The sequence below is a fragment of the Mucilaginibacter sp. OK268 genome, from assembly GCF_900103125.1.
Taxonomy (GTDB): Bacteria; Bacteroidota; Bacteroidia; order Sphingobacteriales; family Sphingobacteriaceae; genus Mucilaginibacter.
On the sequence record NZ_FNJV01000006.1, the window covers coordinates 115,344 to 173,014 of the forward strand.

Here is a 57,671-nt window from a genome sequence, read left to right on the forward strand (position 1 = left end):
GGTTTCGTCCATAGCTTCCAGGCTTTTCAGCTCTTTATAAACAATATCCAGCAGGCGCTTTTCATCGGCCAGGCCGTTAACACCAAATGCGTTTACCACACCTAACAGGTTATTCACTATCAGGTAATAAGTATATTTAGGGGCGATGTATTCTTCGTCGATGATCGATTTGCTTTCCTCAGCAATGCCCGGGATGGCGGCCAAAATTTCATCAGCTTTACCCGTGCGAAAGAAAAATCCCTGATTATCCCTGAAATAAAGCTTTGCCGGGAACAGGTTCTTGTCCAGCTCAACCATTACATTTTGCTGGTGGAACTCACAGGCCAGGCCATATTTATTCAGGATAGAAACCATAGGCCTGATGCAAATGTGCAGGTATTGTTTAAACCAGTCTTCGGCCACACGGCTTACCGTTTTGTTTGATTTTTGAGCGGCTGTTTTAATGATATTGGTGAGCCTTGATGGTTCGCCCAGAATACTATCCTGGCAAAGTGCGGCCAGCAGGGTTACATTTTTATGCTGCGCTTCGTTCTTAAACGGATTGCGACGGATGCTGATATTAAAACCATTGATCACCTGACCGTTATTATCAGTAACCGCTATAAATGCCGGATCAACAATAAAGTCGATCTCCGGGAAATCCTTCTGTAGGTTTTGCCCCCATGGAGTTTTTAGCAAGCGCGAAATATCGTAACCACGGTGCAGCTCGGGGTACAGGTTAATGCGTTCAGAATTGGTGATCTTTACGTGTAAAGAGAATTTGAACATCCAATCACAAGCTTCATTATAAACCGTACGTACGGAGGATGTTGGTGTAAATTCCGCTCCCCAATTACCTAGGCTAAACAGTTTACCATCCTGCTGTAAAGCTAAAACATCATCCAGTTGCAGCAAGTAATTAGCCTCCCATGGATGCATAGGTACCACGGTGAATGTGGGGTGCGTATTTAATAATTCCATCACCCGGGCATCGTTGGCAGCAAAGGTTAACAATTCATTTTTTAACTGAATCGATGGCAAAATATCGTCGGCAGTTTTTTGAATGACATGGCTGGCATCTATCAGAAAATAATGCAGCTGGAAGCGCCCGGCTGTTTCGGGTGAATATTTAAACAGGTCATCGTCATTAAAACCTTGTTTCGATTTGGGCACCGGGTGCACGCTGTGACCTAAAATAAGTGACTGCTCGGCCTGGATAAAATCCATCTCAACGGCATTGGCATTAAGATCGTGTTTGATGAAATTTTCGAGGTATTTTTCTAGGTTTTCTATACTGTTCTGCAAACGATTTTGGGTGATTCCCGCTTCTATCTCGGGATATTGCTCCTGCGCGTATTGAACTATAAGGGCAATCAGATCGGTAGGAGCCAGTTCTGTGATCTCATCTGTTTGCGGGTCGCGTTTCACAATCGGGAAATGAAAGATATGCCTGCCGCTTTCAGAGTAATAGTTCAGGGGAGTGTATACCTCCAGACCGATGGGAAAAAAATCAATACGGATATGAAGATCATGCCCGGTCGACCGAAAATGAGCGGCTAATGCTTCATCATATTTAGGGACACCCAGGTAACGGCTCCAATTGCTAAATTCACGCAGGTAACTGTTGAGCATGGCGGTGTAATTTACCTGTTCAGCCTCTTCCCTAAGGTTAATTAAACTTAATGAATTCGTTTCCATGTTTTTTAATGTTTAATAGAATGTTTTTAATATGATCAGTAGTAGTTAGCGGATTTAGCAGGGTGAATTTGAGATAGAATTCTCCGTGAACCTTGGTGCCGGCCACCAGTGCGTCGCCATGTTTTAAAAGCTGTGCTTTAATATATTGATTCATCTGAGTCAGGTTCGCAGTATGCAAAACCGAAGGATTATACCTGAAAACCAATGCCGATAGGTCCGAATAATTCAGCAGGTCAAAATCGCGGTCTGTGCTGATGATATGCGCCACATTTTCGGCTGTTTCAATGATCTTTTCTATATAGCCGCCCAATTTTTCTTTACCCATCATGCGTAGGGTAAACCAAAGTTTAAGGGCATCAAAACGGCGTGTAGTTTGTATGGATTTATTTACCTGGTTTGGGATCTCGTCTGAGTGCTGATCCTTAGGGTTCAGGTAATCTGCATAGTGAGTTATCAATCCAAAATACCGTTTGTGATTTACCAAAAATGCGCTGCTGCTAACCGGCTGGAAAAAGGCTTTATGGTAATCAGTTGTAACAGAATTAGCCAGTTCGATCCCATTTAACAAATACCGGTGTTTGTTGCTGAGCAATAAACCGCAGCCATAAGCGGCATCGACATGATACCAGAGTTTGTATTTGGCGGCAATATGACCTATGGCTTCCAGCGGATCGAGGTTACCAAAATCGGTTGTGCCGGCTGTAGCTACAACGGCTATGGGTATGTTACCCTGTTTTAACTCACGTTGTATGGCATCTTCCAGCAAAACAGTATTCATCCGGAAGGTACGATCGGCTTTTACCTTAACTACGGCCTTTTCGCCCAGGCCCAGTATCGCAGCGTTTTTCTGGATGCTGAAATGCCCTGCTTCTGACACAAAGATCCGGAAACGGGAAGCTTCTGGCGGCAATCCGTTTTGTTTGATATTGTGTTTCAGGTATTCTACCGAATAGTGATCACGGGCCAATAGCAAGCCCATCATATTACTTTGCGAACCTCCGCTGGTAAACACGCCATCGGCATTTTTATCAAACCCGATTTCGTTGCAGGTCCACTCGATCATTTTCTGCTCTATCAGCGTACCTCCGGCACTCTGATCCCAGGTATCTAATGAGGAGTTGATGGCGCTGATCAATACTTCGGCAGCTATAGCCGGTATTACCACCGGGCAATTTAAGTGCGCTACATATTTTGGATGATGAAAGGTAACCGCGTGTTTGGTGTATAACGTTTCTACCTCGTTTATCAGGCTTTCATAATCGGTCAGGGGAGTGCTGAGGTCGACCGATTCAAACTGCGGGCGTAATTGGGCCGCTGTTACGCCGCTGAAAGGTTTTTTATTATCATGCAAAAAGTTAACTACCGACTGGCTGGCAAGGCTCATCACTTTGAGGTATTCCTTGGATGAGCCTTCGTAAAATATATCTTCAAAAGAGGTACCGGTGCTTAAGGCTTCTAATAGGGCCTCATCCTGATTTGGGGTATTGGATTGTGTTATCATAGGTAATGAATAAAGAGTTAAACAATACGGATAAATGATAAGGGGTTATCCCCGGTAATGGCTAGCCCTCCGGGGATAACTGGTTTTAATAACTGATGGTATAGGTTAAAGAAAATGTTCTGCCGCGACCGTAGTACTGGTACAGTTTGGCCGGGGCACCGTAAAATAGAACAGAGCGCTGTCCCCAGAAGGTCAGGTACTGCTTATCCCAAAGGTTTTGGATACCGGCAGATAGCGTGCCTAGTGGTAATTTCACGTTACCCACGAGGTCAAATGTGGTAAAGCCCTTCAATTCCAGGTTTTGGTAATCTTTCAGGTCAAGCGAGCGCACTGCTTGTAACCTCACCGAAAAATCCTGACTTTGCCAGCCCGCAAAACTCACAAATTTGGACGGATTGGTAGAGATGATGGAGTTGCGCTGATAACCTTTATCGGGCGTTTTGATATCCGAAATAATAAACTGACCGGAAACGCCCACTATTAAACCTTTTGGCTGCTGGCTGTAGCTGAGTTCGCCTTCAAAACCGTAGTTGCGTACCTTTTGATCAGTAACAGATATGGTAAAATTACTGGTGTTGATGAGGATTGCTTTGTCTGACACGGAATAAAACCCTGCTATTTGTCCTTTAAAGCCGCTCTCATCGCTTAATCTGCCGCCAAGTTCATATTGATTGGTTTTGATACCACTTAATGGCGCGTCTTTTACGTTGATGCTGTTAACCAGTTTCCAGTTATCCCCATCGCGTACATAAGAGCCGGTTCCGTAATATTTGGTTGGATCAGGCACCGAAAAGCCTTGTGAGTAATTTGCCCATATCTGCGCCTTATTGCTGAACTTGTAAATCAAACTGCCGTTGAACAAAGTTACATTATAGTCGTTTTTACCTCCCGGGATTTTAGCTGCCGAGGTACCTACACCATAGTTTACAGATACCTGTTGCTGAAAGCGAACAAAATCATCTACGGTTACATCCATATGCTGCTGGCGTATCCCTCCGGAAAGCGTAAGCTTATTCATAATTTCCCAGCTGGCCTGCGCAAAGCCCGATATGCCCAGGATACGGTTACCCGGATAACGTTCCAATGTACTGGCCGTTTTATTGATCAGTCCACCAGAGCTATAGCTTAAGTTGGTATCAAAGAAGGCTTGCGTTCCTACAAATTTTTCATGATCGAGATCGGCACCATAGGTTAGTTTTACTTTATCCCACTGTTTGGCTAAAACTGCCTTAAAGCCATATACATCAGTATTTTGGCGCGACGCTGCCAGTGGTAAGGGTTTTACATTACCTGGCGCAACAGTAAGATCGCGAGACTGAACAATACCTTCAGGAAAAGAAGGGCTGAAATCTAATTTTTCAGACCTAACAAAAGCCTGGAACTGAAAGCTCTGACCACCCAATATATTGCCAATACGGTACTGGCCGTTAATAAAAATGCGTTTACTGCGCGGCACCACATCGGCATCAAAGCCCTTGCGTACATCCAGCAATGAAGGATCGGGAGCTATACCATTATTTGCATTAGCCGGTAGCGCACCTGCCAGGTTATTCCCTAAAAATAAGCCATGGTCGCTGTTGTATTTGGAGTTGTAGTATTGCGCATCCAAACTAATACTTTGGTTGTGTTTGAGTTTAAAATCGACATTACCAAACAGATCGATACTGCGGTTATATTGGAGGTCGCCTTGTTTGGTGTCGATAATAATTTGATGACCATCGCCATCATAAGCAGCGCCATTTTGCTGATAAGCAAAGCCTAAACGACCCTTTACAAAGCTATTACCACCAGCGATAGACTGCGCTACGCGCAGATCATGGTCATCGCCATGACCTAAGCCACTGCGCCCGCCTACTTCAGTTTGGAAAGCCAGTTTCTCCGACGTTGATTTTTTGGTTACAATATTGATGATACCACCGGTAGCGTCCCCGCCATAAACCGAGCTCGCGCCGGATAACACTTCGATCTTCTCGATATTGAATGGATCGATAGCATCAAACTGGCGACTGGTGTTACGGGTGCTATTGATAGATACCCCATCAATCATCACCAGGATATTTCGCCCACGAATGTTTTGCGCGTAATTGGAACGTCCCTGGTTACCGATATCGAGCCCTGGGATCAGTATGCCCAATGCTTCTTTAAGAGGTACGCCGGCTTTGATCTGGGACTGCAGTTTGGCACTGTCAATAACCCAAACAGTTCCGGGTATTTCGCTGATGTGCTGGGGTGAGCGGGACGAAACCACCACCACCTCGTTCAGGTTATTATTTAAATTGATAGAAGTTACCGGCTTGTTATCGGTTGTTTGAATGGTGATCACATTGCCCTGCACCTTTAATTTAAGGTTAGCGCCCATCAGGTCATGTAATATTTTTTTGATAGGCTGATGAGTGGCATCTACATTCACTATCTTATTAGCATCTAGCCGGGTATTGCTATAGGAAATACTTACGGATGCTTTATCACCAATGGCCAGCAGCGCATCAGCCAAAGTAATATTGCTTAATTTGATGGTTAAGGGTTTATCAAGTACATCCTGCTGCGCAAATAAATGTGTGGTGTTGAGAAGTGTTAAAACAATAACAATTAACACTTTAGGAGCAATATTTAGCTGTTTAACGGTAAAGCCTGAAGAATATTTAGTTAAATTTTTGAGGTAAGTATGTACCTGTTTCATATTTTCGTTTAAATGTTTAATTAATTAGGTATTAGTTGAGCAAATCCCGATGTTGTAGTTTGGCGATGAAGCATCGGGAATTTTTGTTTCTATATTTTTCTACATGGCATCAGTATTTGCTTCTGATTAATAAATGGTTACGATGTTTCCGGCTATTTTATAATGAAGGCCTATGGCAAATTCGAGGCTGTTGAGTACGGTTTTTATATCAGGATTGTTAAACCGTCCGGTATAACGTTCGTTTCTTAGTAAGCGATTATCAATAAGCACCTCTACGTCATACCAGCGTTCCAGCGTTGATGCTATGTCACTCAATTTCTGATCTTTAAATTGCAGCTGATTATTACGCCAGCTGTAATAAGCAGCTGCATATACGGTTTGCTGCTTTAATGACTGATCGGCACCATATACACCTTGCTGGTTAGCCGTAAGAATTAAAGAAGCCTTTTTGATTTTTGGTGAAAACATGACGCGCCCTTCTTCAACCACCACATCGGTTTTGTTTTCCTCGGGATAGGCCCTAAGATTAAAATGAGTTCCTAAAACCCGTACAACCACTTGTTTGCTATTGATTGAAAACGGGCGTTTTTTGTCTTTAGCCACAGTAAAAAAAGCTTCGCCTTCAAATTCCACAACTCTTGATGTATCTGTAAATTTTTCGGGATACCGTAGTTTGCTATCCGAGTTTAGCTGGATAATTGTTCCATCGGGCAGGGTGCAGGTGGCCTTTCTTCCTTTAGGGACTTTTACTTCGTGGTAACTAATAGTGGCACTGCCTTTCTCCTGATAGTTTCCGGATACATGATAAATATAGAAGGCCAAACCCGTGATCAAAACAATGCTTGCAGCTACCTTGACCAGCCAAGCCCAGTTTGTTTTGGGAGGTTTATCCTCAATGAATACCCGATCTGAGAGCTCTGCCCATGTTTTATCCTCTATGCCTTGTATGTCAACAGGAGGAGAGATGGTAAAATCACTTTCTGCTATCTTTTGCAGCCATTGTTTAATTGCAAACTGCTCCTCAGTGCTGCATTTGCCCTGGTGATACCGTTCCAGTAATTCCTGTGTTATTTCTATTTTCATTTAATTAAATGCAAGCTACGTGTTGCATTCATTAACATAGCTGATTAATTCTTTATTTTTCCTAAGACTAATTCTAAATAATAACTAAGTGGCAGATATTCAGGTAGAAAAATTTAGTTGGCTGAGATAAGAAGATAATATGAGGGTTTGGGTTTATTTAGTCAATAGCTAAATTGTCCCTGAGAAAGCTCAGTGCTTTATAGAGATGATATTCAACGGTTTTTTCTGATATAAGCAAAGCCGAAGCTATTGACTTTTTATCCAATCCTTGCTGTTGACTTAAACGGTAAATCTCCTGCGACTTATAGGGAAGCCTGTTGATCAGGTTGTTGATAGTTTTGTATAGTTCATTATAGTTTAGTGTATCTTCCGTGCAGGTTCCTTCGGTTGACTGATTTTGAATAACATTTTGCAGGTGTTTTTGCCGGTTGGATGTGGTACGGCAATATTCAAATACTTCGAGCTTTGCCGATCTGAAAATGTATTGTTCAATTGATGCATTTATCTGGAGTGTGTTTCTTCGTTTCCATAATGATTCAAATATATCCTGTGAAAGTTCTGCCGCGATATCTTCATCTCTCAAAATATTATAACAGATAGCAAAAACTTTTTTCCAATACATGCGATATAATTGCTGAAAGGATTGCTCAGTTAAGTGAAAAACTACTTGGGGGTATTTGTTATTGCCTGACACTGGAAGCTAATTTGGGACAAATATAGGCAACTATTTAGAATCAGTATAAATAAAAATAACTAAATATAATGTTAGATTGAAAATTTGGCTTTACTACGTTCCATTAGTACATCCTGATTCCAAATAATATCGACTAATGAATTTCCAATATCGAAATCATTATTCAACATATTACATTAAATACTTAGCTCTGAGTGGGTTTCCATGTAAACACGTTATATGATGATAAATTAATTTAACTTGTTTATTATCAATAAAATATCTCAATGTTAATCATGGGTTGTGTAAACCATGTAAACCATCTTTTATAGCAAAATGGCCCGCTTGTTTAGGGATTATGCTTAAACACTTAATAAATTTTAACTATTGGATATAGAATTAATCGATTGTGATTGTGTTCTTTAATGTCCTAATTTTATACCACTGTACAATCAGTAAGAGTTCAATACATAAACTTATAAATATGGAAAGCGAATCAAATGACATCAGTAAATGTCCGTTTCACAACGGCAGTATGAAAAATAATGCAGGTGGCGGTGGCACCCGGAATCACAATTGGTGGCCCAACCAGCTAAAGTTGAATATCCTGCGTCAAAATTCCTCTTTATCAAACCCCAATGGTGAAGAATTTAATTATGCCGAAGCTTTTAAAAGCCTCGACCTGGCAGCAGTGAAAAAAGACCTTCATGCATTGATGACCGACTCGCAGGACTGGTGGCCGGCAGATTTTGGTCACTATGGCGGTTTGTTCATACGTATGGCCTGGCACAGTGCCGGAACCTATCGTGTAGGCGACGGACGTGGCGGTGCTGGTGCAGGCTTGCAGCGTTTTGCACCGCTTAACAGTTGGCCCGATAACGTGAGTCTGGATAAAGCCCGCAGGTTGCTTTGGCCGATCAAACAAAAATATGGCCGCAAAATTTCATGGGCCGATCTGATGATCCTTACCGGTAATATAGCCCTGGAATCGATGGGCTTTAAAACCTTTGGTTTTGCTGGCGGACGTGAAGATGTATGGGAAGCGGATGAGTCTGTATATTGGGGCTCTGAAACTACCTGGTTAGGTGGCGATCTGCGCTATGCACATGGTTCACATGGTGTGCAAGAGGGCCATGGTGTATTGGTATCTGACGATGATGCTAATGGCGATATCCACTCCCGCAACCTCGAAAAACCGCTTGCAGCTGTGCAAATGGGTTTGATCTACGTAAACCCGGAAGGTCCTGATGGTAATCCTGATCCCGTTGCCGCCGCTAAAGACATCCGCGATACTTTTGGCCGCATGGCCATGAACGATGAGGAAACAGTTGCATTAATAGCCGGCGGCCACAGCTTTGGCAAAACTCACGGTGCTGCATCTGCCGACAATGTAGGCAAAGAGCCTGAAGCTGCCGGCATTGAATCGCAAGGCTTCGGCTGGAACAACAGCTATGGTTCTGGCAAAGGTGCCGACGCGATTACCAGTGGGCTGGAAGTAATATGGACAAAAACACCGACCCAATGGAGCAATAATTTTTTTGAAAACCTGTTTGGCTTTGAATGGCAACTGACAAAAAGCCCTGCTGGTGCGCACCAATGGGTAGCTAAAGATGCAGAAGCTACTATTCCTGACGCGTACGATAGCTCAAAAAAGCATCGCCCGGCCATGTTGACTACCGATCTTGCTTTAAGGTTTGATCCGGCTTACGAAAAAGTATCAAGACGCTTTCTGGAAAATCCGGATGAATTTGCCGATGCTTTTGCGCGTGCATGGTTTAAATTAACACACCGCGATATGGGGCCACGCGAACGTTATCTGGGTCCTGATGTACCACAGGAAGAACTACTTTGGCAGGATCCTATCCCCGCCGTTAACCATGCATTGATAGCTGAAAGCGATGTTACAGCTTTAAAAGCAAAAGTATTAGCATCGGGTTTAAGCGTATCTGAGCTGGTTTCCACAGCATGGGGCTCAGCTTCTACCTTCCGTGGTTCTGATAAGCGCGGTGGTGCCAATGGCGCCCGCATTCGCCTGGCTCCGCAAAAATACTGGCAGGTAAATAATCCGTCGCAATTGCAAAACGTATTGAGCGTACTCGAGGGTATTCAAAAAGAGTTTAATGCAGCGCAAGCTGATGGGAAAAAAGTTTCGCTGGCTGATCTGATCGTTTTGGCTGGTAGTGCAGCGGTTGAAAAAGCAGCTAAAGATGCGGGTCACAACATTACGGTTCCTTTTACACCTGGCCGTGCAGATGCCTCGCAGGAACAAACCGATGTAGAATCGTTCGGTTACCTGGAGCCCGCTGCTGACGGTTTCCGCAACTATCGCAAAACAAAAGCTCCCGTATCTACCGAAGAATTACTGATAGATAAAGCACATTTGCTTACACTTACTGCACCTGAGTTAACCGTATTGTTAGGTGGCTTGCGCGTGTTGAATATCAATTTTGATGGTTCTAAACATGGTGTTTTCACATCACGCCCGGGTGTGCTTACTAACGATTTCTTTGTAAACCTGCTCGATATGAACACTGCATGGAAAGCAGTATCAGCCGATAAGGAACTCTATGAAGGCAGCAATCGCTCCACCGGTGAAGTAAAATGGACAGGTACCCGCGCTGATCTTGTATTAGGATCCAACTCCGAATTGAGGGCTGTTGCCGAACTATACGCAGGCTCCGATGCCCAGGACAAATTTGTGAAGGATTTTATACAAGCCTGGACTAAGGTGATGAACCTGGACCGTTTTTAAATTAGTTTGATGTAAATCACCTTATGTTTTTTCTTTTGATCCGTTAATGGATCAGACAGATGGACAAAGATTATGTGGTTATTCTAAAAAGGCACCGTATCACGGTGCCTTTTTTATTGATCTGAAGAGCACCTGATTGAATTATCGCCATATTGGTCAGAGAAATTGGCTACTCTTTTATTGAAAAATGATGGCTCAGCTATGAAGATCACGGCATTGCATAGAATAGTCAAATACATCAAACCAGATATTTATTTGAAAAAACATATTGCCATCAAGATTACTTATCTGACCTGCGAGGTAAAAGAAGGTAAGTACAGCACTTATAATGATATTTATAACCTCGATAAGAGTCTGGAGATGGCTTTGTATGGTGTAGATCAGCCCTTGGGTATGCGATAGTGAAATTGATTATGGGGATGATAAGATAAGACTATGCTTCAAGAGTGATCCGGTAAAAATGCTTATTATAACGCTGAGATATTTTTTCAATAAGACCAGCTTCCACTAATTTTTTCAATCTGGTATTGAATGAACTGATGCTCATGTTACTCCCTTGATCCTTCATCCCAAACCAAAGTGTTTCCGCATCTTTTGCCTCGTTAACACTCTTTATATATTCGAGTATTTGGGTATTTATACGATCCCAGTTTTCCTGCTGGTTGGTAATTCGAGATTTAGAAGACCTGTATTGGGGGGTGACCATCATCATTTTAAATTGTTTGTCCCACGATTAATTGATCAAAAATCGCATACTCTGGCAATTTAGAGTACAAATTTGAAGTAAATCTGAAGTTGTGTCTCGCCGATATGTTTCATATAGCAGTTTCAAATCAACTAAAGATAATTCCTTACCTGGTTTTGGCCGGTTAGTTATATTTTATAATCTAAATGACGGATGAATCTTGTTAAAATCTGTTAAACGAAGGCAATTTCATGCCAACTACAGAATCTCCTGATATTATTGTTCCTGATGGTGATATACAGGCTTCCGGCGTATCAAACTACTTTAACAGGAACATCGCTGAGAAGCCCCTCTTAAAAACAGATAAAAATGAAACTATTAACTGTCTTTCTTTTCCTACTTACAAGCAATCTCCCTACATGGCTTGGCGATTTTAACAAGGCTCAAACTGAAGCGGCAGCAGCACATAAACTAATCCTGATTAATTTCTCCGGATCCGATTGGTGTGGCCCATGCATAAGATTGAGGAAGGAAATCCTGGAATCGGAAAAATTCAATGATTTTGCCATAGATCACCTGGTGTTGGTTCGTGCCGATTTTCCCAGGCAAAAGAAAAATCAATTGAGCAAAGAACAGGTAAAACTGAACGAAACCCTGGCAGATAAATATAACCCCGATGGTAAGTTCCCTTTTACCCTGCTGGTTGATGAGCGTGGTAAAGTATTAAAAGAATGGGATGGATATCCCGATGAAACTGCCGATCAGTTCATAAATCAAATCAAACCTTTTGCAAATGCCAGTCATTGAAACTACAGAAAAAATAACAACCGTTCACAAGCGGATACTGAAGCTGATGGGCAATCGCTTCGAGATCAGCGTCGTGAGTGATGATATTGATTGGGCAAATAGCCGTATTGATATGGCTGTTGCCGAGATAAGCCGGATCGAAAAATTGCTAACTACTTTCAGAGATGATAGCCAAACCAACCAGATCAATGCGGCCGCAGGTATTCGCCCGGTAAAGGTTGATCAGGAAGTTTACCAGTTGATAGAGCGTTCGCTGAAAATATCTGAGCTTACTCAAGGAGCATTTGATATTACTTATGGATCTATCGATAAAGGCCTCTGGAATTTTGATGTTAACATGAAAAACTTACCAGATACAGAAACAGCTCGTGAAGCAGTACGCCTGATCAATTACAAAAATGTAATTATGGATGCCGGGAATACCACCGTTATGCTCAAGGAAGAAGGTATGCGGATTGGTTTTGGAGGAATAGGGAAGGGCTATGCGGCTGATCGCGCTAAAGCTGTACTGCAGCTAAACGGGGTAAGTAGCGGGATAGTGAACGCGGCTGGCGATTTGATCACCTGGGGAACACAGCCTAATGGTAATCCCTGGACGATTGCTATTGCTGACCCGGATAAGCAGATGACACCGTTTTCTACACTCAATATCAGTAATATGGCCATTGCAACATCTGGTAATTATGAGAAGTATGCCATTATCAACGGCAAAAAATATTCCCACACCATCGATCCCAAAACTGGTTTTCCGGTAAGCGGGATTAAGAGTGTAAGCATTATTTGCCCCAGTGCTGAATTTGCCGACGCCATGGCCACACCCGTAACCGTTATGGGGGTTCATGTAGGTCTTGATCTGGTAAACCAACTACAACAACTCGCTTGCGTCATTATTGATGACGATAACCGTCTTTACACTTCCAGAAACATAAACGTTAAAAATTAGCACATGAAAAAGTTACCCCTGATTAAATTATTGCTGGTTGGCAGTATACCGGCTCTTGGATTAAGCTCATGTTCATCAGTAAAAGCATATCAAAAGAACAGGTTAAACGACGCGGAGATGGAACTTTCTGCCCGTAAGTCGCAAAAGTTTGAACAAAGTTTTCAATTATATCGCGAAGGTGGTTCTGGGGCTAATGGTGGAAAAAGCGGCGGCGGCTGTGGATGTAACTAAAACCGGGTTACTTATATGAGAAAAATATACCTATGTGTTGCTGCCCTATATTTAGGGATAGTCATTTCACATGCGCAAACCAAAACATTACCGGTTAAGGACAGCAGTAACTATGAAGCCCGCAAACTTAAAATTGAAGAGATCAACATCATCTCGGCTTACTATCACCAGGATGGCAATAATTCGGCGGTTACCGGTGGTATTGGTACCGAAAAGCTGACCGACTTTGCCAATACCTTTGATCTGCAGTTATCAAAATATGGCGCCAGCGGAAAAAAGCACACTTTTACATTTGAACTGGGGGTAGATCATTATACTTCAGCTTCTTCGGATAAAATTGATCCGAACAGTATCTCCTCGGCCTCCAGGCAGGATACCCGTGTATATCCATCCCTGAACTGGACGGTTTCAAACGATAAAACAGGCAATGCTTTCGGACTAACAGGATCTTATTCGCATGAGTTCGATTATCAGTCTTTCGGCGGTGGAATAAATCTTACACGGGTGTCTAAAGATAAAAATACCCAGTTTGATTTTAAGGGCATGGTTTTCCTGGACACCTGGAAAGTGATATTGCCGGTTGAACTGCGACCGCCGGGCTACGGTTCAGGATCAGATCGTGAAGGTAGAGGACCGGTTGATCACAGTCCGCGTAATTCATTCAGTACTTCGTTCTCCCTGTCACAGGTGCTGACCTCACGGCTACAGGCCTTACTGATCATCGAGCCTTCCTATCAGCATGGCTTGCTGGCCACCAAATATCAACGCGATTATTTTACCGATGGATCTGAACGGGTAGAAAACCTGCCAGGCAGCAGGTATAAACTCCCGATAGCGGTGCGGTTTAATTACTTCTTGGATGATCATTTTGTGATTAGGACATTTTACAGGTATTATATGGATAACTGGGGTATAAGGGCGCATACAGCAGAAGTTGAAATACCTGTTAAGCTGACTTCATTTGTATCGGTGAGCCCTTATTACCGGTATAATAACCAACAGGGTACACGCTATTTTGCCCCGTATGGCCAACATAACCCTTCGGATACCTATTACACCAGTGATTATGATCTGTCTACATTACATAGCAATTTTGTTGGTGCTAATATCAGATTGTCTCCACCAACGGGGGTGTTTGGCTGGCAGCATTTCAATTCGCTGGAGATAAGGGCTGGCCACTACATGCGTTCTACAGGATTGAATTCAAATATTGTGACCCTGGCCATGAAGTTCAAATAGATAATCGGGTGATGATCGGGGCCGCTGTCCTGATCATCACTTTCTTGCTGACTAAGTTGATCACCGGAGAATAATTATTGATAGTTACCTCCGCCGTTGATCATATCAGAAACAATACCCTTATTATCCTTGCGTTCTGCTATAAAAACACCGGCAAGGTGAACAAAAATAAAAGCAAGGATCAGATACATACAAAAGCCATGAACTTCTTTAACGGTATGCCTGATAGACTTGAAAGGTGCTAACAGATCTTCAAACGCCAAAAATAAACCGGTTACAGCCATGGTTATAAGCAAAATATAAAACGCGGCATAAATTACTTTTACAGTAAGCTCATGTTTGGCAAGTTCTCTTTCCTTTTTTGAGGATTGGAATTGCCGGTACGCGCTTTTCATCTTACGAATGAATTTTTGATCGGCCAGTTGAAAAAACTCAAGAACTAAGCGGAATAAAAGTAAACCAACTAATACATACCCAAAATAGATATGTATGTTCCAGACGCTATCGCCAAGCGCATGTGCAACTGAACCGGCCTGCTCGTCGCTTACCGTAGCACCAGCGTTCTTTAATTCATTTTTGATCAGGGCCGATACAGACCTTTCATCCGTGATAGTTGAATTGATCAGTACGGTAAGCAGTGAACCGCTGATAACGATGGTGTTGACCCAGTGCCATAGGCGTAGTGAGATCGAATATTTTTTAATATGTCTCGGATGTTGTGTATCCTGACGAACGGGTTCGATTATTGCCATATTGGTTTTAAATAGTGCGACTGGGCATGCCTTTTTAATTGTTTGTAAATTACAACAAGAAAATGAAGTAAATCTGTACTTGTTGAGTTGCTTTCCTGTTTATATATCAACAAACCTTATAAGCTTCAGGTTATCTTCAATTTTGATGATTACATTTGAGTAAAAAGCAGCTTTGAAAATCCTGGTAATAGAAGACGAGCAAGGGTTACGCGAGAACATCACAAACTATTTAAACGTGGATGGTAATATCTGTGAGAGTTGTAACGCACTGAATCCTGCACTACAGAAACTATCAGACTATGACTATGATTGTGTTTTGCTGGATATCGGACTACCTGACGGAGAAGGTTTTGGTGTTCTGGAATACCTGCGAACCAATCAGAAGAACGAAGCAGTCCTAATTATTTCTGCCCGGAATTCCCTGGATGATAAATTAAAAGGGCTGAATGTGGGTGCTGATGACTATTTGACCAAGCCTTTTCATTTAGCAGAACTCAAGGCCCGTCTGATGGCGGTTTTTCGCAGAAAGGCTTTAAATACTAACAATAAGCTGGTATTTAATGAAATATCCGTAGATGTACTTGGTCGGACGGTTGAAGTTAATGAAATTGCTATTATCCTGACCAGAAAGGAATATGACATGTTACTGTATTTTATTGCCAACAAGGGTAAGGTTATCTCCAAAAATGCCATAGCCGAACATTTGTGGGGTGATGAGATGGATATGCATGATAATTTTGATTTTATTTATACACACATCAAAAATCTCCGCAGAAAACTACTGGACGCGGGAGGCAAGGACTATTTAACTTCCATTTATGGCCTTGGTTATAAATTTACAGGTTAATGAAATTATCTGAACATTATACCAGAACTAGTATCTACAGCACTTTAACTGTCTTATTGGCGGGAGCTATTATCTATTATTTTGCTATCAAATACATTGCTCAGCAACAATTGGATCGTGGGCTTCAGCAACAATTGACAGAGGCAGAAGAGTACGTAAGGAGCAGCAATCAGGACCCGCAACAGTATGACCTCGATAAAGATCATGCAGTGTTTATCAGAACCAATGAGCAGGAATTACAGAAACGCTTTTTTGATACCACCTATTTCAACCCCAAGGAGCAACGGAAGGAGGCAGGACGTGCTGTTGAAGATCTGGTTAAATTGAAAGAGACAAATTACAGGGTTGTTATTACCATTTCTAGGGCGGGGCAAAAATATCTTATAGAGATTATCACTATCATTACCTTAGCCCTGCTGGCAGGCTTGCTTTCGGTGCTTTTTATCACCAATAAGTATTTTCTCAACGGCCTTTGGAAGCCATTTCAACTGACATTAAAAGAGATAAAGCAATTTAACATTGCGGATGTTGACCAGTTTAAAGGAAAACCGAGTAAGGTAGATGAATTTGCTGAACTAAATGAAGCTATTCAGGAAATGTCTTTAAGGGTAACTGATGATTACCTGAACCTGAAGCAATTTACGGAGAATGCCTCACATGAAATGATGACCCCATTGGCTGTAGTGACCACAAAGCTGGATACCCTGATCCAGGATGAAACATTAAATGCCGAACAATTAGCACAGATCACTGACATTTACAGTTCGATCAATAAATCCAGCCGGCTTAACCAATCATTGTTATTGTTGGCCAAACTGGAAAATAAACTGATAACTGACGAAGAGTCAATTAATTTGGAGACTGTGCTGTCTGAAAAAATGCTGCAGTTTCAAGAGTTGATGCAAACTAAAGACCTTTTGTTTAAGCACAACCTGCAACCAAAGCAGGTGCTGGCAAGCAAATATCTGATCGATATCTTATTAAATAACCTCTTTAGTAATGCGATCAGGCACAATAACACCGGCGGCATTATCATTATCGAGTTGAACAGAGAGCAATTATCCATTAAGAATACCGGGGCTAATCATTCATTAAATGAGCAATTGATCTTCGAGCGTTTTCAAAAAGGCAAGGAATCACAGGGTACCGGCTTGGGATTAACGTTGGTTAAAAATATCTGCCAGCATTATGGATATACGATTCATTACAATTATGAATCCGGATGGCACACTTTTATGCTCATATTTTAACAAATTGTAGTCAATTAGCTTTGGCAATGTTCTTGTTTTGTCACTTTTATCGTACAATTAAAATTCAGCTGCCAACTTCAATTTTGCTTCAGATTACGGCTTTAGTTTTAAGGCGAATGTGGTTTACACACGTTTTAAAGCCGAATGCTAATGAAATATATATGCTTGCTGATCCTTGTTTTTTCTTTTCTTAATCTTAAAGCACAAGACAATTATGAGATTCAAGTTTATGGATCTGAAACAGTTGAAAAAGGTAAAACCATGGTTGAACTACATAGCAATTTTACACTTAATGGAAGTAAAACTATAACTAACGGCGAGCTTCCGACAAATCATGTAGAACACGAAACTATTGAGATAACACATGGTTGGACTCCCTGGTTTGAGACCGGTTTTTATTTTTTTAATTCCATAGGCGATGCCGGCCGCACGGCTTATGTAGGTTCCCATATCAGACCAAGAGTTGCGGCACCGCGGAGCTGGAACTGGCCAGTAGGGGTGAGTATTTCAACTGAATTCGGATTTCAGAAAAGTGCATTTTCGGCCAATACAAGCACGCTGGAAATAAGACCGATAGTAGATAAAAAATGGAATAGATTATATATTTCAGTTAATCCAACGCTGGAAAAAAGCTTTAAAGGTCCGGATGAAAATCGGGGATTTACCTTTTCGCCCAATGTTAAAGGAAGTTATGATGTAACCAAAGCTGTTGCACTTGGATTAGAATATTATGGGAGTACTGGCCCCTTTTTTCACTACGATGCCTTCAAACAACAGGATCACCAGTTATTCGTGGCAACGGATCTTGATTTTGATCCTAAATGGGAATTTAATGGCGGCATAGGTTATGGTTTTACACAAAACGCAGATAAGGCTATAATTAAAATTATCGTTGGCAGGAGATTTTAAGAGCATATTTGTAATCTATGATAACTTGACTACTTCTCAAGACATTGGTCAATAGTAAATATTATGATGAGAGAGGAGCGACGATATGCTTTCCGGATGGTATCGCAAAATGAGATATTCTGTTTGACTTTTGATATAAACCAAAAACGCCTAAAATCATTGATTCTAGGCGTTTTAATCGTATTAAGTAACTAATAAGCGGAGAGGGAGGGATTCGAACCCTCGATACACTTTTGGCGTATACACACTTTCCAGGCGTGCTCTTTCGACCACTCAGACACCTCTCCGGATTAAATGGGATTGCAAAGGTAAAATAATATTGCGTTCAAAGGCAATAAAAAAGCGAAGTCCTCTTTACAGAGGGCCCCGCCTTCACGAAAACTTTAACTCAACTTATAAAATATGGCATTTAGTAGTATAGAGGGTAAATAATGTGTTTGGTTTAATTTGGGTAAAAAATATTTACCCGTAATGCAGATAAATAATTTTAGCTTATGTTTGCTCCATATTGCCGTATGGTAATTTTACACATAAAAAGCTTGTTTAGTTTCAATGCTGAGCATCAACAACATTAAAAAACCTATCGCTGCCGATATTGATGTATTTGAGGAGAAGTTTAAAGCTTCTATGCAAAGCTCCGTACCTTTGCTTGACCGGATAACCCATTATATTGTTAAGCGCAAAGGAAAGCAGATCAGACCCATGTTTGTGTTTTTTGCCGCCAGCATTTGTGGTGGCATTAACGAATCGACCCATCGTGGGGCCGCTTTGGTTGAATTGTTGCATACGGCTTCCCTGGTACATGACGATGTGGTTGATAACTCCTATCAGCGCCGTGGCTTTTTCTCCATCAACGCTTTATGGAAAAATAAAATTGCCGTTTTAGTAGGCGATTATCTCCTTTCAAAGGGCTTATTGTTATCTATTGATAATGGTGATTTTCAGTTACTCCGAATCGTATCAGACGCGGTAAAGCAAATGAGCGAAGGTGAACTGATGCAGATCGAAAAAGTACGCCGCATGGATATCGGCGAACCAGTTTATTACGAGGTGATCAGGCAAAAAACGGCTTCGCTTATCGCTTCATGCTGTGCTTGTGGGGCGGCATCAGCCGGGGCCTCTGATGAGGTGGTAGAAAAAATGCGCTTGTTTGGCGAAAAGATCGGTATCGCTTTCCAGATCAAAGATGATATGTTTGATTTTGGTACCGATGATGTAGGCAAGCCTTTGGGTATCGATATCAAGGAAAAAAAGGTTACGTTGCCATTGATCTATTCGCTGGCCAACGCTACCGACTCTGAAAAGAAAAGGATCATCAACCTGGTTAAAAATCATAATGACGATCCGGCGAAAATTGCTCAGATAGTTAAGTTTGTAAACGATACCGGCGGCCTGCAATATGCAGAAACGCAAATGAAAAAATACCAGGACGAAGCTTTTGAAATCCTCAATACTTTCCCCGAAAGCGATTCGCACCGCGGATTGGAACAATTGGTAAGGTTTACTACCGAACGTAACAAATAGGCGTATTATCATATTCATCATTACCGGGTTATACTTTCAACTTTGGTTTGGCTGCACTATCTTTATTCATCAATTAAAACACGTTTTATTATGGATGCAACAAGTAAACCCGGTGTGCCTACACTTTTTGAGTGGGCTGGTGGTACAAAAGCCTTTGAAAACCTTTTTGACAAGTTTTATGATAAAGTGCTGGCCGACGACTTGCTTGAGCCTGTATTTAAGCATATGAGCCCGCAGCACCGCCTGCACGTGGCCCATTTTGTAGCCGAGGTATTAGGAGGTCCCAAAACCTATAGTGAGCAGGAGGGTAGCCATTTTATCATGATCAGCAAGCATCTCCAAAAATATCTGACAGAGGCACACCGCAAACGCTGGATAGAACTACTGCTGCAAACTGCCGATGAATATGCGTTACCGGATGATCCGGAGTTTCGTTCGGCATTTATGGCTTACCTGGAATGGGGAACCCGTATCGCGGTGATTAACTCCAAAACAGATGAGGTAACAGAACCTACTGATGTTCCGATGCCCGAATGGGGCTGGGGAGTAGTTGGCGGTCCTTACATCCCCTGAATTTTCAGAAGGATAGTCATGGCTATTTAAAAAAAGAACGTTGCTTGTTGTGCAGGGATAGCCCGGCTTTAACTTCTCCTTAAACTTATTAACTTCGTAAATGCAATCCATATTCCTCAGCTTCCCCAAGATCACATTTTTTGATATCCTTGATGTGGTTCTGGTGGCTTTTATTATATACCAGCTCTATAACCTTATCCGGGGTACTATCGCGGCCAATATCTTTATCGGTTTCGCGGTGATATTTGCACTCAACTTTGTGGTGAACGCACTGCACATGAAACTGCTTACTGCCATTTTGGGCAAGTTTGTTGATGTGGGCATCATTGCGGTTATCGTAGTTTTTCAGCAGGAAGTAAGGCGCTTTTTATTGCTGGTGGGCAAAAATGCTTCGTTGCAACGGAACAAAGCCTGGTGGCAATACTTTTTTGGTAAAGCCGAGGCCGAGAAAAATAATTACGCCCGTATAAAACCTATTATAGATGCCTGCAAAAGCATGAAACAAACCCGTACCGGGGCCCTGATTGTATTTGCTAAATATTATGATGAGCAGTTTTATCAAAACAGCTGCGAGGTAATGGATGCCAAGATATCAAAGCGCCTGCTCGAGAGTATCTTTCAGAAAACCAGTCCGCTGCATGATGGAGCGGTGGTGATATCTGAAAATAAAATCAAATCGGCCAGCTGTATTTTACCCCTTACCGAAAAAACAGACCTCCCCGCTCAATTTGGCTTGCGTCACCGTGCTGGTATTGGTGTAACTGAGGCTAACGAGGCTACTGCCATTATCATATCCGAAGAAACCGGCGAATTATCCTATGCCAAACAAGGCCGTGTTAAAATGAATATCAGCTTTGCCGAACTGGAAAAAGTGCTGAATAAGGATTTTTAACTATCTGATAATTAAGGATGAATGGTTTTTATAACCGAATCAGGTTTCGCCTCGCCAAGCCGTTTGACTAACATGGTATAGTGCATATTAGGTTCATCAGTTTTTACGACCGGCATTTTATCGGTCGACTGTAGTTTTACAACCGGCATGCGGTCGGTTATTTCAGCCACGATTACATTATTTAGGGGTTGAACATTCTGTAACGGTTGAAGTACGTTGGGTATAACCGGTGTTGATTTTAATATGCCATCATCAGGTTTTACCTTAAAATACTGATAGATAGAATTGTCGGGTTTTTTACCGGGCAGTGGTGTGGTTAGTTGCTGTGCTTTTAACTGGGTAACACCACCTATCATCAATATAAATAGCCAAATGGTTTTCATGCGATAAAAAGGTTTACATAAATATAAGGTTATCCCGGGAAACCTAAATGTTAAAAAATGTTATTTAACATTTGATGTTTGCTCCACGGGACTTTTTAAACCTCGAATTTTAACACTTTTCGGCCCGAAAAGGGGCTAAAAACACATCAAAATCGCTCAAAAAAACCTCATTTTAACACTTTTTAACAAATTTTAACACCGTTTTGAGCAGTTTTTAAAACTTTAAAAAGTATTAATTGGTTGATTGTCAAATAACTGCATACAAAATGGTTGGTTTTGGGTCTTGTTTTAACCTTAACCAAACGGCCCGGCTTCCTGTTTTTGCAGAGAGCCGGGCCGTTGTTTGATATAAAGATACGGAAAAATCGGCGGAATCAGAAGCAGGAGAGCAAGTCAATTTGTCGTCTGTTCGACTCACCCGGTCTGCGCTTCACTGGCCCCCCCTCTCTCCGGCTTTGCCGCAATGACGCATAGAGAAAAGAAATTCCCCTCTTTCCGCCGCAGGCGAAGAGAGGGGCGACGAGCGTTAGCGATGTCAGGGTGAGTTGTCTGCGCCATACCCTATCCCCTTCCCAATTTGATTTTACACTAAGGCTAAGGAAAATGATAGATTTTATTACTTTTGTGAAAATTTAAAACCAATGAGCGAACTCATTAAAAAACAAGTGACTGATGCAAAGGCTTTAATGGACAAAGCCATTGACCACGCCGATAATGAATTAAATAAGATACGTGCAGGTAAAGCAAACCCATCAATGCTTGATGATATTGTGGTTGACTATTATGGTAGCCCAACTCCGTTGAGCCAGGTAGGTACTGTTAACACACCAGATGCCCGTACGATTGTGGTTCAACCCTGGGAAAAATCAATGCTTGCCCCAATAGAAAAAGCTATTAAAGAAGCAAACCTGGGTGTTAATCCGCAAAACGATGGTGTTATTATCCGCATTAATGTACCGCCGCTAACAGAAGAGCGTCGTCGTGACCTGGTTAAGAAAGCCAAAGCCGAAGCCGAAACCGGTAAAGTGGCGGTTCGTAACATCCGTAAAGATGCTAACGAAAAGATCAAAAAATTAAAATCAGAAGGTGTTTCTGAAGATGAGATAAAAGTAGGCGAGGCCGATGTTCAAAAACTGACTGACGCTTATATTATCAAGATCGATCAGCTTTCTGAAGCCAAAGAAAAAGATATCATGACGGTTTAAATATTAACCTTATGTCAAATTAAAAGGGAATGAGCTACTTAGCCATTCCCTTTTTTTATTTTTGACCTACAAACATGAATATACTCATTTCTTACTTAAAAAAGCATCGCTGGATAGTTGTGCTGGCTTTGTTCCTGGCGGCCATGAACATTGGTTTTTCGCTGCTTGATCCATGGATAACCGGGCGCATTGTTGACCGGGTTATCGAAAAACGCAGCACCCTTCAGTATCAGGAATACCTGCACCAGGTATTAATACTCATTGGCGCAGCCATCGGCGTGGCCATGGTATCGAGGATAGCAAAAAATTTCCAGGATTATTTTACCAATATCATTACCCAAAAAGTGGGTGCCGAAATGTATGCCGATGGCCTGAAGCATTCGCTGGAATTACCCTACCAGGTATTTGAAGATCAGCGCAGCGGCGAAACTTTGGGCATTTTACAAAAAGTTAGGCTCGATTGCGAAAAATTCATCACCTCATTTATCGGGATCCTTTTTGTATCGCTCATTGGGATGGTATTTGTTATCGTGTATTCGTTAAGTGTTAGCTACCAGGTAACGCTGGTTTATTTTGCCGCTATACCCATTATTACCTTTGTGAGTATGGCCATGAGCCGCAAAATAAAAACCATTCAAAAAAAGATAGTCTCAGAAACCACCGCTTTGGCTGGTTCAACTACAGAATCATTAAGGAACATTGAGCTGGTAAAAAGTTTAGGTTTGGTTAAGCAGGAAATTGCCCGTTTAAACAATACTACCTATAAAATACTGGCCCTTGAACTTAAAAAAGTAAAATATGTACGCAGTATGAGCTTTGTGCAGGGTACTACGGTGAACCTGGTACGGAGCGTAATGGTAGTGGTATTATTGCTGCTTATTTTTAAACAAACCATCTCTCCCGGACAATACTTTAGCTTTTTGTTCTATTCCTTCTTCCTGTTCAACCCGTTACAAGAGTTGGGTAACGTGATCCTATCGTGGCGTGAGGCTGAGGTTTCATTAGGTAATTTTAGAGGGATATTAAGTACTCCCATTGATAAAAAACCAGAGAAACCAGTGTTGTTAGAAAAGGTAAATACCTTAACTTTTAGGGATGTTACTTTTAAACATTTAACCGCCAACCGCAACGCCCTTAATCATATCAGTTTTGAAACAAATACCGGCGAAACCATCGCCTTTGTTGGGCCATCGGGTTCGGGTAAAACGACACTGGTAAAACTGTTGGTTGGTTTATATCAGCCTTTGGATGGGGATGTTTTATACAATAATATTTTAAGTCGTGACATTGATTTGGATCAGCTGCGCGAAAAAATTGGTTTTGTAACCCAGGATACCCAGTTATTCTCGGGCACCATACGCGAAAACCTGCTGTTTGTGCGTCCCGATGCTACCGACGAGGAATGTATGAATGTGCTGCAGCGTGCCGCTTGTCAAACCCTGCTGGCACGTGCCGATAAAGGTCTGAGCACCGTAATTGGCGAAGGTGGTGTAAAGGTGTCAGGCGGCGAAAAACAACGCCTCTCGATAGCCCGTGCATTGCTCCGCAGGCCTGATATCCTGGTGTTTGATGAGGCTACATCTTCATTGGATTCCATCACCGAAGAAGAGATTACCGAAACTATACGCAATGTATCTGAGCTGGAAAATCATATTACCATACTGATTGCTCACCGCCTGTCGACCATTATGCATGCCGACTGTATTTACGTGCTCGAAAAAGGCCGCATCATTGAATCGGGCAAACACCATGATCTGTTAAGTCAGAAAGGCTTGTACTATGCCATGTGGCGTCAGCAAATTGGTGAAAAGGATACGGTTGAAGAAGTAGAGGTGAAGTAGAATTATTTGGGAGTCATCTCCACCACGTCATTGCAAGGAACGAAGCAATCTCTATGCTGTACAGGGCCGCTTTACTTGGCGTATACCCGCTCTTGGCCGCGGGAGGGCCTTTACTTTGTAGCCACAAAGTAACCAAAGGGCTTGTCACCAGAGGGGCTTCTTTGCCGCACACGGCTTTTGCCCTGCAAACCGGACAGAACCACGGGTTGCAATTATTTGCCCTGCTTCGCTCACGCAAGCCTTGCTTCTGCAAAACTTGCTATGCCCTTGCAGCCGCACAAGCCACCATTGTTCTGCCCGCTTTCGTCCGAAGCTTATCTGCTGACGGGGAAAAGGAAAAAAACATGTCATTGCGAGGAGGAACGACGTGGCAATCTCCTCGTATGTATCTACTTGCGATGAGATTGCCACGCTACGCTCGCAATGACATATTCGTAAAGAAATTTAGCAGAGGTTTAAATATTCTTATCCTCAATTATCCTGAAGAAATCATCGCGGTAAGTGTCGCCCACGGGGATGATCTTATCGCCTATCTGGATGCGGCTGCGTTCGATGCTATCGATCTTGTTGAGGGCTACGATGTATGATTTATGCACCCGTATAAAATGTTTTTCGGGCAGGGCATCTTCCATTTTCTTCATGCCTTGCAGAGTGATGATGCGCTCTGCCGTAGTAAATATGGATATGTAATCTTTTAGTCCTTCAATAAATAAAATATCGTGCAGGTATACCTTTTGAATCTTATGCTCGGTTTTTACAAAAATAAAGTCAGTCGAAAAATCATCCTGCTGTACCGGCTCAGCTTGTTGAACAGTTTTAATTACCGGTTGTATAATGCTTTGCGCTTTTTGAACCGATTTAAAAAACCGGTCGAGCGCTATGGGTTTAAGCAGGTAATCAACCACGTCGAGCTCATAACCTTCCAGCGCGTATTGCGGATAGGCGGTAGTTAAGATCACTTTGGCTTTGCCATTGGATATTTTTAAAAATTGGATGCCGGTAAGCTCAGGCATTTGCACATCTAAAAACACCAGGTCGATATTACCGCCCTGTACTATGGTTAGCGCTTCGATAGGATTGGTGGTGGCTTTTACCAATTGCAAAAAAGGCATTTTAGAAATATAATCTTCCAATATATGCAGCGCTAAAGGCTCATCATCAACTACCAGGCATCGGATCATGTTGTAAAAATAAGTGTTCTAATGATTTATCGTTAATTTTTTTGTTTAGCCCGTTAATAACGGACCAGTGTCTGATTATAGTACGATGGATAATTCGCAGGTATAAGTATCAATTTCATCCCTGATGTTCAAGGTGTGTTTATATGGATAAAGCAGGTTAAGCCGGCGTTGCACATTATTTAAACCAATACCCCCAATTGTATCGCGGTTATGGGTATGCTTTTTGTTTTGTATATAAAAATGAAGCTTGCTCTCATCAACATTGATCAATAGTTTAATAGGTGATGTTACATCGCTGGCTACACCATGTTTAAATGCGTTTTCGATAAAGGCGATCAACAGTAAGGGTACAATTTGCTGGTTGGTTACTTCACCCATCACCTTAAAATCAATAAAAGCTTTGTTGCCGAATCGTATTTTTTGCAGGTCGATGTAGTTATGCAAATATTGCAGTTCTTTACTCAGGTCAACCTTATTATCATTACACTCATACAGCATATACCGCATAATTTCGGATAGTTTCAGGATAGCTTCTGGCGTAGTTTCGGAGCGCTGGTAGGCCAGCGAATAGATGCTGTTGAGGGAATTAAATAAAAAATGCGGGTTTATCTGCGATTTTAAGAAGGCCAGTTCGGCGCTCAGGCGTTGGTTTTCCAGATCGTGCTGGATACGCTCGTTCAAAAACCAGTCGGTGGTAAATTTAAGCACGGTACTTAAAAAAATGAATATTAAACTGGTAAAAATGGTACTTAAAAAATACGAGGGAAAGGTGATTACCTCACCTTTCATACGTACCAGCACATATTGTTTAAACATCAGTCCCACACCATATTTACCCAGGCCGTAAACAATGATGGTTATAATAATAAACAAGGCATAGGCCCAGTAACGCTTTTTATCTAAAAACCTGGGGATATAAACCAGGAAGTTAATATAAAACAAGCTGATATTGATGGCGGGATAGAGCAAAAACAGGATGAGCAGCTCCTTGTTGCTAAGCTTGGTATTGCTGCGGGCCAGGGACAAAAAGAGCGATATAATACCCAGCCAAAAAAGTAAATGCCAGAATATCTGCCAGCCTGTTTTTATAATACGTGTTTGTTTATCTGATGAAATTGAAGCTTGCATTTTCTTTATTAGAGTCAGGAATCAAGAGCCAAGAGTCAAGACAAATATATTGATTACTCAAAAAGAGTTTTGATCAAGTAGTTTTTGCGTTTATCTTGATTCTTGGCTCTTGATTCTTGACTCTTACCTCAGGGTCTAATTTAATATTTTGATGGGGATATGCCGCTACATTTATATATAGTATTTCATTTTATCGATGAACGGGCATTTAAACTCGATGAACGGGTTAATGCGGTTAATTAACCGTTCATCTATAAACTCCGTGCGTTGGTCTAATACTTTTTAGCAGGTAAAATAATTAATATTCCTTTGTTGTATCAAAACACTCACGATGAAAACGCTTATCAAAAACTCGAATCCTTTTATCATGTTACTGATACCAGTAATGTTTGCCCTAATATTAGGTGTAAGCTATCAGTTTGAACAAAAAAAGGAATCGGCAATTGTTGGGGCATCAGTTCATGCCACATCATTGTTTTACAAAGGTGTTACCCTTGTTAAAACTGTTTGCTCAGTAGCCAAGGATAACCATGTATGGTAATTCGTACTGAAGGGTTATCCTTCAACTTCGGCAGTCAGCAGGTTGTTAAATCCTTAAACCTGCAGGTACCCGAAGGAAGTATATATGGTTTTCTTGGCCCTAACGGAGCCGGGAAAACCACTACTATCAAACTCCTGTTAAACCTGCTCAAAACTCAACACGGCAGCATCCACATTTTTGAACAGGAACTCCAAAAAAATCGCATCAGCATATTATCCCAGATCGGGGCACTTATTGAACAGCCAGCCATTTATCAGCACCTGAGCGGCAAAGAAAATTTATTGAACAGAGCTTTATTGTTACAGGTACCCCTTAAACGGGTCGACGAAATGCTCGACCTGGTGCACCTGAGCAACGCCGCTAATAAAAAAGCCGGTCAATATTCGTTAGGCATGAAACAGCGCCTGGGTATAGCGCTGGCCCTGCTTACCGACCCTAAATTATTGATACTGGACGAGCCAACCAATGGCCTCGACCCTAACGGTATCATTGAAGTTCGTGAACTGTTGTTGAAATTGGTTAGCCAGCATCGTAAAACGGTGTTCATATCGAGTCATTTATTGGCCGAGATTGAACGTATGGCCACACATGTGGGTATTATTGATGGCGGTCAATTACTGTTTCAGGGCAGCATTACCGAGCTCGAAGCATTGAGCCAGCCTTTAATACGTATTGAAGCCGATAACACTGTTGACGCGGCCAACTTACTTAAACGTAAAAATTACCCGGTTGCAGATGTAACCGATGAATATGTGTACGTGCCCTATACCTCCAAAGATCAAATGGGCGATATCAACGCGCTGCTTATTCAAAACGAATATGTTGTATATAGCATCGGCAAGCAGCAAAAAGACCTGGAGAAATTGTTTTTATCCATCACCCAAAACGCCTGATCGTTATGAAAGGATTTATTTTATCATTCCGGTCAGAATTTTTCAAGAGCCGTAAAACGCTGGGCTTTTGGGCCGCTATATTATTGCCATTACTTATTTGCCTGCTGCTGTTTGTGGGTTTTTACACCAAAAGCGAACGTTTGGCAGGTATGCCCCCCGCGATATTATGGATACAGTTTGCCGGTGCTATTCTGGCTGTGATGGGTTCGCTGTTGTTACCCATGTTTGTTATTTTTATTGCTTACTCGGTAAATAGTATAGAGCATAAAGCCGATACCTGGAAAAGTTTATTTAGCCTGCCTATTTCACGCCTGAGTGTATACGCGGCCAAATACTTTTATGCCCTGTTCCTGATCTTTTTATGTCTGACCCTTTTTGTATTGTTTACCATAGGCTTTGGTAACTTACTCAGTTTGGTAAAGCCCGAGCTTCGATTTGATAATTACCATATGGAAGATGTGCTGGCCAAGCTTTACTTTAAGCTTTTCTTGTCGTCCTTGGGTATATTATCTATCCAGTTTTTACTCAGCTTATTATGGTCTGATTTTTTGAAGCCGATGGGTATTGGTTTTTTTGCCACCATTGTTGGTGTTATAACCGCGTCAAAAGGCTGGGAGTATTGTTATCTGTTCCCTTATGCGCATCCCATGCTGGCTTTAAAACTAATGCCGCATAAAACCATTAAAGACGAAACACCTCAAATAGTCATCGATCTTTTTACCAAAGATATTCTTGTGGGTATTACAGTATCTGTGCTTGTTTTTATAGGCGGGTACTTTATTGTACTTAAAAAGAGTGTGAAGTAAGGGTAGATCTGCAGGTTTCAGATGTGCAGATGGATTGAAACTCCCTGAGTAGGATAGATCCCCGTATTTCCCTACAGATAAATCCCGACAATCCCATCATCCGTTTAATCATGGTTCAGACAGCAGGAGGAGCCCGTCAGCTTCTTTAATATCCTCATTTATAGCATTGTTTATTTGAATGGGATTGTGTCTCTGTAGGGCTTATTCATGCCCCGCAGCGTTATGATTATGACTGCTAGCCTTGGTGTTACATGCGCCTACAGGGTTTGAGGCGATGGGTACTGAGTAGTACTATGCTGGTACCAGTTCGTGATGGCGAATAAGTGCGCCGTAGATCAGTCAATAAAAAAAGGTATAAAACAAAGAAGGCTCCGGGTTATCCGGAGCCTTCGCAATAATATTTAATTGATATTATTTTTGTTTGAATTGAACGCGACGGTTTAACACGCGGCCTTCTTCAGTTGAGTTATCAGCAATTGGGTTAGTTTCACCGTAACCTTTTACTTTAACTTTTTTAGCGTCAACACCAGAGTTAACTAAGTAAGTTTTTACTGAGTTAGCACGGTCTTTTGATAAAGATAAGTTGTGAGCAGCAGTACCTTCAGATGAAGCGTAACCGTCAACTTCAACAGATTTACCAGATGAACGTAAGTCAGCTGAAGTAGCATCTAACACTGGGTAAGATGAAGTTCTTAATACTGAGCTGTCAAATTCAAACTGGATGTTTGAGTAAGCAGTAGCAGTAGGAGCAGGAGCTACAGTATCTTTAGGGAATACGATAACACAACCTGAACCGTCAACTACGCTACCAGCAGCAGTACCTGGGCATTTGTCAAATTGATCAGCAACACCGTCACCGTCAGAATCTTTTTTCAGATCATTAACAGCGTTTTCAACGTTGGTAACACGACCTTTCAAAGCTTCAACTTCCTGACGTAATGCAGCATCGTACAATTCGTCATACATTAAAGCTACTGGGTTAACCCACTCTAAGCTTGGTTTTGATTTTGAACCTAAAGTGAACTCTAAGCCAGCATAACCGTAGCTGTATTTATCTTTAGTAGGATAAGCTCTGTTAAGACCGTCGAAGTTATCACCATCAACAAATGTTTCGGTGTAACCTAAGTTTAAGGCAACAACATCACTTAATCTGAATTTAACACCTGCACCAACAGGGATGATCAGTTCTTTAACAAATTTGCTTGTTCCAGTACCATCAGCATTACCTGCGTGGCCATCCCAATCAACTACAGTACCGTTTTTGTAAGTAACTTTAGGAGTGTACATAGCTAAACCACCACCGGCTGTAACGAAGAAGTTAACTGAATTTTTGCGTCTTAAGAAGTCGATTGTAGCAACGTTTACTACACCGCTTAAAGTACCTGACCAGAATTTGGTTTGGAAAGAAGAAGCAGTATAAGCTCCGCTTGTACCAGGTGCTTTAGTGTTATCACCTTCTACTTTACCACCATGGAAATCCAATTGTAAACCAAATGAGTGTGCTAATTGCTCTCTGAATGAAATGCCGTAGCCTAATTGAATTTTATTGTGTGTGAAGTCGTTTGAACCACCAGTTGCAACTGAAGGAGCGGTAGCGCCAACGTTTACACCGATGCTAAACTTTTTGTACTGACCTAAACCACCAAATACCTTGGGGGTAGTAGTTTCAGTCGACGTTGTAGTTGCTGTGGCTGTTTTGGTAGAATCCGTTTGTGCATTTACGATTCCAACAACCATCAAAGAAGCAAATGACAATGCGACTGTTTTCTTTAATGTAGAATAATTCATAGTTTTTAAGATTAAACGATTTTAATTGTGATTTTTTTCAAATTTAGTAATTATGTTTGAAACCCTGACCAAACATTGTTCCAAAAATTGTAATAGTTATACAAATAAAGAAAAAAAAAAGATAATCAGCAGATAAATATGAAATATCCATTAATCGATAATAGTTTATTTATTATTAATAGAAAAAATTTCGTCTCAGGAACAAAACATAACTCCATAGCTATCTTTCATGCGAGTGATGAATTCCCCAGGAGTGGCGATCAAACCTTCCTGTTTAAGCAGAATCCCGATTTTTTTTATCTGTCAGGTATCGACCAGGAGCAGAGTATTCTGGTTTTATTTCCGGATTGTCCTAATAAAGCATACAAAGAAGTACTTTTTTTAAGACAAACCAATGAACATATCGCTATCTGGGAAGGGCATAAATATACTAAAGAAGAAGCCAGGGCAGCCTCGGGTATTGACAGCATTTACTGGCTGAGCGAATATGAAACTATTTTGCAAAATATTATTTATTACGCGGAGCATATTTATATCAATACCAATGAAAATGACCGGTATAGCCACCAGGTACCCTACCGCGATCTGCGGATGTACGAAGCCTTAAAAGCAAAATATCCTTTGCATAAATATGAGCGTTCGGCAGTGATCCTGCGCGATTTACGTGTTATCAAATCGCCCATTGAAATAGCGCTCACCCAAAAGGCATGCGACATCACGAACGACGCGTTTGTACGTGTGTTGAAGTTTCTGAAACCAGGTGTTGCCGAATACGAGATAGAAGCCGAAATTACGCATGAATTTTTACGGCAACGTGCTACAGGACATGCCTATAGCCCCATTTTGGCCTCAGGTAAAAATGCTGTGGTACTGCATTATACCGATAATAACCAGGTTTGTAATGATGGCGATGTTATACTTTTTGATTTTGGCGCCGAGTACGCCAATTACAATGCAGATATGAGCCGGTCTGTGCCTGTAAACGGACGTTTTACTACACGTCAACGCGCTGTTTATGATGCTGTTTTAAGGGTGATGCGCGAGGCTACTAAAATGATTGTCGCCGGAACCAACTGGAACGACTATCACGAAGAGGTTGGTAAAATAATGACCGGCGAATTAATAGGTTTGGGCCTGCTGGATAAACATGATGTGGAAAAACAGGATCCAAACGCGCCGCTATATAAAAAGTATTTTATGCATGGTACCTCGCATCATTTGGGTTTGGATGTGCATGATTTTGCAAGCCGTTATAAACCATTTGAGGTGGGTAATGTACTCACCTGTGAACCGGGGATTTATATACCCGAAGAAGGTTTAGGCATCAGGATAGAGAACAATATTTTAATTACCAAAGATGGTAACCGCGATTTGATGGCTAACATTCCTGTGGAAGCTGAGCACATTGAAGAATTGATGAACAGTTAACCGGAATTTGTGACGAATATTTTACAATTAAAAACAATTGAGCAACATCTTTCAATTGTTATTGAATTGTTAATTCATCGTAAACTATACATAAGTATCTACAAAACTATACAGATTGAATTTTTCATCTTTTAAAGCTTTAGCAACATCATGCTGAAGCTTTTTTTTATCAATATGTTGTGTTAATTTTTGCTGGATCAGCTTGTATGCTTTTTCGGTCAATAGTAATTCCCGGCGGCTGTGCTGCGTTTTTACGGGCGATTTAATGAAATTCGCGATTTCCTGGATCCCTCCGGCCTGCGAAGCGATGGTTTTAAATACGGGTGGTTGTTCTCCCTGCTTTTGACCTATTATCTTTTTTAAGTTATTGGCAAATACATCCGCGTCGGCCCTGTCGGCTTTGTTGATGATGAAGGCATCGGCAATTTCCATCAGGCCCGATTTAATATGTTGTATCTCATCGCCGGCTTCGGGCACCAATACCACCAGGGTAATATCGGCAAGGCCGGCTATTTCAATTTCCGATTGGCCCACGCCTACAGTTTCTATCAGTACATAATCAAAGCCTGCTGCCCGTAGTACATCGGCCATTTCAATGGTTTTGGCCGATAGGCCGCCCAATGAACCGCGTGTGGCCAGGGAGCGGATAAAAACATCGGGACTGTTAAAATGCGAAGCCATCCTGATCCTGTCGCCCAGTAATGATCCAAAATTGAACGGCGAGGTAGGGTCGATGGCTAAAACGGCTATCTTGCTGCCATCGGTTAAAAGCAGATCGATGAGGGAATTGACCAGGGTACTTTTACCCGCCCCCGGCGGCCCGGTTATACCTATTATAGGCGCATTTTTTTCAAAATGAAGATTTTTTAAAAGTTTACCGGCACCCGTCAACTCATTTTCAACAATGGTTAATGCCCGTGCAACCGACTTGAAGTTTATAACAGATGATTTGATATGATCTTTATGCATGAGTATAAAACAAATATAAGGCGATTTGCCGGAGTGCACCAAGAAAGTACAGGAACACCGTATAATTCATCAAAATTGTATATTTGTTTTTTCAACATCACCTGTAAATTTTCCTGGCCCAGTTATAACGAAGCCAAATTGTAAAATTACAGTGGTAATATAAACATACACGCATTTGAAACCCTCCATTCTTATTACCTTCGATTCCTTAAAACGTGCAACATCAGGCATGTTTTTTTTTGAAAGAAGCTTAGGAGAGGAGATCCTGAAGCAGAATAACAATCGGTTCGCCATATTTGGGTACTTGCATAAAAAGTCTATTTATTGGTTTCAGCAGCTTGCTGGTACCTTTTTTATATCGCCCTTGCATAAGGTCTTTTTTCCGGCATATAAGCAGTTTGGCCTGGTACATTTTACCAATCAGTATTGTAAGCTAAAGCCTAAGCGGGTAAAGGCAAAAAAAATACTTACCATTCATGATATGAATCCTGTTCATGAAAAAACGCGTTCACCCGCACGTTATAAAAAATACCTTAATCGCCTTGGCGGTTATATAGATAATTGCGATAGGATAGTAACGATATCAAATTTTGTAGCAGGTGATATTATTAAATATTATCCTCAGGCAGCTAATAAGTTAACGGTTATTTACAATGGTGCAGATAAGCTTGTTTTACCGCAGCAGCATGAACCGCCGTACAAGCCAACCCGTAAATTTATATTTACTATAGGTAGTCTTGCTTCTAAAAAGAACTTTCATGTTTTACCGGCCTTGCTAAATGATAATGCCCTGGAACTGATCATCGCTGGTAAAATAACCGATTATCAGCAGCGAATAATGGAGGAAGCCCAAAAGCATCATTGTACCAACAGGGTGAAATTGATCGGTCTGATCAGTGACGAAGACAAGGCCTGGTATTATAAAAATTGCGAAGCTTTTGCATTTCCGTCCATAGCAGAAGGATTTGGATTGCCTGTTATTGAAGCTATGCATTTTGGTAAGCCTGTTTTTTTATCAAGGTACACCTCCCTGCCAGAAATTGGTGGCAACGCGGCCTGGTACTTTGATAACTTTGAACCCGAAAGCATGCAGGCAACTTTTGCCAAAGGTCTGGAAGAATATGCAACTAACAACATGGCCGAAACTATCATACAGCATGCTGCTCAATTTAATTGGGAAAAAACAGCCCAACAATATCTCGATCTGTATAGCGATTGCCTTAAAATGTAATCATTAATTATATAATCGCACGTTGATTAAGGCAAATTCTATTGTTGTATTTTTGCATATCTGTACTCATTATTTTTATAAAGTAGATGCCAGTAATTGATAATAAAGAGATAAAGCATATCTTAATAAGCAGGATTGACGCCATTGGCGATGTGGTACTACAGCTGCCCACCTGTATTTATTTAAAACAATTATATCCCGATGTGATCATCAGCTTTTTGGGACGAAGCTATACCAAACCAATTGTAGACGCTTGCAAGGCTATTGATCATTTTATTAATTACGATGAAATTAAACCGCTATCAAAAAAAGAAATAGCCGCGTTATTTAAAGAAAAAAATATTGATGCCATAGTGCATGAATTTCCTAAAAGCCAAATTGCCGGAGCAGCTAAGTTGGCGGGCATCAAAATAAGGATAGGGGCAACCAGCAAGATCCATCATCTTTTAAATTGCAACAAGCTAATTAAGTTAAACCGTGCCGAATCAAATTTGCATGAGGCTCAGCAGGATATTTATATGTGCGGGCCTCTTGGGGTTACACATATCCCTACCATTGGCACTATTGCAAACTATTATAAAAGTAACTTTAAACCTGTTGTTGAACTACCGGCTCAATTTAAAGCCCTATTAACCAACGATAAGTTTAACCTGATCATTCACACCAAATCAGGCGGTAACGGGCGCGAATGGGATATGGATAATTTTACTTCATTGATTAATGGTTTGCCCGAAGATAAATTTCGCGTTTTTATAACCGGCTCCCCCAAAGAGCATGAGCTATTTAAAACCTGGATCCCTCAATTACCTGCATCTGTAATTGATTTAAGCGGGAAAATGGATCTTGATGAATTTATCGCGTTTATATATCATGCTGATGGCTTGCTTGCATCTGGGACCGGCCCATTGCATGTTGCTGCCGCTTCGGGTATCTATACGCTCGGTTTATTCCCGGTTTCCAAATCGATCAATGCTACCCGGTGGGCCCCATTGGGCATAAAAGCCGAACATATAGAAAGTGACTCCGACGATCTGAGCAGCATTTCTGTTGATATGGTTAAAGAGAAAATTGTGGGCTGGCTGCAATAAAAATGAGCTGATAGCCTTTAATAAACTATTGTTCTATTTTTGCTGTATTGATATATGCTATATAAAAGTTAGATGCCAGTAATTGATAACAAAAGAATAACCCATATTTTAATAAACAGGCTTGATGCCATGGGCGATGTTGTGCTTCAACTGCCCACCTGTATTTATTTAAAACAATTATATCCCGATGTCATCATCAGCTTTCTGGGCCGGAGCTATACCAAGCCAGTTATTGATGCCTGCAAGGCAGTTGATCATTTTATTAATTATGATGAGCTTAAAGCCTTATCAACAAATGAAATAGCCGCTATTTTTAAAGAAAAAGGTATTGATGCCATTGTGCATGAGTTTCCGCAAAGGGAAATTGCCGAAGCTGCAAAAAAGGCCGGAGTAAAACTAAGGATAGGTGTAACGAGCAGGAATTACCATTTTTTTACCTGTAATAAATTAGTAAGACTAAGCCGCAGGAGGTCCGACCTGCATGAAGCACAGCAGGATATTTACCTATGCAAACCGCTCGGGGTTACGCATGTACCCACATTAGGCACTCTTTCAAATTTATACACAGGTAATTTTAAACCAACGGTAACGCTACCTGCACAGTTTAAAGATCACTTGAAGGATGACAAATTCAATTTGATCATTCATGCCAAATCAAATGGTAATGGCAAGGAATGGGATCTGGATAATTTCACTTCGCTCATTAAACTTTTACCTGAGGAAAGGTTCCGGATTTTTATAACCGGATCCGAAAAAGAGCATGAGCTTTTTAAAACATGGATCCCTCAATTACCTGCATCTGTAATTGATTTAAGCGGAAAGTTGACGCTTGATGAACTCATCGCGTTCATATACCAGGCCGATGGCTTATTGGCTTCCGGGACAGGGCCCCTACATGTAGCCGCCGCCTCGGGGATACATACGTTAGGATTATTCCCAATTACAATAGGTATACATGCTACCCGCTGGGCTCCTTTGGGGATAAGAGCGGAGCATATTGAAAGCGACTCTGATGACCTGAGCAATATTACTGTTGATATGGTTTTTGAACGGATAAATGGATGGCCTAAAATTAACCCTTTATCCAGGCTTTAAATAACCTGAACATATACCGGCTCCATATTTTAACACCAAAGTTTTTTAATATTAAAGCCGACTTGTCTTTTTCAAAAACCTTGTCTACCTCGGTTCCTGATATACCTAAGTGGTTAAAATTAGCAATTAGGTGATCTTTATACTGAAAACTAAATGTTTTATCGCCATAGCATTGCATATTCAGCACGTTATCGGCAACAATTTTATATTTGGTATTAAACCGGTACTTGTCAAAAACAGTTTTCGGATAAATAATGGCCTGATGATAAATACCTCCTTTTGCCATATAATACGGACTTAACTCTCCGGATCTTTTTACCCCATCAGATAAAACATTGCCATAATATATCACATTAGGGTCATTTAACTCATACGCCATATCAGAAAACTCCGAACGTAACTCATCATCGGCCCCTAAAAAATAAACCCAATCGCCGGTAAGGTGTTTTATGGCTTTATTCATGGCATCATAAATACCGCTGTCTTTTTCACTTTTCCAGTAAGCTATACGGTTTGCGTTATCCTGTAGTATTTGTACAGTTTCATCTGTGCTTTTACCATCAATTATAATAATGTCAATAGCGGGGTATTGCTGGCTATAAATGCTGTCGAGGCATTTTTGTAAAGTTTTAGCCGCATTATAAGTAACAATTATTACGTTAATTTTTGTGGGGATACTTTGCACACTTTCGTTTTTATAGGAGGTACATGATATGAACAGCAAAAGTACAATTCAGATAGCTAAAATGGTAGTTTTAATAATTGGGCTGCCATATTTATATTACAATGCAAGAGTCAAGGGGTTAAAATACATGAAATCGGCATTGTAACTATTACAATAAATATTACGTGTATATAGTTACTTTTGCAAGATTAATTTTTTTTAATGAAGATCTATTTCAGATTACTATCTTTTGCCAGGCCCATCGGTAAGTTTGCTTTACCATATATTGTATGTACTGTATTTTCGGTAATATTTAATACACTTAATCTTGCTTTGCTGGCACCATTGCTAAAAACAATTTTTAACCCGGTACCGGCAGGGCAGATATTGAAAAAGCCAGAACATTGGATTGATCTGTTAGAGAACTTTAACTATTATGCACATTTAGCCAACCAGCAATATGGTACATTAGGTGCTTTAAAGTTTGTTTGTGTAGCCATTGTGGTTTCGGTATTACTAAGCAACGTATTCCGGTATTTTTCGCAACGGATAATGGAGAGTTTACGGATCTATACCCTTTTAAATTTAAGGCGAACAGTTTTTAACAATGTTATGAACCTGCACCTGGGCTATTTCAGTAATGAGCGCAAAGGCGATATTATTTCAAAAATTGCTGCCGATGTACAGGTAGTACAATTTTCTGTTACGGGTACCCTCCAGGTAGCATTTAAGGAACCATTTCAGCTTATTGCCTATCTTATAGCATTATTTGCTATTTCGGTAAAGCTTACTTTGTTCTCTATGCTTATTATACCGGTTTCGGCATTTATCATTTCAAGGATAGTTAAACGTTTGAAAGAACAGGCGGTGGAGTCTCAGCAAACTTATGGTAACATGATCAGTTACCTCGACGAAGCCTTATCCGGAATAAAAATTATAAAGGCCTTTAATGCGATACCTTTTATCAAAAACAGGTTTAATCATGAAAACGAAGAGTATTCCAGGATTACCCGTTCTATGGCTAAAAGGCAGCAAATGGCATCGCCGGTATCCGAGTTTTTGGGGGTTTTAATGGTATCTGGTATTGTGTTATATGGAGGCTCATTGATCATCAATCATACCGGCTCACTAACCGCCGAAAAATTCATCATTTATATTGCCATGTTTTCGCAGGTGATGCGCCCTGCAAAAGCTATATCTGATTCTTTCAGCAATATCCATTCAGGCATAGCCGCAGGCGAACGGGTGCTGGCACTTATTGACGAAAAGCCGCAAATAACCGATGCTCCGGATGCTGTGACAATAACTGATTTCACCAAAAATGTAAGGTTTGAAAACGTATCTTTTGCTTATAAAAACAAAGTTGAGTTGAATGAAAACGGTATTGAGACTGAACCTGATAAGTATGTACTGAAAAATCTCAACCTCGAAATACCTAAAGGTAAAACCGTAGCCCTGGTTGGTCCTTCGGGTGGTGGTAAATCAACCCTGATGGATCTGTTGCCCAGGTTTATTGAACCGCAGTTGGGTACCATATATATTGATGGTAAAAATATACAATCAGTTACGATGGAGTCATTAAGGGCGCAAATGGGTATTGTGAACCAGGAGTCGATATTGTTTAATGATACCATATTTAACAACATTGCTTTTGGCAAAACGGGGGTAACACAAGAGCAGGTAGAAGCTGCGGCGCGTATTGCCAATGCGCATAATTTTATCATGGAAACGGATAAGGGCTATGAAACCAATACCGGCGACAGGGGAACAAAGCTTTCTGGCGGACAGCGGCAAAGGATCTGTATTGCCCGGGCCGTATTGAACAATCCGCCTATTATGCTGCTTGATGAGGCTACTTCGGCATTGGATACCGAATCTGAAAAACTGGTGCAGGACGCGTTGAACAATTTGATGAAAAATCGTACTTCGCTCATCATCGCGCACCGCCTCAGCACCATACAAAATGCCGATATCATTATTGTATTGGAAAAAGGCTGTGTGGTTGAACAAGGCTCACACCTTGAACTGTTGCAAAACAACGGGCTGTACAAGAAACTGATAGATATGCAAACCTTTAATGCCGATTAAGAATAGCAGGTAAAAGGTGTTTGTATTTTAAATTAATCCCTATAATGATGCATAGTGCAGTTGTTGTCATTCCGGTTTATAAGCCCGAATTATCGGAGTACGAAAGAATTGCGCTTATACAGTGCCAGGCTGTTTTATCAAAATATAACATCGTATTTGCGAAGCCAAAGAGCCTGGAAATTGATTTCAAAATTGCTGATGTGCAATTTTCAACGTTATCATTTGATGACCATTATTTTGAAGATATCCATGGCTACAACCGCCTGATGCTATCTGCCGATTTTTATGAAAGTTTCGGGGAGTATGAATACATGCTTATTTATCAGCTTGATGCCTTTGTATTTACAGATCAGCTTGATTATTGGTGCAGTCAGGCCTATGATTATATCGGCGCCCCCTGGTTTGCAGTTAAAGATCCCTCCAATATTTTTGATCAATTAATAAATCAGATCAAGAATTACTTCTATGTAAGATATAATGTAAAGCATAAGGACGGTATGCCCAAAATTGGTAAGCAATTGGCCGGCAGAGTGGGTAACGGAGGGTTTTCGCTAAGAAAAACCGAGGTGTTTATTAAGTATTGTATCCAATACAAATCACTGATAGAGCATTACTGTTCATTACGGCACGCCTGGTTTAATGAGGATATTTTTTGGAGTATTGAACTAAACCGAAAAAAGCAACAGCTCAGGATACCTAAACTGAAAAAAGCCTTAAAATTTGCTTTTGAAACCCGCCCGGAAAAAGCTTTAGAAATAAATAAAGGTCAATTGCCTTTTGGATGCCATGCCTGGGATAAAAATATTGATTTCTGGCGCCCGTTTTTTAAAGTTTATGGATATGAAGTTTAACTTTCTGCAAGTTGTTTATTATTCACCCGGGCACTATCTAAAGTCAGGTACTTTTTAAGAATGTAAAAATTCAACTTCAGAAAAAGCTTTAGATCAAGCGTTAAGAATTTGTTATTCTTCCATAACATATTAAATGCTGTAGAAATTGGATACTCAAATTTAATCAGTTGTTCTATAAAATCTTTAAATGTTGTTTTTTCGATATAAATAACCTGTTTAGGAGTAAGCGGTTCAATATTTACAGGTAAGTGCTCACTCCATTTATTATGCAGTTTTAAGTTCTCGTTCATCCATGTTCTGTCGTAATGCCCTTCTGAGAAATGATCAAGTAAAATCTCAAAAGTAACGGCAACCTTATATTTTTGGCCAACTGATAAGGAAAAGTCGATATCATATCCGTGGAACCCCCAAAAAGTATTTTCGTCAAACATGGTTCCCCTGGCAATTTTTCTGGTGGTGCAAAGCCACACCCCATCAACACAAGCTACTTCGGATATTGTTTCATTGTTAGGATTGCGGTGAACATGTTTGGTTTGCTTTTTCTTATGCTTAAAAGATTGTAATAAATTGGTGTAGGTAGTATCCACACCCATACCTCCCCATCCCGAAGGTGTTACTGGTTTATAGCTGCTGCCAGCCACACCAACTAAGCCTAACTCCGTATCGTTATGAAATGATTGAATGATCTTTTGCCCCCAGTTATTGGTTTTAATCAACACGTCTTCGTGCATAAAGCATAAAATATCGTATTGGGCCTTTAAAATTCCCCTATTGTAAACAGCGCAGATCCCCTGTTTACCCTCACTGTTATCAGTGGCAATAATTTCATACGGAACGCCAATGGTTGTTGAAATATTTTCACTTACCTGGCTAAGGAGGTTTTTATTGGCCGAACAAATAATTATAGATATCATGGAGCAAACGGCAAATGTAAAGTATGTTTAATAGTTAATTAAATTAAATAACTCGTTAAATAAACTTTTGTTATACAGTAAAGCTGTTAATACGCAAAATGCTGTAGGTTCGCTACAGCATTTTGCACTATTTTCTGGAAATGTTCTAAAATATACTTTTACTGAAACTTAAATCCCAATCCGATCTGCCAAACCTGGTTGCGGAAGTCGGGCAAGTCAGCCTCATTGGAAGCGTTCCTGGAAAGGTCAATGTTGTAACGGCCCCTGATCTCTACATTACGGTTAATATCAAAACTAAGGCCTACTACACCGGCTACATAGCTTTGGTCGCCCTGGTGACCGTCATAGCGGGTCTCTACATTAGTGCCAAAGTCCCGGTAAGTGTCCCGTTGCGAAGTTAAAAAGGTAAGCTGCGGACCAATTAAGAAATTAAACCCGGGCACGATCTTGAATTTTGCCAGTAAGGGAACGTCGATATAGTTGGTACGTTCGGTAAAATGGGAGTTTTCAAGATCTGCACTGTAGCCTTTTTGCGAAAATAATACTTCGGGGGCGAACGAAAAATAATTGGTAACAGGAACATCCAGTGTGAGCCCGACATTGAAGGCTGCAATACTGTTCGAGCTAAAACGGGAATCATAAGCGTCAAGCGAATTCGCGACGTTCAGACCGGCGGTAAACCCTACTTTGATCTGATTATCGTTATACGGTCTGCGTTGTTCATGCCTCACATAACGGCGTGGCCTGCGTGGTCCGTAATAAGTTTGTGCACTTGCCGCGCCTGCAGCAAATAAACATATTGCAAAAAAGATAAATTTTTTCATTTTTTTATTTGTTTTTAACGGTAGTGGAACAAATTACAGGCACTCTATTTTTATTACGGCCTGCAACCGTTCCTTGATTATTTTGATTTATACATGCATAGAGTAAAAATTAACGCAAAGGTTTATTTTTAATATCCAATAATTAGTTTCAGCTATATTTCTTCATGAAATCTTCAAAATCCCGGTGCCAGATACTAATTACATAATACTATTTTGTACTACATTTGACCATGCCAAAATTCAATAACGGTATTTGCTGCACCTTAATTGTAGCACTTAATTTTATTGCAGTTAATGCTTTTGCTCAAAAAGAAAGCTATATACAAAGCCTCAATACGAAAAACCGGTGGGTTGATTCTGTTTATAATAAACTAAATCGCAGGCAAAGGGTAGCACAGCTGCTTTTTGTAAGGGCGCATACCAATAAAGGCAAAGCGTATGAAGATTCTGTTGCCCGGGTGATCAAGGAGCAGCAGGTAGGCGGCCTCGTGTTTTTTCAGGGTGGTCCCGGCAGGCAGGCCATTCTGGTTAACAAATATCAAAAGCTGGCAGAGGTGCCCTTGCTCATCTCTATGGATGGCGAATGGGGCCTGGGCATGCGCCTGGATTCCACCATATCATATCCATACCAGATGACATTGGGTGCTATACAGGATAATAACCTGATATACAAAATGGGGCAGCAGGTGGCTTATGATTTTAAGCGGCTGGGTATCCAGATAAACTTTGGACCCGATATGGATATCAATAATAACCCGAACAACCCGGTGATCAATTACCGCTCCTTTGGCGATAATATGTATAATGTGGCCAAAAAAGGAATAGCCTATTTTAAGGGTATGCAGGATGCCGGTTTGCTAACCACGGCCAAACATTTCCCGGGGCATGGCGATACCAATGTTGATTCGCACCTGGATCTGCCTTTATTACCCTACAGTCGTGCCCGCCTGGATTCGCTCGAAGAGTATCCTTTTCGGGAGGCTATTAACGCAGGCATCAGTGGCATTATGATAGCACATATGAACATCCCCGCGCTGGATAGCACCAAACATTTACCTTCAACCCTGTCGCGCCCAATTGTAACGGGCGTTTTGAAAGATTCGCTGCGGTTTAAGGGACTGGTGGTATCAGATGCGATGGAGATGAAAGGTGTTACCAAATATTTCCCCAATGGCGAGGCTGATGTGAAAGCTTTTTTGGCCGGTAATGATATTATTGAACTGTCAGAAAATTCAGACCGCGCCATTAAGCTCATCCGGAAGGCGATACGTAAAGGATTGATCAGTCCCGAAGAGTTTCAAACTAAAGTAAAAAAGGTGCTGACGGCTAAATACTGGGCAGGTCTGAACCGCCGACCACAGGTTTCGCCGGTAAATTTAAATGAAGACTTGAACCGCCAGACCGCTAAGGACCTTGTACAGCAACTAAGTGACGCCGCGGTAACTTTGTTAAAAGGCAATTCTGCTGCGTTGAAACTGAACCCATTTTTGAAAACAGCCATTGTAAGTATTGGGGTTGATGCGCCTACCGTTTTTCAGCAGGAAATGGCCAAAAGCTTCCCTAACTGCCGCATATTTATGGTAGCTAAAAATGCCCCGGCTATTGAGGTGAGGAATATCATGAACTGGTTAAAACAGTACAACCAGGTAATAGTGGGTGTGCATGATACCCGCCTGCGCCCGCAAAGTAAGCTGGATTACAGCAGCGATGTGCGCCAGATGATAAGCGACCTGGCTGCACGCAAAGGAACGGTGATGAGCGTTTTTGCCAATGCCTATACCATAGCGGGTTTACCTGGTATCGAAAAAAGCAATGCCTTGCTGGTATGTTATCAAATGAGTGCTGAGTTGCAAAAGTCGGCAGCTAAGGTAATCGCCGGTACGTTAAAGCCAACCGGTAAATTGCCGGTGAGTGTTAATGCCTCTTTCACAACGGGAACGGGCCTTGGCTTACAGTAAGGGTAACAAAATGTTAGGCCAGATTCTTATCGGTGAGGATCTTTTTTTGGATTAACAAGTTTAACAGGTATTTGCCTTCCGCTTCATCAATATTTTCGCCAAACCGGATGGTTTTCATGCCATAATCAAATGCAATGGTGCCGATAGTGTTGCGCCCATTAAATGACCAATTATACCTGCCAAAGCCTGTGTTTATTTGATCGTCCTGTATGCGGAAACTCTCGCATGAGTTAAGATCATAAAAGGTGGTTTTGCTTAATGGATCGCCCTGCCTTTTCATGATCAGGACACCTTTACCAATTTCGATACACTCCTTACCCAGGAATTGCCAGTAAATTGTTTTGAGAACAAATATGCCTCCCAGGGTCCATCCAGTCAGCCAAACCATCATAAACATATCGGCGCCTCTGTTGGTTGAATCAAGTACGGTCCTGATAGCCGTTGTTTCACCAAAGAACCAGCCGCAAAGCCAAACACACATAAAAAGTGTAATAAAATAATTTTTTTTTGAAGGTATAGTGATTCTTACGGAGTCAAAATTATCCTCGATAATTGCTCTGCCTTGATAAGGTAATTCCATATTTAATATGCCCCTTAAAGATCATATAAATTATGATGTTTGCAAATTATATTAATGTATCGGGCCTTTCCTATCTTTACTAAACAATATGCAATCTAACTTAAATAAGTATAACGATAAATTTCAGGCAGCATTAGCCGGTTTAAACCCCGAGCAACTGGCAGCAGTTAATAAAATGGATGGGCCGGTACTGGTAGTAGCCGGACCGGGTACGGGCAAAACTCAGATCCTGGCCGCCCGTATAGGTAAAATATTAACCGATACCGATGCCCTGGCCAGCGAGATCCTGTGCCTTACCTATACAGATGCAGGCGCGGTGGCCATGCGTAAACGTTTGTTTGAGTTCATAGGTCCCGATGCATACCGCATCAATATATATACCTTCCATGCTTTTTGTAACGAGATCATTCAGGAAAACCTGGAATATTTTGGTAAGCTGAACCTGGAATCATTGTCTGATCTGGAATCGGCCATGCTGTTTCGCGAATTGGTTGATGAGTTTGGCAACGATCATTTACTCAAACGCTTTACCGGCGATATTTACTACGATACCAAACGCCTCAAAGACTTGTTCTCGACTATGAAACGAGAGAACTGGGACATCGATCTGATCACCAGGGCCGTTCAGGAATACCTGGATGATATCCCCAACCGGGAGGAGTTTGTATACAAACGCGCCAATGCTAAAACAGGCATTAAGGTTGGCGACCCTAAACAGAAGGATATCGATGCCGCTCATGAAACCATGAGCAAATTGCTGGCAGCGGTAGGCGAATACAAAAACTACGACGCCAAAATGAAAGCCCGCGGCCGGTATGATTATGACGACATGATCATCTGGGTGCTCAAAGCTTTCCGGGATAATGAAGAGATATTGCGTAAATACCAGGAGCGTTATCAGTATATTCTGGTGGATGAGTTTCAGGATACTAGTGGTTCGCAAAATGAGTTGCTGCGGTTTTTACTGAGCTACTGGGATGTGCCCAACGTATTTGTTGTGGGCGATGATGACCAGTCGATCTTTAAATTTCAGGGAGCCAACATGAAAAACATCCTTGATTTTGCGACAGATTATGTGGATACCCTGCATACCGTAGTGCTCAAACATAACTATCGCTCCAACCAGCACATCCTGGATATTTCAAGGGCGCTCATCAATAATAATTTTGAAAGGTTGACCAGTCAGCTCAAGCTGGATAAAGACCTGCGCGCATCGCACGGTCGTTTTGCGGAGCTGACCGTGGAGCCCGTGATCAATGAATATGAAAACCCCGACCAGGAGCTGGTGGACGTATCGGCACAGATAAAAGCATTGATCGATAAAGACACCCCCCCCGGCGAGATCGCGGTGATCTACCGTAATCACAGCCAGGTGGAAGAAATGATCAAATACCTCGACATTCAGAAGATTGCGGTAAACACCAAGCGCAAGATCGATATCCTGACCCAGCCCTTTGGCGAAAAGATCATCAATATTCTGCGCTACCTGGCTATGGAACTGGATTCGCCTTATAGCGGTGACGAGCTGCTGTTCGAGATCATGCATTATGATTTCTTTAACATCGCCCCCATTGAAATTGCCAAGGCCAGCATCGCGGTAGCTAAAGAAAATTATGGGGCGGTAACGGGTAATAAACCCAAAACATCTATCCGCCGCTACGTGAGTGAATTGCGCGCGCCATTGCAGACCGACCTTTTTACCCCGGATAAGGTTACAGCGATGAAGTATCTCATTAATGATATTGATGAGTTGCTGCAATCGGCGGTGAGTAAAACCTTGCAGGCACTTTTTCAGGATGTGATAGCCAAAATGGGCATCCTGCGGTACATCATGCAGCAAACGGATAAGGGCGGCCATATGCAAATGCTTACCAGCTTTTTTGATTTCCTGAAGGACGAGAGCCGCAAGAACCCCGAAATTAAGCTCACCGAACTGATAGCTACCATCGAGCTGATGAAGAAGAATAATATCCGGCTTGATCTGAACCAGGTGATCTTTTCTGATAATGGGGTTAACTTTTTAACCGCTCACGGCTCCAAAGGATTGGAATTTGAACATGTGTTTTTTATAGGCTGCGACAAACGTACCTGGGATGGCAAAGGTCGTAATACAGGCTTCAGTTACCCCGATACCTTAACCCAGGCTGCCTCTGACGATATTGCCCAAAAAGAAGAAGGCCGCCGCTTGTTTTATGTAGCGATAACCCGGGCCAAGCAGCATCTCTATATCTCGTACGCTAATAAGGACAAAAAAGCCAAAGACCAGGAAGCAAGCCAGTTTGTGGGCGAGATACTGGCCAGTACCGATTTGCAGGTACATTATCCAAAAGTAACGGAAGAAGCGATGCTCGGTTTTTATGTTACCCAGTTTAGCGAAGCCGAAAAGCCAAAGGTTGAACTGCTGGATAAAAACTATATCAACCTGCTGCTGCAAAACTATACATTATCAGTAACCCATTTGAGCAGTTACCTGGATTGCCCGCTGCGGTTCTACTTCCAGTGTCTGATCAGGGTGCCATCGGGCAAAAGTCCATCGGCCACGTTTGGGCAGGCAGTGCATTGGGCACTTAATAAAACTTATAAATTGTTGAAGGACAATGACGACGAATTTTTGTCGACCGAACAGTTTATGAACGAATTTCGCTGGTACATGGCCCGTAATAAAGATTCTTTTACCAAGGATGAATATAAATTGCGTGTAGCCTACGGCGAAAAGATATTGCCGCCTTATTATGAAGAAAATGTAAACCATTGGAATAAAGTGGCCATCACCGAGCGCACCATCAAAAACATCGAAATAGGGGGCGTGCCCATCAAAGGTAACCTGGATAAAATGGAGTTTGACGGCAAGCATGTAACCGTGGTGGATTATAAAACAGGCAAGCTCAAAAACGCCAAGGACAAGTTGTTAAGGCCTACCAATGATTTCCCGAACGGTGGTGACTACTGGCGCCAGGGTGTGTTTTATAAAATACTGGTAGACCATGATCGCACCAATGATTGGGAAGTAGTAAGCACCGTGTTTGATTTTGTAGAGCCGGTAAGTGAAGGCGAATATCACCGTGAAAAATTTGTGATCAGCCCCGATGATATGGACATCGTGACCGAACAGATCAAAGACACTCATGCCAAAATAATGGCACATGATTTTAATACCGGCTGCGGCAAAAAAGAATGCGACTGGTGCCATTTTGTAAAAAGCAATTTCAAACAGGTAGACGAAATGTTACAAACCGCAAGCGAGGAAGAAGAGGAATAAATAAAAAAATGTAGAGACGCATATTTGCGTCTCCCAGCATGTAGATCAAAATAAATAGGTCAGGAGACGCAAATATGCGTCTCTACAACAAAAAGGAAAGTGGAAGATAAATTTCAGAAGAAATATCGTGTATCCTCGCCGCGGTTACCAGGATGGGATTACGGCTCACATGGGCTTTATTTTGTCACCATTTGTACAAAAGACCGCATTCCCTATTTTGGTGAAATTATTCAGACCGATATTTCAGAGATCGCAATGTTAAGAAAAACGGAAATAGCCGAAATTGCATCTGATAACTGGTTGAAGATAGGAGAATTTCATCCATATGTTATTCCTGAAGATTTTGTTGTTATGCCAGATCACTTACATGGGATATTGTTTTTCAATAAACCTAATAAGACCACATGGGAAACTAATAAATTTGGCGGTCAAAGAAATAATCTTGCATCTGTTTTAAGAGGTTATAAAGGATCCGTGAAGCAATACGCAGATAAGAACAACATTGAATTTGCCTGGCAACCTCGTTATTATGATAGGGTGATAAGAGATAAGAAAGAGCATGAAAATATTCGAGAATATATTTATGATAACCAGGGGAACTGGCTTTTAAATAAACATGGATTTGAAAATTTATATTTATAAAACATGATCAATAGGAGACACATGTAATGTGTCTCTACAATGAAAAAACGTAGAGACGCATCACATGCGTCTCCCAATAGACAAAGCATCAAAAACTCATGAAACACCTAAAACTATTCATTCTTCTCTTATTATCGCTGCCCGCCGCAGCCCAAACCATCATCAAACCCGATGCAGGGATTAAGCAAATGGTGGATGAGATATCTTCCAAAAATATCGAGGCTACCATTCGCAAACTGGTAACCTTTAAAAGCAGGCATACCCTGAGCGATACCAGCAGCAAAACTACCGGAAGCGGCGCGGCGCGTAACTGGATCAAGGCCGAAATGGAAAAATATGCGACCCTTTCCAGCGGCAGGATGACCGTTCAGTTCGATACTTTTACACAACCTAAAGGTACGCGCATTGATAAGCCCGTAAAGCTTAAAAATGTACTGGCCATATTAAAAGGGACAGACCCTACGGATACCCGGGTGTATATTGTATCGGGTCATTATGATTCGCGTATCAATGATGTAATGGATGCCAATGGGGTTGAACCAGGCGCTAATGATGATGCTTCGGGCACTGCACTTTCTATGGAGTTGGCCAGGGTGATGGCTAAACGATCGTTCCCGGCTACCATTATTTTTGCGACTGTAGTAGGCGAGGAGCAAGGCCTGTACGGATCTGCCAACCTGGCCAAACGCGCCAAAGCTGAAAATTGGAATGTAGATGCCATGCTCAATAACGATATTGTAGGCAATACCCACGGCATGGAAACCGATCTGAAAGATAACCGCAGTGTACGTGTTTTTAGCGATGGTATACCCACCAATGCTACCGATAAGCAAGTGGCAGCACTGAAATCATTAGGCGGCGAAAATGATAGTCCATCGCGTGAGCTGGCCCGCTATGCCAAGGAAACCGGTGAGCGTTATGTGGATCAATTGGATGTAAAACTCATTTACCGTCGCGACCGTTACCTGCGCGGCGGCGATCATCTGCCTTTCCTGGAGCAGGGCTTTAGCGCGGTACGCTTCACTGAAATGAACGAGGATTTTAACCGTCAGCACCAAAACATCCGTACCGAAAATGGTGTGGATTATGGTGATCTGCCCGACTTTGTTGATTTTAACTATGTGCAAAAAGTAGCCCGCATGAACCTATCGGTACTGGCCAACCTGGCGTCGGCCCCGGCCCGCCCGCAAAATGTAGGGATCATCACCAGCGACCTTACCAATAAAACAAAACTAACCTGGGAGGCCCCGGCTACCGGCAAAAAACCGGCAGGCTACTATGTGCTCATGCGCGAAACCACCAGCGCCTTCTGGGAACGCAAATTTTATGTAACCGATACCACGACTACGCTGGCTTACTCTAAAGATAATTACTTTTTCGCCGTACAAGCTGTTGATGCGGATGGTCACGAGAGTTTACCGGTGTTTCCAAAGCCGATAAGGTAATAGCCTCACCCTGGCCCTCTCCAAAGGAGAGGGAGCTAAAAATACCATCATTGTCATTTCGATACGAGGTACGAGTGAGAAATCTTATACGTGATGCATAGCGCATGAGAATGTTGCAGAAGATTTTTCACTTCGTTCAAGAGATGGTTTCTCTCTTCGTTCGAAATGACAACGATTATTCAGTATGCAAATCAAAACCCTCTCCAAAGGAGAGGGTTAGGTGAGGCAAATTTTTATTAGTTTTGTGATATGTATTTTTTCAGAAAGAAAGATCCTAACAGGCCCACTAACATTAACCTGCGCATTATGCATTTTATTAATGCGCTGGCTATTCTTATGTTTTTGGCGGGGATCATTTACAAACTGATACAAGTGTTCATACTTAAAAAATGATGACAATAATAAACACCAATAACGCTCCGGCTCCTATCGGGCCATATAGCCAGGCTACCGCAGCCGGAAACTTTGTATTTGTATCGGGCCAGATCCCCCTTAATCCGGTTACCGGCGAACTGATAACCACCGGTATTACCGATGAGGCGGTGATGGTGATGGAAAATATCAAAGCCATTTTAACCGAGGCCGGTATCGGTTTTGAGAACATTGTAAAAACCAGCATATTTTTAACCGATCTGGGCAATTTTGGCCAGGTGAACGAGGTGTACGGAAAATATTTCACCGCCAATTTCCCGGCACGTGAAACCGTACAGGTATCTGCATTACCTAAAGGTGTAAATGTCGAGATCTCGGTTATTGCTGTAAAGTAAGAGCCTCACCCAACACTTTCCGTCAACTGGCGGAAAGTGTTGGTAATAAAACAAACATAAACTACACGTCATTGCGAGGAACGAAGCAATCTCTATGCTGTACAGAGCAAACAGAAAAGTTTAGAACCCGAATGACCGACCTGCCTGTGTAGAGATTGCTTCGTTCCTCGCAATGACGGTGGGTAAAATATTGAGCTTTATCTATGGATCCTTTTCAAACACCGCTTGTATATTTAAAAGGAGTGGGCCAGTCCCGCGCCGAGGTGTTGAAAAAAGAATTGGCGCTCGCTAATTTCGAGGATCTTTTACGTCATTTTCCGTTCCGGTATATCGACCGAACCCGTTTTTACAAGATCAAAGATATCCAGTCCGACTTGCCTTATGTGCAGGTGCTGGCACGTATTATCAACAAGCAGGTGGTTGGCGAAAAGCACACCAAACGCCTGGTAGTTATGGCTAAAGATGATACGGGCCTGTTGGAGTTGGTATGGTTCAAAGGCATCAACTGGATCGAAAAGACTATTGTGCCCGGGCAGGTATATGTTGTTTTTGGTAAACCCGGCTTTTTTAACGGACAGGCCCAGATGGCCCATCCCGAAATGGAGGTATACTCGCCGGGGGCACAACGGCAAGGCAATGCCAGTCTGCAACCCGTATATAACTCCACCGAAAAACTCAAGCAGTTTCAGCTGGATAGCAAGGGCATCCAGAAGATTACTTCTACTTTACTGGAACTACATGCACGCGATATCCGCGAGAACTTGCCGCTGTACATCATCCAAAAATTCAAACTCATCAGTAGGGCTGAAGCTTACCGCAATATCCATTTCCCGGCCGACGCGCGTTTACTGAATGAGGCCATCCTGCGTTTAAAATTCGAAGAACTGTTTTTACTGCAGCTCAAATTATTGCGCAATAAACTGTTGCATACCCAAAAATTCAAAGGCAATGTTTTTGGTACTGTTGGCCATTATTTTAATGATTTTTATCACCATAAACTACCTTTTGAATTAACTACCCCACAAAAACGGGTACTCAAAGAGATCCGGCAGGATACCCAGCGCGGCGTACAGATGAACCGCCTGTTACAGGGCGATGTAGGCAGTGGCAAAACCGTGGTGGCCCTCATGAGTATGCTCATAGCGGTCGACAACGGTTTCCAGACCTGTATTATGGCGCCTACCGAAATTCTGGCTACACAGCATTTCCAAACAGTAAAAGATTTGGTTGGTGACGATTTTATTGAAGTAGCCCTGCTTACCGGCTCCACCAAGCAAAAGGCCCGGAAAGCATTGCACGAAAAACTGGAAAGCGGCGAGCTTAAAATCCTCATCGGCACCCATGCGCTCATCGAGGATAAAGTACAGTTCAAAAACCTGGGTTTTGTGGTGATTGACGAGCAGCACCGTTTTGGTGTGGAGCAAAGGGCCAAACTATGGCGTAAAAACATCATACCGCCGCATGTACTGGTCATGACAGCTACGCCTATTCCCCGCACACTGGCAATGACGCTGTATGGCGACCTGGATGTATCCGTGATTGACGAATTACCGGCTGGTCGTAAACCCATTCAAACGCTTCATTTTTATGAGAACCAGCGCCTGCGAGTATTTGGTTTTATGAAAAGGGAAATAGCCCTGGGCCGGCAGATCTACGTGGTATACCCGCTGATACAGGAAAGCGAAAAGCTGGATCTGAAAAACCTGGAAGATGGCATCGCGGTAATGTCGCGGGAGTTTCCGCTGCCCGATTACCGTGTTAGCATTGTGCATGGTAAATTGAAAGCTGCCGACAAGGAATTTGAAATGCAGCGTTTTATTAAAGGTGAGACGCAGATCATGGTGGCTACTACCGTGATCGAAGTAGGGGTTAATGTGCCTAATGCCTCGGTGATGATCATTGAAAACGCCGAACGTTTTGGTCTTTCGCAATTGCACCAGTTGCGCGGCAGGGTAGGGCGCGGGGCCGAGCAATCCTATTGTATTTTGATGAGCAGCCACAAGCTGAGTCACGATGGTAAGATCAGGCTGGATACTATGGTGAAAACCAATAACGGTTTTGAAATATCTGAGATCGACCTGCAACTGCGTGGTCCCGGCAACCTGGAAGGTACCCAGCAAAGCGGTGTGCTCGACCTTAAATTAGCCAACCTGGCTACGGATCAGGAATTATTATTTAAGGTGCGTAAAGCCGTGGAACAGATTTTTGAAAAAGATCCGCAACTCGCCCTCCCCGAAAACCAGGTGCTGCATCACGCATTTGAAACCAAAAACGCGGGTTTAAGCTGGGATAAGATCTCGTGATAATAACATGAGCCCAATAACTCCTTGCGCTCATTTGCAAACCACAAATGTTGGGAAGACTAAAATGCTATAAAACTGATTAATGTAAACCCAACTAATTATGGTTTACAGTGTAAACCCACTTACGACAAGAAAATTAATGTAATTATCTTATTTTCAAATACATACAAAAGTGTAAACCATGAAAAGTGTAAACCATGTAAACCCACTTTTTAACAAAAATGACCCGCCTGTTCAGCGTAATAGGCTATGACTAAATAAATCTATTAACTCCAAATGCTCCTTTTCCTGTAAAATATTACATTTGTTAAAACTGATCTTAATATCACATGAAGAAATTTTCCCTGGTGCTGGCTACACTTTTCACAGCTTCCCTGCTGCATGCGCAGGATTCCTTAACTATACGAAAAATTTATGACGAGGCCCTGGTAAACGGCAAGGCTTATGAAAGTCTGCATTACCTGTGTAAAAATATTGGCGGACGGTTAAGCGGCTCGGCCAACGCGCAAAAAGCGGTGGAGTGGAGCAAAAAGCTGATGGAAAGCTATGGTTTTGATAAAGTTTATTTGCAAGAGGTAATGGTGCCTCATTGGGTGCGTGGCGAAAAAGAAACTGCTTTTATTATTGATGGTAAAACCCGTATCCCGGTGCCTATAGCTGCACTAGGCATGACTGTCGCTACCCCCAAAGAAGGTATCACTGCCAATGTGGTAGAAGTACGGAGTCTGAAAGAGTTGGAAACTTTGGGCGAAAGCGTGATCAACGGTAAGATCGTTTTCTTTAACCGTGCGTTCGATCCTCGTTTTATTGAAACTGGTCATGCCTATGGTACTGCCGGCGATCAGCGTTTTATGGGGCCTGCTACGGCAGCTAAATACGGCGCTGTAGGGGTTATTGTACGCTCCCTGACCGAAAGTATCGACGATTATCCACATACCGGCGCTACCTTATCAGGTCCGGGTACGCAGCAGATACCTGCCGCTGCTATATCAACTAAAGCAGCTGATAAGCTGAGCAATATGCTGCGTTTGCGTAAACTGCCATTGATAAAGTTTTACTTTAAACAAAGCTGCCAGTTATTGCCCGATGTATTATCGTACAACGTGATCGGTGAATTGACGGGGACCGAAAACCCCAATAAATTTATCAGTGTAGGTGGTCACCTGGATTCGTGGGACCTGGCCGAAGGCGCGCATGATGATGGCACGGGTGTAATGCAATCGGCCGAGGTGCTGCGTATATTTAAAGCGATAGGCTACCGTCCTAAAAACTCCGTACGTGCTGTATTTTTTATGAATGAAGAGAACGGTCATAAAGGCGGCACCAAATACGCCGAACTGGCCGCTCAAAATAAAGAGCAGCACATTGCCGCTATAGAAACAGATGAAGGTGGTTTTACCCCACGCGGATTTAGCTTTGATGGCGTATCCAATGATTTTATCAAAAATATCAACAGTAAATATAAAGCCATATTGGAGCCTTACGAGGTTGACAAACTGACCATTGGCGGCAGCGGTACTGATATTGAACCGATGAAAGAAAAACTGCCGGGCATAGTATTGATCGGTTACCGCCCCGATTCACAGCGCTATTTTGATATTCACCATACCCCGAACGATGTGTTTGAAAACGTAAACAAACGCGAACTGGAACTGGGCGCTGCCAGTATGGCCGCGTTTATTTACCTGATAGATCAGCATGGGCTGTAGATGTGCAGATGATTTAATTGATTAAATATGCAAGAGTTTTGTAGAGACGCATCACATGCGTCTCTTTTTTTGCGTTAAGGATAGCAGCGGATACCGGCCTGTGGTTAAGGCCCGTGCAGTATGAGCGGATAGCCTGCCCCGACGCAGGAGGGGAACGCCATGGAAAACAATTCTTCCATTAAACACCATTCATACTGAAGAAGATCCTTCGCGATAGCGAAGGATGACAAAAGGTCTTATTGCTTTCGATACCAACAATTACCCTAATTTGTCCAATAAAAAACCTGCTATCGGATTTAATATTCCCAAAATGGTATTGTAAATTTGCAGTACATCTAAAACAACACTGTGACCGAAGACGGAGATAGTAAACCCCAAAAAGTAGATTCCTTTGCAGCATTGCGATACAAAGATTTCAGGTCTTATGTTGGCATGCGCTTTTGTTTCACCTTTGCTTATCAAATGCAGGCCGTTGTTATCGGGTTTTATATTTACCAGGTCACTAAAAGTGTGTTTGCCCTGGGCCTGGTAGGCCTTTGCGAGGCTATACCGGCTATCGGCATAGCGCTGTACGGCGGCTATATTGCCGATAAATCTGAAAAACGAAAAATGCTGCTCATTATATTTGCTATGGTGATCCTCACTTCGCTGGTGATGTTTACCGTTACACTCAACAGCATGAGTGGTGTGATACATAAAGATTGGATTGTGCCCATTATTTTTGCCATGATATTTTGTAATGGTATAGCCCGTGCTTTTTATGGTCCGGCTACCTTTACGGTTTACGCGCACAGCATCCCTAAAGAGGTTTACCCTAACGGCAGTACCTGGAGCAGTTCCAGCTGGCAGGTGGCTTCTATTGTTGGGCCGGCTGCGGGTGGATTGATCTACGGTTATGCCGGTAAAATTATGCCCGGTTTAAGTGGTATTACCGCAACGTTTTCGGTTATTATATTTTTCCTGCTGATATCACTGGTGCTGGTTTTTTTCCTGCGCAAATATCCGCCAGTGTTTGTGCCGAAAGAGAGTATCTGGAAAAGCCTTTCAGAAGGGATCCACTTTGTGTTCCATAACAAAATGATGATCGGGGCCATGAGCCTCGACCTGTTCTCGGTGTTTTTTGGTGGCGCGGTGGCTTTGTTACCCGTATTTGCCAATGAGATACTCAAAGTAGGTGCCGAAGGTTTGGGTATTATGCGTGCCACAGCATCATTGGGCGCGGTACTCACCATGCTGGTCATGACACGTTTTTCGCCCATGGGTAAGCCATGGCGTAACCTGCTTATCGCGGTAACCGGCTTTGGTTTAAGTATCATTTGCTTTGGCCTGTCGCGCAGCTTTTATTTATCACTCTTCTTTATATTTACCGAGGGTGCTTTTGACAGCATCAGCGTAATTATCCGCGGTACCATTATGCAGCTGCTAACGCCCGATCATATGCGCGGCCGGGTATCTGCCGTAAACCAGATGTTCATAGGCTCATCCAACGAGATCGGCGCTTTTGAATCCGGAACTGCTGCTCGTTTGCTGGGTACGGTGCCTGCCGTAATATTTGGCGGCAGCATGACCATGCTTATTGTGGGTATCACTTACCTCAAAACCAAAAAACTCATTCCATTGTCGCTTAACCAGATACAGCCCCCTGCTGCTGAAGTTAAGTCTGTTGTGTAACAGATATATGTCAGTTGCGTCTTAGTTATTATCAATTCAACTTTATAACTTAGATTTTTTAGGACTGACATTTAAAAAACAATTTATGAGAATCACAAAATGGGCTTTGGCGGCTATCCCTGTCGCCATTTTAGCGTCATGCGGCCAAAAAAAAGAATCGTCATCAACCGATGATGTTCCAAAACGTACCGTATTTTTTGATAAAACAGGTATGGACACCACGGTAAAACCTGGCGACAATTTTTATTTGTACGCCAGCGGCGCCTGGGTAAAGAAAACCGAGATCCCGGCATCGCAGCGCGGATGGGGTTCGTTTTATACGCTGTATGACGATAACCAGAAAAACTTGCACAAAATACTGGAAGAGATAACCAAACAGGATAACGCTGCAGGTAGCAAGGAGCAAAAAGTGGCCGACCTGTACACCAGTGGTATGGATACCGTAGGCATCGAAAAACTGGGTTATGAGCCCGTTAAGCCTGTACTTGCTAAAATTAGCGCGGTGAAGGATTATAAAGGTCTGGTAAGCCTGGCTGCCGATAGCTATAAAGAAGGCGGCGGCTTTTTATTAGGATTTTCTGTTGGTCCGGACGACCGTATCAGCACCCAAAACATTGCTCATTTTGACCAGGCTGGTTTAGGCTTACCTAACCGCGATTATTATTTCAACAGCGACTCGGCTACGGTTAAAATACGTGCCGCCTATGTAAAATACATAGCCAAACTGTTTACGCTGACTGGCGTTGACGAAGCTACAGCCACTAAAAAGGCCGATGGTATCCTGAAACTGGAAACATTGATAGCCAAATCGCACCTGACACCAACCGAACTGCGCGACCCGGTTAAGAACTACAATAAATTCGCTGTTGCCGAGCTGCAAAAACAGATCCCGGATATCGACCTGAAAGATGCCTTTAAACGCCTGGAGTTAAATGCCGATACCGTTTTGGTAGGTCAGCCTGCTTATTTAAAAGCGCTGGATGGCTTGCTAAAATCTGAACCTATTGAGGTTTGGAAAGATAAAGCCACTTTTACCGCTTTGGATAATGCCTCAACAGCCTTGAGCAAAGCTTTCAGAGATGCCAACTTTGAGTTTAACGGCAAAACGCTGAGTGGTAAAAAACAAGAACAGGAACGCTGGAAAACCGTTATAGAAACCGTTGATGGTGGCATTGGCGAATTGTTAGGTCAGCTTTATGTAGAGAAATATTTTACGCCCGATGCTAAACAACGTATGCTTACCCTGGTAAACAACCTGCAAAGCGTATATAAAGACCGTATTGAAAAACTGGACTGGATGAGCCCCGAAACCAAGGCCAAGGCTCTGGCTAAGCTGGCTGCCTTCACCAAAAAAATTGGTTATCCCGATAAATGGAAAACCTATGATGATGTGACGATCAG

At 42.1% G+C, this 57,671-nt stretch carries 49 protein-coding genes and 1 tRNA gene (2 of these 50 cut by a window edge); 33 read left to right on the forward strand and 17 right to left on the reverse strand.

The window, feature by feature from the left end; all coding sequences use genetic code 11:
- The 5 genes from BLR84_RS18930 to BLR84_RS18950 all read right to left on the reverse strand — a co-directional run.
- Positions 1 to 1,677: the 5' portion of a GNAT family N-acetyltransferase gene (locus tag BLR84_RS18930; RefSeq protein WP_090471258.1), read on the reverse strand. Its footprint begins 762 nt before the window's first position; only the first 1,677 of its 2,439 coding nucleotides appear in the window; the start codon lies at positions 1,675 to 1,677; the stop codon falls past the left edge of the window.
- Positions 1,649 to 3,178, reverse strand: coding sequence for a pyridoxal phosphate-dependent decarboxylase family protein (locus BLR84_RS18935; protein ID WP_090471260.1), 1,530 nt, complete (start codon positions 3,176 to 3,178; stop codon positions 1,649 to 1,651). The genes BLR84_RS18930 and BLR84_RS18935 overlap by 29 nt, the downstream gene beginning before the upstream one ends.
- Before the next feature lie 85 nt (positions 3,179 to 3,263).
- A complete protein-coding gene (locus BLR84_RS18940) occupies positions 3,264 to 5,858 on the reverse strand; it encodes a TonB-dependent receptor (RefSeq protein ID WP_218128390.1) in 2,595 nt (864 codons plus the stop codon).
- 126 nt (positions 5,859 to 5,984) lie between these two features.
- Complete coding sequence (locus BLR84_RS18945) at positions 5,985 to 6,941, reverse strand: FecR family protein (RefSeq protein WP_090471262.1); 957 nt, start codon at positions 6,939 to 6,941, stop codon at positions 5,985 to 5,987.
- 157 nt (positions 6,942 to 7,098) lie between these two features.
- A complete protein-coding gene (locus BLR84_RS18950; protein ID WP_255366987.1) occupies positions 7,099 to 7,635 on the reverse strand; it encodes an RNA polymerase sigma-70 factor in 537 nt (178 codons plus the stop codon).
- 463 nt (positions 7,636 to 8,098) lie between these two features.
- On the opposite strand from BLR84_RS18950, the gene katG reads away from it, so the two are divergent.
- Together katG and BLR84_RS30100 are read left to right on the forward strand one after the other, a co-directional pair.
- Positions 8,099 to 10,366 carry a catalase/peroxidase HPI gene (gene katG, locus BLR84_RS18955; protein WP_090471266.1) on the forward strand — a complete coding sequence of 756 codons (2,268 nt, stop codon included), beginning with the start codon at positions 8,099 to 8,101 and terminating at the stop codon, positions 10,364 to 10,366.
- A gap of 255 nt (positions 10,367 to 10,621) precedes the next feature.
- Complete coding sequence (locus tag BLR84_RS30100) at positions 10,622 to 10,768, forward strand: hypothetical protein (protein WP_176852106.1); 147 nt, start codon at positions 10,622 to 10,624, stop codon at positions 10,766 to 10,768.
- A gap of 31 nt (positions 10,769 to 10,799) precedes the next feature.
- Here BLR84_RS30100 and BLR84_RS18965 read toward each other — a convergent pair whose 3' ends face one another.
- A complete protein-coding gene (locus BLR84_RS18965; RefSeq protein WP_143013948.1) occupies positions 10,800 to 11,075 on the reverse strand; it encodes a helix-turn-helix domain-containing protein in 276 nt (91 codons plus the stop codon).
- 345 nt (positions 11,076 to 11,420) lie between these two features.
- Between BLR84_RS18965 and BLR84_RS18970 the strand changes: the two genes are divergently transcribed.
- Genes BLR84_RS18970 through BLR84_RS18985 form a run of 4 tightly spaced genes read left to right on the forward strand, consistent with a single transcriptional unit; the run spans position 11,421 to position 14,271 of the window.
- Positions 11,421 to 11,858, forward strand: a complete 438-nt coding sequence (locus BLR84_RS18970) for a thioredoxin family protein (protein ID WP_090471272.1) — start codon at positions 11,421 to 11,423, stop codon at positions 11,856 to 11,858.
- Positions 11,845 to 12,801, forward strand: a complete 957-nt coding sequence (locus tag BLR84_RS18975) for an FAD:protein FMN transferase (RefSeq protein ID WP_090471274.1) — start codon at positions 11,845 to 11,847, stop codon at positions 12,799 to 12,801. The genes BLR84_RS18970 and BLR84_RS18975 overlap by 14 nt, the downstream gene beginning before the upstream one ends.
- Positions 12,802 to 12,804: 3 nt before the next feature.
- Complete coding sequence (locus BLR84_RS18980; protein WP_090471276.1) at positions 12,805 to 13,032, forward strand: DUF4266 domain-containing protein; 228 nt, start codon at positions 12,805 to 12,807, stop codon at positions 13,030 to 13,032.
- 15 nt (positions 13,033 to 13,047) lie between these two features.
- Positions 13,048 to 14,271 (forward strand): DUF3570 domain-containing protein, encoded by a 1,224-nt coding sequence (locus BLR84_RS18985; protein ID WP_090471278.1) that lies wholly within the window; start codon positions 13,048 to 13,050, stop codon positions 14,269 to 14,271.
- A 74-nt stretch (positions 14,272 to 14,345) separates the two neighbouring features.
- On the opposite strand, the gene BLR84_RS18990 is transcribed toward BLR84_RS18985, so the two are convergent.
- On the reverse strand, positions 14,346 to 15,023 hold the full coding sequence (locus BLR84_RS18990) for a cytochrome b/b6 domain-containing protein (RefSeq protein ID WP_090471280.1): 678 nt from the start codon (positions 15,021 to 15,023) through the stop codon (positions 14,346 to 14,348).
- A gap of 172 nt (positions 15,024 to 15,195) precedes the next feature.
- Here BLR84_RS18990 and BLR84_RS18995 point away from each other — a divergent pair, with 172 nt between their 5' ends.
- From BLR84_RS18995 to BLR84_RS19005, 3 genes are all read left to right on the forward strand, one after another.
- Entirely contained in the window at positions 15,196 to 15,870 is a 675-nt protein-coding gene (locus BLR84_RS18995; protein WP_090471282.1) for a response regulator transcription factor, read from the forward strand.
- Positions 15,870 to 17,120 carry a sensor histidine kinase gene (locus BLR84_RS19000; protein WP_090471284.1) on the forward strand — a complete coding sequence of 417 codons (1,251 nt, stop codon included), beginning with the start codon at positions 15,870 to 15,872 and terminating at the stop codon, positions 17,118 to 17,120. The genes BLR84_RS18995 and BLR84_RS19000 overlap by 1 nt, the downstream gene beginning before the upstream one ends.
- Before the next feature lie 150 nt (positions 17,121 to 17,270).
- Positions 17,271 to 18,029 (forward strand): hypothetical protein, encoded by a 759-nt coding sequence (locus BLR84_RS19005; protein WP_090471286.1) that lies wholly within the window; start codon positions 17,271 to 17,273, stop codon positions 18,027 to 18,029.
- A 199-nt stretch (positions 18,030 to 18,228) separates the two neighbouring features.
- Here BLR84_RS19005 and BLR84_RS19010 read toward each other — a convergent pair.
- A tRNA-Ser gene (locus BLR84_RS19010) sits at positions 18,229 to 18,316 on the reverse strand.
- Between the two features lie 265 nt (positions 18,317 to 18,581).
- Here BLR84_RS19010 and BLR84_RS19015 point away from each other — a divergent pair.
- The 3 genes from BLR84_RS19015 (at position 18,582) to cdaA (ending at position 21,018) form a co-directional block, all read left to right on the forward strand.
- Positions 18,582 to 19,553, forward strand: coding sequence for a polyprenyl synthetase family protein (locus BLR84_RS19015; RefSeq protein WP_090471287.1), 972 nt, complete (start codon positions 18,582 to 18,584; stop codon positions 19,551 to 19,553).
- A gap of 90 nt (positions 19,554 to 19,643) precedes the next feature.
- Positions 19,644 to 20,126, forward strand: a complete 483-nt coding sequence (locus BLR84_RS19020) for a group II truncated hemoglobin (RefSeq protein ID WP_090471289.1) — start codon at positions 19,644 to 19,646, stop codon at positions 20,124 to 20,126.
- A gap of 100 nt (positions 20,127 to 20,226) precedes the next feature.
- A complete protein-coding gene (cdaA, locus tag BLR84_RS19025) occupies positions 20,227 to 21,018 on the forward strand; it encodes a diadenylate cyclase CdaA (RefSeq protein ID WP_076375400.1) in 792 nt (263 codons plus the stop codon).
- An 11-nt stretch (positions 21,019 to 21,029) separates the two neighbouring features.
- On the opposite strand, the gene BLR84_RS19030 is transcribed toward cdaA, so the two are convergent.
- Complete coding sequence (locus BLR84_RS19030; protein ID WP_090471291.1) at positions 21,030 to 21,401, reverse strand: hypothetical protein; 372 nt, start codon at positions 21,399 to 21,401, stop codon at positions 21,030 to 21,032.
- Between the two features lie 641 nt (positions 21,402 to 22,042).
- Between BLR84_RS19030 and frr the strand changes: the two genes are divergently transcribed.
- Positions 22,043 to 22,606, forward strand: coding sequence for a ribosome recycling factor (gene frr, locus BLR84_RS19035; RefSeq protein WP_090471293.1), 564 nt, complete (start codon positions 22,043 to 22,045; stop codon positions 22,604 to 22,606).
- Between the two features lie 74 nt (positions 22,607 to 22,680).
- A complete protein-coding gene (locus BLR84_RS19040; protein WP_090471295.1) occupies positions 22,681 to 24,447 on the forward strand; it encodes an ABC transporter ATP-binding protein in 1,767 nt (588 codons plus the stop codon).
- A gap of 455 nt (positions 24,448 to 24,902) precedes the next feature.
- Here the strand turns inward: BLR84_RS19040 and BLR84_RS19045 are convergent, their stop codons facing one another.
- Together BLR84_RS19045 and BLR84_RS19050 are read right to left on the reverse strand one after the other, a co-directional pair.
- On the reverse strand, positions 24,903 to 25,628 hold the full coding sequence (locus tag BLR84_RS19045; protein ID WP_090471297.1) for a LytR/AlgR family response regulator transcription factor: 726 nt from the start codon (positions 25,626 to 25,628) through the stop codon (positions 24,903 to 24,905).
- 75 nt (positions 25,629 to 25,703) lie between these two features.
- Complete coding sequence (locus BLR84_RS19050; protein ID WP_090471299.1) at positions 25,704 to 26,756, reverse strand: sensor histidine kinase; 1,053 nt, start codon at positions 26,754 to 26,756, stop codon at positions 25,704 to 25,706.
- A gap of 331 nt (positions 26,757 to 27,087) precedes the next feature.
- Here BLR84_RS19050 and BLR84_RS19055 point away from each other — a divergent pair, with 331 nt between their 5' ends.
- From BLR84_RS19055 to BLR84_RS19065, 3 genes are read left to right on the forward strand one after another with little or no spacing between them, the layout of a single operon-like run.
- Positions 27,088 to 27,297: a hypothetical protein gene (locus BLR84_RS19055; protein WP_090471301.1), complete on the forward strand. Its 210-nt coding sequence runs from the start codon at positions 27,088 to 27,090 to the stop codon at positions 27,295 to 27,297.
- The gene (locus BLR84_RS19060) at positions 27,291 to 28,190 is read left to right on the forward strand and encodes an ABC transporter ATP-binding protein (protein WP_090471303.1); all 900 of its coding nucleotides are present in this window, start codon (positions 27,291 to 27,293) and stop codon (positions 28,188 to 28,190) included. Before BLR84_RS19055 ends, BLR84_RS19060 begins: the two co-directional genes overlap by 7 nt.
- Positions 28,191 to 28,195: 5 nt before the next feature.
- Entirely contained in the window at positions 28,196 to 28,996 is an 801-nt protein-coding gene (locus tag BLR84_RS19065; RefSeq protein ID WP_090471305.1) for an ABC transporter permease, read from the forward strand.
- Between the two features lie 411 nt (positions 28,997 to 29,407).
- Here BLR84_RS19065 and BLR84_RS19070 read toward each other — a convergent pair whose 3' ends face one another.
- Positions 29,408 to 30,784 (reverse strand): OmpA family protein, encoded by a 1,377-nt coding sequence (locus BLR84_RS19070; RefSeq protein ID WP_090471307.1) that lies wholly within the window; start codon positions 30,782 to 30,784, stop codon positions 29,408 to 29,410.
- A gap of 138 nt (positions 30,785 to 30,922) precedes the next feature.
- On the opposite strand from BLR84_RS19070, the gene BLR84_RS19075 reads away from it, so the two are divergent.
- Positions 30,923 to 32,212: an aminopeptidase P family protein gene (locus BLR84_RS19075; protein ID WP_090471309.1), complete on the forward strand. Its 1,290-nt coding sequence runs from the start codon at positions 30,923 to 30,925 to the stop codon at positions 32,210 to 32,212.
- An 84-nt stretch (positions 32,213 to 32,296) separates the two neighbouring features.
- Here the strand turns inward: BLR84_RS19075 and meaB are convergent, their stop codons facing one another.
- Positions 32,297 to 33,181 (reverse strand): methylmalonyl Co-A mutase-associated GTPase MeaB, encoded by an 885-nt coding sequence (gene meaB, locus BLR84_RS19080; protein WP_090471311.1) that lies wholly within the window; start codon positions 33,179 to 33,181, stop codon positions 32,297 to 32,299.
- A 175-nt stretch (positions 33,182 to 33,356) separates the two neighbouring features.
- Between meaB and BLR84_RS19085 the strand changes: the two genes are divergently transcribed.
- From BLR84_RS19085 to BLR84_RS19095, 3 genes are all read left to right on the forward strand, one after another.
- Positions 33,357 to 34,412 carry a glycosyltransferase family 4 protein gene (locus BLR84_RS19085; RefSeq protein ID WP_143013949.1) on the forward strand — a complete coding sequence of 352 codons (1,056 nt, stop codon included), beginning with the start codon at positions 33,357 to 33,359 and terminating at the stop codon, positions 34,410 to 34,412.
- 86 nt (positions 34,413 to 34,498) lie between these two features.
- Entirely contained in the window at positions 34,499 to 35,500 is a 1,002-nt protein-coding gene (locus BLR84_RS19090) for a glycosyltransferase family 9 protein (RefSeq protein ID WP_090471315.1), read from the forward strand.
- A gap of 72 nt (positions 35,501 to 35,572) precedes the next feature.
- Positions 35,573 to 36,595 carry a glycosyltransferase family 9 protein gene (locus BLR84_RS19095; RefSeq protein WP_090471317.1) on the forward strand — a complete coding sequence of 341 codons (1,023 nt, stop codon included), beginning with the start codon at positions 35,573 to 35,575 and terminating at the stop codon, positions 36,593 to 36,595.
- On the opposite strand, the gene BLR84_RS19100 is transcribed toward BLR84_RS19095, so the two are convergent.
- Positions 36,573 to 37,319, reverse strand: coding sequence for a glycosyltransferase family 2 protein (locus BLR84_RS19100; protein ID WP_255366989.1), 747 nt, complete (start codon positions 37,317 to 37,319; stop codon positions 36,573 to 36,575). The two genes, BLR84_RS19095 and BLR84_RS19100, sit on opposite strands and share 23 nt — an antisense overlap.
- A gap of 162 nt (positions 37,320 to 37,481) precedes the next feature.
- Between BLR84_RS19100 and BLR84_RS19105 the strand changes: the two genes are divergently transcribed.
- Positions 37,482 to 39,347, forward strand: a complete 1,866-nt coding sequence (locus BLR84_RS19105) for an ABC transporter ATP-binding protein (RefSeq protein WP_090471319.1) — start codon at positions 37,482 to 37,484, stop codon at positions 39,345 to 39,347.
- Positions 39,348 to 39,391: 44 nt separating this feature from the next.
- Complete coding sequence (locus BLR84_RS19110) at positions 39,392 to 40,198, forward strand: DUF5672 family protein (RefSeq protein ID WP_090471321.1); 807 nt, start codon at positions 39,392 to 39,394, stop codon at positions 40,196 to 40,198.
- Here the strand turns inward: BLR84_RS19110 and BLR84_RS19115 are convergent.
- Both BLR84_RS19115 and BLR84_RS19120 read right to left on the reverse strand, forming a co-directional pair.
- Entirely contained in the window at positions 40,195 to 41,112 is a 918-nt protein-coding gene (locus BLR84_RS19115; RefSeq protein WP_090471323.1) for a glycosyltransferase, read from the reverse strand. The genes BLR84_RS19110 and BLR84_RS19115 overlap by 4 nt on opposite strands.
- Before the next feature lie 158 nt (positions 41,113 to 41,270).
- Positions 41,271 to 41,936 carry a porin family protein gene (locus tag BLR84_RS19120; RefSeq protein WP_090471325.1) on the reverse strand — a complete coding sequence of 222 codons (666 nt, stop codon included), beginning with the start codon at positions 41,934 to 41,936 and terminating at the stop codon, positions 41,271 to 41,273.
- A 230-nt stretch (positions 41,937 to 42,166) separates the two neighbouring features.
- On the opposite strand from BLR84_RS19120, the gene BLR84_RS19125 reads away from it, so the two are divergent.
- Entirely contained in the window at positions 42,167 to 43,894 is a 1,728-nt protein-coding gene (locus tag BLR84_RS19125; protein WP_090471327.1) for a glycoside hydrolase family 3 protein, read from the forward strand.
- Positions 43,895 to 43,907: 13 nt separating this feature from the next.
- Here the strand turns inward: BLR84_RS19125 and BLR84_RS19130 are convergent, their stop codons facing one another.
- On the reverse strand, positions 43,908 to 44,474 hold the full coding sequence (locus BLR84_RS19130; RefSeq protein WP_090471329.1) for a hypothetical protein: 567 nt from the start codon (positions 44,472 to 44,474) through the stop codon (positions 43,908 to 43,910).
- Between the two features lie 88 nt (positions 44,475 to 44,562).
- On the opposite strand from BLR84_RS19130, the gene BLR84_RS19135 reads away from it, so the two are divergent.
- The 9 genes from BLR84_RS19135 to BLR84_RS19170 all read left to right on the forward strand — a co-directional run.
- On the forward strand, positions 44,563 to 47,733 hold the full coding sequence (locus BLR84_RS19135; protein ID WP_090471331.1) for an ATP-dependent helicase: 3,171 nt from the start codon (positions 44,563 to 44,565) through the stop codon (positions 47,731 to 47,733).
- Positions 47,734 to 47,832: 99 nt separating this feature from the next.
- Complete coding sequence (locus BLR84_RS19140) at positions 47,833 to 48,375, forward strand: transposase (protein ID WP_176852107.1); 543 nt, start codon at positions 47,833 to 47,835, stop codon at positions 48,373 to 48,375.
- A 98-nt stretch (positions 48,376 to 48,473) separates the two neighbouring features.
- Positions 48,474 to 49,820, forward strand: coding sequence for a M28 family peptidase (locus tag BLR84_RS19145; RefSeq protein WP_090471336.1), 1,347 nt, complete (start codon positions 48,474 to 48,476; stop codon positions 49,818 to 49,820).
- A 249-nt stretch (positions 49,821 to 50,069) separates the two neighbouring features.
- Entirely contained in the window at positions 50,070 to 50,213 is a 144-nt protein-coding gene (locus BLR84_RS30595; protein WP_310096167.1) for a DUF6728 family protein, read from the forward strand.
- Positions 50,210 to 50,587: a RidA family protein gene (locus BLR84_RS19150; protein ID WP_090471338.1), complete on the forward strand. Its 378-nt coding sequence runs from the start codon at positions 50,210 to 50,212 to the stop codon at positions 50,585 to 50,587. Before BLR84_RS30595 ends, BLR84_RS19150 begins: the two co-directional genes overlap by 4 nt.
- A gap of 203 nt (positions 50,588 to 50,790) precedes the next feature.
- Positions 50,791 to 52,890, forward strand: coding sequence for an ATP-dependent DNA helicase RecG (gene recG, locus BLR84_RS19155; protein WP_090471340.1), 2,100 nt, complete (start codon positions 50,791 to 50,793; stop codon positions 52,888 to 52,890).
- A gap of 329 nt (positions 52,891 to 53,219) precedes the next feature.
- A complete protein-coding gene (locus tag BLR84_RS19160; protein ID WP_090471342.1) occupies positions 53,220 to 54,599 on the forward strand; it encodes a M20/M25/M40 family metallo-hydrolase in 1,380 nt (459 codons plus the stop codon).
- Positions 54,600 to 54,947: 348 nt separating this feature from the next.
- Positions 54,948 to 56,270: an MFS transporter gene (locus BLR84_RS19165; protein WP_255366990.1), complete on the forward strand. Its 1,323-nt coding sequence runs from the start codon at positions 54,948 to 54,950 to the stop codon at positions 56,268 to 56,270.
- Between the two features lie 85 nt (positions 56,271 to 56,355).
- Positions 56,356 to 57,671 carry the 5' portion of a M13 family metallopeptidase gene (locus BLR84_RS19170; protein WP_090471344.1) on the forward strand. Its footprint extends 736 nt past the window's final position, so the window shows 1,316 of its 2,052 coding nt (coding positions 1-1,316); it begins with the start codon at positions 56,356 to 56,358; the stop codon falls past the right edge of the window.

Excerpts from the sequence above, each read along its gene's own strand:
- BLR84_RS19030 (WP_090471291.1), bottom strand. The coding sequence starts at position 21,401 with ATGAAAACCATTTGGCTATTTATATTGATGATAGGTGGTGTTACCCAG.
- BLR84_RS19160 (WP_090471342.1), top strand. The coding sequence starts at position 53,220 with ATGAAGAAATTTTCCCTGGTGCTGGCTACACTTTTCACAGCTTCCCTG.
- katG (WP_090471266.1), top strand. The coding sequence starts at position 8,099 with ATGGAAAGCGAATCAAATGACATCAGTAAATGTCCGTTTCACAACGGC.
- BLR84_RS19070 (WP_090471307.1), bottom strand. The coding sequence starts at position 30,784 with ATGAATTATTCTACATTAAAGAAAACAGTCGCATTGTCATTTGCTTCT.
- BLR84_RS19125 (WP_090471327.1), top strand. The coding sequence starts at position 42,167 with ATGCCAAAATTCAATAACGGTATTTGCTGCACCTTAATTGTAGCACTT.
- BLR84_RS19120 (WP_090471325.1), bottom strand. The coding sequence starts at position 41,936 with ATGAAAAAATTTATCTTTTTTGCAATATGTTTATTTGCTGCAGGCGCG.
- cdaA (WP_076375400.1), top strand. The coding sequence starts at position 20,227 with ATGCAATCCATATTCCTCAGCTTCCCCAAGATCACATTTTTTGATATC.
- BLR84_RS18970 (WP_090471272.1), top strand. The coding sequence starts at position 11,421 with ATGAAACTATTAACTGTCTTTCTTTTCCTACTTACAAGCAATCTCCCT.
- frr (WP_090471293.1), top strand. The coding sequence starts at position 22,043 with ATGAGCGAACTCATTAAAAAACAAGTGACTGATGCAAAGGCTTTAATG.
- BLR84_RS19090 (WP_090471315.1), top strand. The coding sequence starts at position 34,499 with ATGCCAGTAATTGATAATAAAGAGATAAAGCATATCTTAATAAGCAGG.
- BLR84_RS19075 (WP_090471309.1), top strand. The coding sequence starts at position 30,923 with ATGAAATATCCATTAATCGATAATAGTTTATTTATTATTAATAGAAAA.
- BLR84_RS19145 (WP_090471336.1), top strand. The coding sequence starts at position 48,474 with ATGAAACACCTAAAACTATTCATTCTTCTCTTATTATCGCTGCCCGCC.
- BLR84_RS19150 (WP_090471338.1), top strand. The coding sequence starts at position 50,210 with ATGATGACAATAATAAACACCAATAACGCTCCGGCTCCTATCGGGCCA.
- BLR84_RS19020 (WP_090471289.1), top strand. The coding sequence starts at position 19,644 with ATGGATGCAACAAGTAAACCCGGTGTGCCTACACTTTTTGAGTGGGCT.
- BLR84_RS19135 (WP_090471331.1), top strand. The coding sequence starts at position 44,563 with ATGCAATCTAACTTAAATAAGTATAACGATAAATTTCAGGCAGCATTA.
- BLR84_RS19055 (WP_090471301.1), top strand. The coding sequence starts at position 27,088 with ATGAAAACGCTTATCAAAAACTCGAATCCTTTTATCATGTTACTGATA.
- BLR84_RS18945 (WP_090471262.1), bottom strand. The coding sequence starts at position 6,941 with ATGAAAATAGAAATAACACAGGAATTACTGGAACGGTATCACCAGGGC.
- BLR84_RS19005 (WP_090471286.1), top strand. The coding sequence starts at position 17,271 with ATGAAATATATATGCTTGCTGATCCTTGTTTTTTCTTTTCTTAATCTT.
- BLR84_RS18990 (WP_090471280.1), bottom strand. The coding sequence starts at position 15,023 with ATGGCAATAATCGAACCCGTTCGTCAGGATACACAACATCCGAGACAT.
- BLR84_RS18965 (WP_143013948.1), bottom strand. The coding sequence starts at position 11,075 with ATGATGGTCACCCCCCAATACAGGTCTTCTAAATCTCGAATTACCAAC.
- BLR84_RS18940 (WP_218128390.1), bottom strand. The coding sequence starts at position 5,858 with ATGAAACAGGTACATACTTACCTCAAAAATTTAACTAAATATTCTTCA.
- BLR84_RS19130 (WP_090471329.1), bottom strand. The coding sequence starts at position 44,474 with ATGGAATTACCTTATCAAGGCAGAGCAATTATCGAGGATAATTTTGAC.
- BLR84_RS19045 (WP_090471297.1), bottom strand. The coding sequence starts at position 25,628 with ATGATCCGATGCCTGGTAGTTGATGATGAGCCTTTAGCGCTGCATATA.
- BLR84_RS19040 (WP_090471295.1), top strand. The coding sequence starts at position 22,681 with ATGAATATACTCATTTCTTACTTAAAAAAGCATCGCTGGATAGTTGTG.
- BLR84_RS19000 (WP_090471284.1), top strand. The coding sequence starts at position 15,870 with ATGAAATTATCTGAACATTATACCAGAACTAGTATCTACAGCACTTTA.
- BLR84_RS18980 (WP_090471276.1), top strand. The coding sequence starts at position 12,805 with ATGAAAAAGTTACCCCTGATTAAATTATTGCTGGTTGGCAGTATACCG.
- BLR84_RS19050 (WP_090471299.1), bottom strand. The coding sequence starts at position 26,756 with ATGCAAGCTTCAATTTCATCAGATAAACAAACACGTATTATAAAAACA.
- meaB (WP_090471311.1), bottom strand. The coding sequence starts at position 33,181 with ATGCATAAAGATCATATCAAATCATCTGTTATAAACTTCAAGTCGGTT.
- BLR84_RS19115 (WP_090471323.1), bottom strand. The coding sequence starts at position 41,112 with ATGATATCTATAATTATTTGTTCGGCCAATAAAAACCTCCTTAGCCAG.
- BLR84_RS19065 (WP_090471305.1), top strand. The coding sequence starts at position 28,196 with ATGAAAGGATTTATTTTATCATTCCGGTCAGAATTTTTCAAGAGCCGT.
- BLR84_RS30595 (WP_310096167.1), top strand. The coding sequence starts at position 50,070 with ATGTATTTTTTCAGAAAGAAAGATCCTAACAGGCCCACTAACATTAAC.
- BLR84_RS19105 (WP_090471319.1), top strand. The coding sequence starts at position 37,482 with ATGAAGATCTATTTCAGATTACTATCTTTTGCCAGGCCCATCGGTAAG.
- BLR84_RS19060 (WP_090471303.1), top strand. The coding sequence starts at position 27,291 with ATGGTAATTCGTACTGAAGGGTTATCCTTCAACTTCGGCAGTCAGCAG.
- BLR84_RS18975 (WP_090471274.1), top strand. The coding sequence starts at position 11,845 with ATGCCAGTCATTGAAACTACAGAAAAAATAACAACCGTTCACAAGCGG.
- recG (WP_090471340.1), top strand. The coding sequence starts at position 50,791 with ATGGATCCTTTTCAAACACCGCTTGTATATTTAAAAGGAGTGGGCCAG.
- BLR84_RS18935 (WP_090471260.1), bottom strand. The coding sequence starts at position 3,178 with ATGATAACACAATCCAATACCCCAAATCAGGATGAGGCCCTATTAGAA.
- BLR84_RS19015 (WP_090471287.1), top strand. The coding sequence starts at position 18,582 with ATGCTGAGCATCAACAACATTAAAAAACCTATCGCTGCCGATATTGAT.
- BLR84_RS18985 (WP_090471278.1), top strand. The coding sequence starts at position 13,048 with ATGAGAAAAATATACCTATGTGTTGCTGCCCTATATTTAGGGATAGTC.
- BLR84_RS19095 (WP_090471317.1), top strand. The coding sequence starts at position 35,573 with ATGCCAGTAATTGATAACAAAAGAATAACCCATATTTTAATAAACAGG.
- BLR84_RS19110 (WP_090471321.1), top strand. The coding sequence starts at position 39,392 with ATGATGCATAGTGCAGTTGTTGTCATTCCGGTTTATAAGCCCGAATTA.